This is a genomic window from Caenimonas soli, assembly GCF_013155545.1.
GTDB classification, from domain to species: Bacteria; Pseudomonadota; Gammaproteobacteria; order Burkholderiales; family Burkholderiaceae_C; genus Ramlibacter; species Ramlibacter soli.
The window spans coordinates 55,951-100,642 of sequence record NZ_JABJVV010000020.1; the positions used below are offsets into that span (position 1 = coordinate 55,951).

Consider the following 44,692-nt stretch of genomic DNA (forward strand, 5'->3'; position numbering starts at 1 on the left):
CCGGAGCCGGAGCCGGAGCCGGAGCCGGCGCGGGCGCGGGAGTCGTGCTCCCCGGCCGCTTGCGGGCGGAGAGGATCTCATCGCCGCCCGCGGGGAGAGCTGCTTCACCATCACCACCTCCGCCGCCGCAACCAGTCAGGGCAAATGCAAATGAGGCGGAGCCGGACAGAAGTAATGCGCGTCTTTTCATGTTCAATAACTTTGTAAGAACTAACTCAGGATGAACGGAAGCTCATCTGCGAAGCGCCGCCGCGTGAGCGGGTGGCGGAGACAGCTGAGACGGAGTTAGCTCAGCAACAGGGGCGACTGTAGTAGGAGACGTCCCACAAGCGTGTCAGCTCGTGGCCTACAGATGTAATGAAATCCGGCGGCGCGACGCAGCACTTGGCGTGCGTTTTTGCACGATTAGATGGGGATGAGGTGTGGGAGCTGAAAAGCAAACACAGGCTCAACAGTAAGCACTGATGAGCTTTGCGGGGCTGGAAGGGCTGTGGTGCGTCAGCGACAGGGGCGCAGCGGACCCGATCGCGTGCGGGAACATGTACGTCGCAAGATTTACGTTTCGTCGCGGCTATGTGCAGCGGCCGCGCGCGCCCCCAGGCGCCGCCAGACCCAGCGTGTGGGCAGCATCGGCACCAGGAAGATAGCAATCCACCCGAGGGCCAGGACCACACCTTCCAGCCACCCGGGCAGCAGGCCCGAGTGCGGGCCCGCCACCAGCAATACGGTGCCGAGGCTGAGTGCCGCCACGACGAGCAGCGACACCAGATACGTCAAGCCGGTGAGGAAGCCTCTCACGAGACTCACGCGGTCGGATAGCCCGCCTCGGCCAGGGCGCCGGCGATGAAGGCGCGGTCCCGGCTCGACTCGACCTTCACCTTCTTGGCGGCCAGGTCAACCTCGACCTTGGCTTGCGGGTCTACCAGCTTGACCGCACGGGTCACAGCGTCGACGCAATGGTCGCAGCTCATGGCCTGGACATCGAATTCAATCATGGGATGCTCCTTCGTGGATGATGATGATCGAGCCGGGATTCCCCACGGTATGGAGGGAATTGCACTCCTGTCCTTGACCCTAACATGGTGGGAAGGTTGAGACTTGGCACCATGAACACAACAACGACTTTAAAGCCTTCCGCGCTCCCCGCAACCGACTGGACGTTGCCGGTCGAGGGCATGACCTGCGCATCCTGTGTGAGCCGCGTCGAGAAAGCCCTGGCATCGCTTCCCGGTGTGCAGCAGGCCACGGTCAACCTGGCGACCGAGATGGCCACGGTGAAGGCCGACCCGGCGGTGGGGCTGGACGCCTTGCGCGGCGCCGTCGAGAAGGCCGGCTATTCCGTCGGCGAACCGCCGGCCAGTGAGGGCACGCCTGCCGCCGCCTCCGTTGGCGCGGCCAAGGCCAACGAGTGGTGGCCGGTCGCGCTGTCGGCGGCGCTGTCGCTGCCGCTCATCCTTCCGATGATCGCCATGCTGTTCGGCCTGGACTGGGCCTTGCCCGGCTGGCTGCAGCTGGCGCTGGCCACGCCGGTGCAGTTCTGGCTGGGCGGCCGGTTCTATCGCTCGGGCTGGAAGGCCCTCAAGGCCCGCGCCGGCAACATGGACCTGCTGGTGGCGCTGGGCACCTCGGCCGGATACGGCTTGAGCGTGTACCTGTTGCTGGTTCATGGCGGCCATGGCATGGCCCACCTGTATTTCGAAGCGTCGGCGGTGGTCATCACCCTGGTGCTGCTGGGCAAATGGCTGGAGACGCGCGCGAAACGCCAGACCACGGAGGCCATCCGTGCGTTGAACGCCTTGCGTCCCGAGACGGCCCGGGTACGCCGCGGCGGCCGGGACATCGAGATGCCCATCGGCAAGGTGGCCCGCGGCGACCTGGTGGTGGTGCGCCCCGGCGAACGGGTGCCGGTGGACGGCATCGTGGTGGAGGGGGCGAGCCACATCGACGAGTCCCTGATCACCGGCGAAAGCCTGCCGGTGGCCAAGCACGAAGGCCACAAGGTCACCGGCGGCTCCATGAACGCCGAGGGCCTGCTGCTGGTCGAGACCACGGCGGTGGGCGCCGAATCCACGTTAGCGCGGATCGTCCGGCTGGTCGAATCGGCCCAGGCCAAAAAGGCCCCGATCCAGCGCCTGGTCGACCGGGTGAGCGAGGTGTTCGTGCCCGTCGTCATTGCGATCGCGCTGGTCACTTTGCTGGGCGGGGGCCTGGCTTCGGGCGATTGGGAGGCGGCGATCCTCAATGCCGTGGCCGTGTTGGTCATCGCATGTCCCTGCGCGCTGGGGCTGGCGACGCCCACGGCCATCATGGCCGGCACCGGCGTAGCGGCGCGCCATGGGATCCTGATCAAGGATGCGGAAGCGCTGGAGATCGCCCACCAGGTCAAGGTGGTGGCTTTCGACAAGACCGGCACGCTCACCGAGGGCAAGCCCCAGCTGGTGGCTGTGGAAGCGGCGCGGGGCGACCGGGCGTCGCTGCTGGCGATCAGCGCCGCCATCCAGTCGGGCAGCGAGCACCCGTTGGCGCGCGCTGTGTGTGACGCAGCCGAGCGGGAGAGCGTGCAGCATGCCGGCGCGGCCAAAGTGCGCGCAATCGCGGGCCGGGGCGTCGCGGCGCAAGTCGGCGGGCGCGATCTGCGTCTGGGCAGCACGCGCCTGATGGAAGAGTTGAAGGTCGATCTGGGCGCGCTGGCTGCGTGTGCCGCGCAATTGCAGGGGCAGGGCCGCACGGTGTCGTGGGTGGCCGACGTGACCGAAGCGCCGGTGCTGCTGGGCCTGTTGGCTTTCGGCGATACGGTCAAGCCCACGGCCCGGGCGGCGGTGGCCACGCTGCGCGAGCAGGGTGTGCGCTCGGTGCTGGTGACCGGCGACAACCAGGGCAGCGCCGAGGCCATCGCGGCCTTGGTGGGTATCGACGAGGTCCGCGCCGAAATCTTGCCCGAGGACAAGGCCAGGATCGTCGCGCAGCTCAAAGCCGGCGACGAGATGGTGGCGATGGTCGGCGACGGCATCAACGATGCGCCGGCGCTGGCCGCGGCCGACGTGGGCATCGCCATGTCCAGCGGTACCGACGTCGCCATGCATGCGGCCGGCGTCACCTTGATGCGCGGCGATCCGGCGCTGGTGGCCGATGCCATCGACATCTCGCGGCGCACCTACGCCAAGATTCGCCAGAACCTGTTCTGGGCCTTCGTCTACAACGTGGTCGGCATTCCGCTGGCGGCGTTCGGGCTGCTCAGCCCCGTGATCGCCGGCGCCGCCATGGCATTCAGCAGCGTGAGCGTGGTCACCAACGCCTTGACGCTGCGCAACTGGAAGGGAAGCTCCCGATGAACGGCCAGTACAACGTGGGCGCCGCCGCGCGCCTGTCCAATGTTTCCGCCAAGATGGTGCGGCATTACGAGTCGCTGGGGCTGTTGCCCACGGTGTCGCGCACCGACTCGGGCTACCGGCAGTACAGCGACAAGGAAATCCACACGCTGCGTTTCATCCGGCGCGCGCGTGACCTGGGGTTCAGCATGGCCGAGATCGGCGAGCTGCTCAAGCTGTGGCAGAACCGCCGCCGGCCCAGCGCCAGCGTCAGGCGCATCGCGTCGGAGCATGTCGCGGCGCTGGACGCGAAGATGGCGGAAATGGCGGCCATGCGCAAGACGCTGCAGCACCTGATTCACTGCTGCAGTGGCGACGAGCGCCCCGATTGCCCTATCCTCGATGAACTGGCCCAGGAGCATGGCGGCCAGGGGTCCTCGTAGGCGAGCTCATTGCAGCCGGATGTCGCCCTCGAACTGGACGTTCAGTTTCAGGCCGGCAATTTCCAGTGTCATCTTGGCGGGGAAGGACTCGGTGCCCGCGATGGCGCCATCGGCCACCGCCTTCGCCACCGCCTGCTCGATGTCGTGCTGCGATTTGACGCCGACCATCTTGAGAAATTTCCGGATGCTGAGGTTAAAAACTTCTTCGTTCATGGCGTTCTCCCAGAATGATCGGCAATGTCCTCAGCGGGCCCTGCGGTTGGCAGCTGCCTGGGCAATCTCCGGCGGCAGGCGCTTGAGCAGCCAGCGGATCGCCAGCGGCACCAGCACCAGGTCGTCCATCACGCCGAGCACGGGCACCACGTCGGGGATGATGTCGATGGGCGACAGCACATAAAGCGCGATCAGCGCGGTGCTCAGCTTCAGCCAGCCCGGCGCGGCGGGGTGCCGCAACGCGAACCACAGTTGCCGCGCGTCGCCGCGCAGCACGGTCCACAGCAGGGTGAGGCGTTTCAACATGGCAGGGCTCCTTCGGCCCCCGCGGGCCGCTATGCCGCCCAGATGGCGCCGGCCGCGCGCACTGCAAGGGCCGCCTCACCGGGCGTTACAAAGCTCAGGCGCGTTCGAAGTCGATGAAGCTTTGTGCCGCATCCACCGCCACCAGCTTGACGCGCAGGTTGTCGCCCACGTCCAGCCCTTCGAAGCCGCGCACCACGCGGCCTTCCAGCAGCGGTCGGCCGATGCGAACGAAGGTGCCCTTGGCCGCGGCGCCGGTGACGATGGCGTCGAAAGTTTCGCCGATGCGCTCATGCATCAGATAGGCCCCTGCGGCCTTGAGCACCTGGCGCTCGACCTTGCTGGCGTTGTCCTCCTGGACGGTACAGTGCCGGGCGATTTCGGTCAGCGCCTCGACTGAATAGGGCGGCGCCTCGTCCGCCAGTGCGGCCTTCAGCAGCCGCTGGGTCACCAGATCGGGAAAGCGCCGGTTGGGCGCGGTGGAATGCGCGTAGTCGTTCACCGCCAGCCCGAAATGCGCTAGGCCCGCCGCACCGGCGGGCGCCGCGGCGTACTCGCCCGAGCCCAGCATCTTCACCACCGCCAGCGACAGATCCGCAAAGCCGTCCGGGTCGGCCAGGCGGCGCGCGCGCAGGAAACCGTCGAGTGCCAGCGCATCGGGCGCCGCGGGCAATTGAACACCGTGGCCTGCCGCCAGTGCCACGATGCGGTCCCAGCGCCGCGGCGCCTTCAGGAAGCGGCGCAGTGACGGGAAGCCCTTGTGTTGCAGGAATCGCGCTGTCGCCGCGTTGGCCGCGATCATCAGGTCGGCAATCAGGTCCTTGGCGCGGTTCTTCTCGTCGGGGCGCAAGTCCACCAGCTGGCCACCCTCGAATACCGGACGCGCCGCCACCGTCTTCACGTTCAATGCGCCGCGCGCCTGGCGCAACTGCCGCAGCTGGCCGGCCAGCGCGTCATGCCAGCGAAGCTGGTCCGCCAGCCCCGGCACGCTGTCCACCTGCGGCGGCGCGGGCGCCACACCGTCCAGCCATGCCGAAACGCCGTTGTAGGTGAGCTTGGCGCGGTTCAGCACAGCGGCCCGGTAAACGTCGGAGCGGGTCACCGTGCCGTCGGCCTGCACCACCATATCGACCACCACCGCCAGCCGATCCTCGCCCTCGTGCAGCGAGGTGAGGTCGGTGGACAGCATCTCCGGCAGCATCGGAAAGACGCCGGCCGCGGTGTACACCGAGGTGGTGTTGACGCCCGCATGGCCGTCGATCGCGCCGCCGGGCTGCACCATGGCGTCGACGTCGGCGACCGCCACCAGCAGGCGCGTCGTTCCGTCGGGCAGCGGTTCGGCCACGCTCAGCTGGTCGAGGTCGCGCGTGTCGTCGTTGTCGATGGAGAACCAGGTCAGATGCCGCAGGTCCGTGATGGAGCCGTTGCGTTCGGGACCGGCCCGTCGCGCGGCTTCGGCCTCCCGCAGCGCCTGGGGCGCGAAGGCGGGCAGCAGGCCGCGCGAGCGCATGGCCTCGACGGCGATCTGGTGCAGGTTGATGGGGTCCATGAGGCGCAGCGGAGGCACCCACTGTACCCAATGGAAATCAACTAGACAATAATCCCCGTCGACGAGCATCTCGGCCACCGCACTCACAGCACAATGAAACCAAACATCGACGCGTTGAAGAAAAACTTCAGGGAAGGTCGCCACGCGCAAGCCATCGCGGAGTGCGAAGCCCTGTGCCGGCAAGACCCGGGCAATCTCGAGATCAAGAGACTGTGCGCGACGATGCACGCTCTTACGCAGAGCTACAGCCGAGCGCTTGAACTGCTGCACCAGATCCGCAACCCTGAACAAGAGAATGCCGACGTCCTGTTCAATATTGCCCTGTGCGAAAGAGAGTTGAAGAATTTCACGGGCGCGCAGCAGTACTTCAAGATCTACACGGACAAGTTTCCCAATAGCCCCGATGGCTGGGCGAGCTTGGCCGAGTGCAAGTTTCAATTGAACGAATTCAGTGAAGGCATCAGTCTTGCGGACCGGGCGATCAAGCTCGACGCTTCTTCACTTGCAGCCTGGACAGTCCGCGGAAACTGCCAAAAATCGGCCGGGCAGTTTGAAGATGCGCTGGCAAGCTATAAAAAGGCCAACCAGATCCAACCGGCCGTCGAGTGCCACTTCAATGCCGGTCTGATCTTTGTTGAAACGGGCAAACCGGCCGGAGCGATAGACAGCTTCGGCCAGGCAATCAAGCTGGCGCCCAAACTCGCCAAGCTGAGGGTCGCCCGAGGCGACGCTTTCAATAGCGTCGGCAAGTTGCAAGAGGCGGTTGCGGATTACAAGGCAACGCTCACGCTGACGCCCGCCGATGCTGAAACCTTAAAAAAGGCCACCCTCTGCCTGCTGGAATCAGGCCAAGGGAATGAGGCGCTCCAACTCTGCCGAGACATCCTGAAAGTCCATCCAGACAACCTGACGGCCAAACTTGGCGCGGAATGGGTATTGAGCCAGCTCGTTCCGATCTGGCATGTGCCGATGATGAACGAGCCCGAGCGGAACAAGGCCTTCTACGACGGGCTTGCATCGCTTGTCACGCCGGAAAAGGTCGTCTTTGAAATCGGAACTGGGTCTGGCCTTTTGGCCATGATGGCCGCGAAGCTCGGCGCCAAGAAAGTATTTACCTGCGAGGCCGTCGGCCTGATCGCCGATACCGCAAGAAAGATCGTCGCGCGCAACAACTACCAAGGCCAGATAACGGTCTTGGCAAAACCTTCGCATGCGATTCAGATCGAGCAGGACCTACCTGCCAAGGCGGACATCCTGGTCCACGAAATCTTTTCCAGCGAGTTGCTGGGGGAGCATGTCCTTCCCGCGATCGAGGATGCCAAGGCACGTCTGCTCAAACCGGGTGGGGAAGTCTTGCCTTCCTCGGCAAGCATCATGATCGCGCTCGTGAGTGGCGACGAACTGGGGAAGAATCTCTACGTCAGCGAAAGTTTCGGATTCGATCTTCGCGAGTTCAACGCCATCCATCCGAAGAAGCGGCCACTTTATCGAGAGGATCTGGCACCGGTTCTGATGAGTGACGACATCGAAGCTTTCCGTTTCGACTTTCGTAGGGACGCTACGTTTCCTGCCGAGCGGAAGGAGATCAAGATCACCACGACCCAGGGTGGGCTTTGCTATGGGGTCATCCAGTGGATCCGCATCGAACTGGCCGAGGGCGTCCACTTTGAAAACCACCCTTCGCGCCGCCGATCGGTGTCGAACTGGCAGCACACGATCTATGGTTTCGATGCGCCCATTCATCTCAACGAAGGTTCAGTCGTTTCGATTAATGCGACACACGATCGGTCGCGACCGTGGTTTGACCTGGCATCCTGACGTAATCAAGCCGCGTACTCTCCCGCTTCCTTGATCACCTTCATCGGTCGGCATTAGCGTCGGCGACAGTCAAGGCGGTCATATTCACTATCCGGCGGACTGTGGCGCTGGGAGTGAGGATGTGCACGGGCTTGGCGGCCCCCAGAAGAACCGGGCCGATCGAGATATTGCCTCCCGCTGCTGTCTTGAGCAGGTTATAGGCGATGTTCGCGGCATCGAGGTTCGGGAACACGAGCAGGTTGGCGTTTCCCTCCAGAGCACTGTTCGGCATGATCGCCTGCCGCTGCTTGCCGTCGAGGGCGACGTCGCCGTGCATTTCTCCGTCAACTTCCAGCCAAGGGGCCTGCGTGCGCAGCAGGTCGAGGGTTTGGCGCATCTTGATCGCAGTCGGCAGGTCGCTGCTGCCGAAATTGGAGTGAGACAACAGCGCCGCCTTGGGCTTGATCCCGAAACGCAGCATTTCTTCCGCCGCCATTGTCGTGATCTCGGCCAGTTCTTCGGGTGTCGGGTCGTAGTTCACGTGCGTGTCAACGAGGAACAGCTGCCGCTCCGGCAGAAGCAGGGCGTTCATGCAGGCGTAGATCGGGATATCCTGAGGCGTCGCCGGACAGCCGCCGGGCCGCTTGCCGATCACCTGGTCGATGTAGTGGAGGTGCATGGCCGTGGTGCCCCAAGTGCCGCAAATCATGCCGTCCACGTCACCCTTGTGCAGCAGCATTGCGCCGATGAGGGTGAGCCGACGGCGCATCTCGATCTTGGCCGTCTGGATCGTCGTCCCCTTGCGCTCCGTCATGCGGTGGTAGGTCTGCCAGAAGTCGCGGTAGCGGGGGTCGTACTCGACGCTGACGACGTCGTAGTCGAGTTCCTCCTTCAGCCTGAGGCCGAACTTTTCGATGCGCTGCGCGATGATTGCGGGGCGCCCGATCAGGGTGGGCCGCGCGATCCCCTCGTCCACTACCACCTGCGCCGCACGCAGCACGCGCTCCTCTTCCCCCTCGCAGTAGGCGACGCGTTTGGACGGCGCTCGCCGGGCGGCGTCGAAAATCGGCTTCATCGCGGTGCCCGAGGCATAGACGAAACCTTCCAACCTGGCGCGGTAAGCATCCATGTCCTCGATGGGACGCAACGCCACGCCACTCTCGGCAGCGGCCCGTGCCACCGCCGGCGCGATGCGCGTCATCAGGCGCGGATCGAACGGCTTGGGAATGAGGTAGTCCGGGCCGAAGGCGAGCTTCTCGCCGGCGTAGGCGGCGGCTACGCGTTCGCTCTGTTCGGCTTGCGCCAGTTCGGCGATGGCGTGAACGGCCGCGATCTCCATCTCGTCGGTGATGGTGGTCGCGCCTGAATCCAGCGCCCCACGAAAGATGTAGGGGAAGCACAGGACGTTGTTGACCTGATTCGGGTAGTCCGCCCGGCCTGTGGCCATGATGATGTCGGCGCGAACGGACCTGGCGTCCTCGGGCAGGATTTCCGGGGTCGGATTGGCCAGGGCGAAGATCACCGGCCGCACGGCCATGCGGGCCACCATCGCGGGCTTGAGCACGTTGCCGGCCGACAGTCCCAGGAACACGTCAGCACCCTCAATCACCTCGGACAAGGTCCGTGCTTCGGTTCTTTGCATGTACTGACGCTTGTCGTCGTCCATGAGCTCTTCGCGGCCCGCGTAGACCACGCCCGCCAGGTCCGTGACGAAAACGTTCTCGCGCTTCACCCCGACTTTCAACAGCAGGTTCAGGCAGGCCAGCGCAGCAGCACCGGCGCCCGATGTCACCAGCTTGACCTTGCCGATGTCCTTGCCCGCCACCTTCAGTGCGTTGACCATGGCGGCCGCGACCGTGATCGCGGTGCCATGCTGGTCGTCGTGGAACACCGGGATCTTCATGCGCTTGCGCAGTTCGCGCTCGACATAAAAGCAGTCTGGTGCCTTGATGTCTTCCAGATTGATGGCGCCGAAGGTCGGCTCCAGCGCGGCGATCACTTCGACCAGTTTCTTCGGGTCCTTTTCGTCGATCTCGATGTCGAAGACGTCGACTCCGGCGAACTTCTTGAAAAGGACGGCCTTGCCTTCCATGACCGGCTTCGAGGCCAGGGCGCCGATGTCGCCCAGCCCGAGCACTGCGGTGCCGTTGGTAATGACGGCGACCAGATTCCCGCGCGCGGTGTACTTGTACGCGGCCGCCGGGTCGCGGACGATTTCCTCGCAGGGTGCAGCGACGCCGGGCGAGTAGGCCAGGGAGAGGTCGCGCTGGTTGGACAGCGGCTTGGTCGCGCTGATGGCGAGCTTTCCGGCGGGCGCCTGGGCGTGATAGTCGAGGGCGGCCTGGCGGAAATCGGTTGTCGTGTTGGGTGTCATGATGAAGTGCCCTTGGAAAATGCAACGAGACCCCATTCTCGGGGGCCTCGTTCAACCTGCGGGATCAATCCGCGTACTCGCCGGCGTTCTTGATAACTTTCGTCCAGCGTACTGTCTCGGCTTCCACGAACTTCCTGTGTCCGGCCGGATCCAGCCTTCCGTCCTTGACCACGGACAGCCCCAGCGCCTCTTCGCGCTTGATGAGTTCGGGATCCTTCAGCGCGGTCCGCAAGGCCGCGTTCAACTTGGCGAGCGCCGCCGGTGGCGTGCCCTTGGGGGCGTACAGGCCGTGCCACACCTGGACGTTGAAGTCTTTCAAGCCCGCCTCGGACAGCGTCGGAACATCCTTCAGCACCGGGATCTGCAGCCGCTGCGAGCTGGTGACGCCAAAAACCTTGACCTTCTTGCCCTCGATCTGCGGGACGGCATTGGTCGCTTGCTCGCACATCAAGTCCACCTGGCCGCCGATGAGGTCGTTCATTGCGGGTGCAGTTCCCTTGTACGGAATGGTCGCGAGACTGGTCTTGAGCGCGCTCTGGAAGATCAGGCCACAGAGGTGTGAGGCCGAACCCAGGCCGGCGTTGGCAAGGTTGACCTTTCCGCCCGTCGCCGCCATCCACTTGCGAAGGTCCGCGAAGTTGATGGCGTCCAGGCTGGGCTTGCCGATGAGGACCGACGGCGCCTCGTTGATCAGGCCGAGGAACTCGAAGTCCTCCGGCACCTTGTAGCTGAGCTTGCGGTAGAGCGCCGGCGCGGTCGCCATGCCGATGTGGTGCACCAGCAGGGTGTAACATGGGCCAGAGCCAGCAGGCCGACGATGCGAGTGAACTTTTTCATTGGAATTCCTTGGGTACTGCTGCGGCTCAGGCCGAAAGCGCCTGCATCTCGCGGTAGAGATCGGCCTTGCCCTCGAAGCCGATCCCGGGCAGATCGGGCAGGGTCACATAGCCGTTCCGCACCTTCACGCCGTCGGGGAAACCGCCGAAGGGCTGGAACAGGTCGGGATAGGACTCATTGCCGCCCAGGCCCAGGCCCGCGGCGATGTTGAGCGACATCTGGTGGCCGCCGTGCGGGATACAGCGGCTCGCGGACCAGCCGTGTTCCTTCAGCATGTCCAATGTGCGCAGGTATTCGACCAGGCCGTAGCTCAGCGCGCAGTCGAACTGCAGCCAGTCGCGGTCGGGGCGCATGCCGCCGTAGCGGATCAGGTTGCGCGCGTCCTGCATCGAGAACAGGTCCTCGCCGGTGGCCATCGGGTTCTTGTAGTAGTTGCGCAGCGTGGCCTGCAGCTCGAAGTCGAGCGGGTCGCCCGGCTCCTCGTACCAGAACAGGTCGTACTGCGAGAGCGCCTTGGCATAGGCGATTGCGGTGTCGAGGTCGAAGCGGCCGTTGGCGTCGACGCACAACTTCTGGCCGTCCTGCAGCACGCTCAGGATCGAGTCGATGCGGCGCAGGTCCTCGTCGAGCGAGGCGCCGCCGATCTTCTTCTTGACCACGGTGTAACCACGGTCGATGTAGCTGCGCATCTCGTCCTTGAGCTTGTTGTGGTCCTGGCCCGGGTAGTAGTAGCCGCCGGCGGCGTAGACGAAGATCTCGCGGTTCGGCTTGCCGTTGCCATAGCGGTCGGCCAGCATCTGGAACAGCGGCTTGCCCTCGATCTTCGCCACTGCGTCCCACACCGCCATGTCGATCGTGCCGATCGCCACCGAGCGTTCGCCATGGCCGCCCGGCTTCTCGTTGGTGAACATCGTGTTCCAGATCTTGTGCGGATCGAGGTTCTTGCCGCTCGCATCGACCAGCGATTCGGCGCTGGCTTCCATCAGCCGGGGGATGAAGCGCTCCCGCATGAGCTTGCCCTGGCCGTAGCGGCCGTTCGAGTTGAATCCATAGCCGACGACCGGCTTGCCATCCCGGATCACGTCGGTGATCACGGCCACCAAGCTCAGCGTCATCTTGCTAAAGTCGATGTAGGCGTTGCGGATGGGCGAGCTGATGGGAATGGTCTTTTCGCGGATTTCGACGATCTTCACGGGGGTCTCCTGGGGTCTGTGAGGTGCCCAATGGTCGGCGCAATCCTGATTGGCGGCCAATGCTCTTTTTCTCTGCTTCAATGCTTTGAAAGCACCAAGATGAATTTTGTCTGGCTCGAGGACTTTCGTACCCTGGCGGCAACCGGCAACTTCTCGCGCGCCGCGGAAGAAAGGCACACGACGCAACCCGCGTTCAGCCGCCGGATCCGGGCCCTGGAAGAATGGCTGGACGCCGACCTGTTCGACCGGAGCACGCAGCCGGCCAAACTGACCGAGGTTGGCGAGTGGTTTCGCGGCGTGGCCGACGAACTGCTCGCGCGGGTGGCGCGCGTGCAGGGCGAGGCGCGCATCGTGGCGGAGTCCAGCTCGGTCACGCTGCGTATCGCGGCGACTCACGCGCTCTCGTTCACTTTCCTGCCGCGATGGCTGCGCAGCCTCGAATCGAGAACCACGCTGGGCCCGGTGCAACTGGTTTCCGACGTGCTGCAGCGATGCGAAGCGCTGATGCTCCAAAGCAAGATCCAGTTCGTCCTGAGCCACGCACACCCACAGGCGCGGGGCGCCCTGGATGCCGAGCCTTACCTGTCTGCCCAGGTCGGCCAGGATCAGCTGGTTCCCGTGTCAGCGCCCAACAAGCAGGGCAAGCCCCAGCATCGCGTCGGCGGCAGGACTTCCGGGGAGGTGCCGGTGCTCCAGTACACCGCCGAGTCTGGCTTGGGGCGCATCGCGCGCGCTGTCGTCGGATCGCGGCTCGAATCGGTCCCGGTGCGCGTGGCCTTCACCGCGCACCTGGCGTCGGTGCTGCGGCCGATGGCGCTGGACGGGCGCGGAGTCGCCTGGTTGCCGCAGACGCTCGTGGAAGACGACATGGCAGCGGGCCGGCTGGTGGCCGCTGCCGGCGACGACTGGAACATTCCGCTGGAGATTCGGCTTTATCGCGATCGGCGTCCAGTCGGTAGCGCGGCCGAGGCGTTCTGGAGAACGGTGGTCTCCGAACCCGCGCCTTGAGCCTGCTTCGGCGCCTTGCGCCGCAGCGCCCGCAGGTTGCGCGGCTCCCAGGGCCGCACCGCCAGCACCAGGGTCATGCTGTTCTTCTCGCTCAGCGGTAAAGAGCCGTCCTGTTGATTCATCTCGGCGAACTCATGCGCCACGCTCTTCAGGCGGCCGAGCAGGGCTGCGCGTGACTGCGCCGACAAGCTGCCGAACACCTGCAGCATCAGCTCGCTCTCGCCACCGAAATGCGACTGGAAAAAGTCCATCTGGGCATACTTGCGAAACTGCTGCTGGAACGGCCCGTCGGGCAGCCAGCGGAACGTGCCGCTGATGCGCAGGCGAAACCGGTTGTTGGGCTGCAACTCGATCATCTTCAGGCGGTCCAGCCGCGCCAGCATTTCGATGCATTCCGCGCGGCTCAGCGCGTAGTGCTCGACGATGTGCTCCAGCGTCCAGTAGCTCAGCACTGCGCAGGCCACCAGCATCAGCTTCGGGTCTTCGACCAGCTCCTGCTCCTGCTCCAGCGTCATCTGCGAAATCACGCTGGTGCGCGCGACCGCGGCAGCGGCAAGATCGGTGAACTCCATGCCGAGCAGGGCGCAGGTGGCGTCGATGCGTTGCAGGCTGAGCTCGTTCTGCGCGAACAGCCGCTTCACGGTCGCCTCGCTCAGGTCCAGGTGCTGCGCCACGCGGGAATAGGTGATGCGGCGCGCGCGCAACTCGCGCTTCAGGGCGTCCATCAAGGCGACGGAATGGGGCATGGGGAAAAGTATCACCGGCTGATACCACCCGGCATATAGGTATCAACCATTGAGATTTAGCCGGTTTGCTGGATTTTGGGTCGGACATTACGGCTCCCGCCCCCCAATTCACGCCCAGGAGACAAACCCATGAGCGCCAGCGCAACCGCCATCCGAACGCCGTACGACCCTGTACCGGCTGCCCCGTCCCAGGCCACGATAGCCGCCACCTACCGCAAGGTGACCTGGCGGCTGGTCCCGTTCCTCTTCCTCTGCTACGTCGTCGCCTTCCTCGATCGCATCAACATCGGCTATGCGCAGCTGCAGATGAAGCAGAGCCTGCCCTTCAGCGACGCGGTGTATGGCCTGGGGGCCGGTATCTTCTTCATCGGCTACTTCCTGTTCGAGGTGCCCAGCAACCTGATGCTGGCCAAAGTCGGCGCTCGCCGCACGCTGCTGCGCATCATGTCCTGCTGGGGCGTGGTGGCTGCCGCGATGATGTTCGTCACCACACCGACGATGTTCTACGTGCTGCGCTTCCTGCTCGGCATGTTCGAGGCCGGCTTCTTCCCGGGCGTGCTGCTGTACCTCACGTACTGGTACCCCAACGCCCGCCGCGGCCGCATCATCGCCCTGTTCATGAGCGCCACGGCCATCGCCGGCATCATCGCCGGCCCGCTGTCGGGCGGGATCATGAAGTACATGGACGGCATGAACGGCTGGGCCGGCTGGCAATGGCTGTTCCTGGTGCAAGGCCTGCCGGCCACGCTGCTGGGCATCGCCGCCTTCTTCTACCTGCAGGACAAGCCCGAAGACGCGCGCTGGCTGACCCCGGCGGAGAAAAGCATCGTCCGCGCCGAGCTCGACCAGGACCAGCAAGCCGCCGCCTCGCATGGCTCGTTCTGGCAGCTGCTGCGCGACCCCAAGGTCTACCTGATGTCGTTCATCTACTTCCTGCTGCTAGGCGCCGCGTACGCCATCATCTTCTGGGTGCCCACGGTGATCCGAAGCTGGGGCGTCACCGACATGCTGCAGATCGGCCTTTACGCCGCCATCCCCAACCTGATCGGCGCCGTCGCCATGGTGCTGGTCGCCCGCCATTCGGACAAGATGATGGAGCGTCGCTGGCACTTGATCGCCTGCGTGCTGGTCGCATCCGTGGGCATGCTGCTGACGGTGATGGCCAAGGGCAACCTGGCGCTGTCGCTGGCCTGCCTGTCGCTGGCGGTGGTTGGCGTGGCATCGGCCACCCCGATCTTCTTCACGATCCCCACGGCTTACCTGGCGCCGGCCTCGGCCGCCGCGGGCTTGGCCCTGATCAGCAGCCTGGGCAACCTGGGCGCCGCGGTGAGCCCCTCGCTCACCGGCCTGATCAGTGCGCGCACCGGCAATCCGCTGGACAGCATGTTCCTGGTCATCGCCGTCTACGCCCTGGTTGCCGCGATCGTCTGGCTGGCGGTGCCGGCCAAGATGCTGCGCCAGGCGCGTTGAGGAGGCCACATCCATGGACCACTTGAGCGGCCTCGACGCCACCTTCCTGTACATCGAAACGCCGGAGATGCCCATGCACGTGGGCAGCGTTCACCTCTTCGATCTGCCCAAGGGCTATCAGGGCGACTTCTACGACAACGTGCGGGAGCACATCGCCAGGCGCATGCACCTGGCACCGCTGTTCCAGCGCAAGCTGGCGCTGATGCCCTTCGAGCTGGCCAACCCGGTGTGGGTGGACGACGAGGATGTGGACCTGGACTACCACGTGCGGCGAGTCTCGCTCGCGCGGCCCGGCAGCATGCTGCAGCTGGAACAGATGATCGGGCGGCTGCATTCCAGCCTGATCGACCGCAGCCGGCCGCTGTGGGAGTTCTATGTGATCGAGGGCTTCCACACCGGGCAGGTGGCCTTCTACACCAAGATTCACCATGCGGCGATGGACGGCGCCGCCGGCGTGGCGCTGGGGCAGGCCGTGTTCGACCTGACGCCCGTCCCGCGCGCGGTCAAGCCCCCGCGCCAGCGCGTTCGCGCCAACCGCTACCAGCTGGGCATCGCCGAGCTGGCCGGCGCGGCGCTGTCGAACACCGTGACCCAGTACGTCAAGCTGGCAAAAATCCTGCCCGACATGGGCCGGGCCGCCAAGAGCCTGCTCAAGCGTGAAAGCGACGAAAAGGGCAAGCGCCGCTTCGTCGCGCGCAAGCAGTTCAAGTTCGGGCCGCGCACGCCGATCAACGGCGCCATCACCAACCAACGCTCGTTCGCCGGCGCTTGCATGCCGCTGGCCGAGGTCAAGGAGATCACGCGCGCCACCGACACCACGGTGAACGACGTGGTGCTGGCCATGTGCTCCGCTGCGCTGCGCCGCTACCTGGCGGACGAAGACTGCCGCCCGGACAAGCCCCTGATCGCCGGCGTGCCGGTGAGCCTGCGCGAGGCCGGCAACACCGACTTGAACAACCAGGTCTCGATGATGTTCGTCGGTCTGGCAACGGACATCAAGGATCCGCTCGAGCGCCTGGCCGCGATCCGGACCAACGCGATCGCCGCGAAGGAAGTCAACAGCCAGATCAAGACCGCGATCCCTACCGATTTCCCCTCGTTCGGCGCGCCTTGGCTGATGAGCGGGTTGGCGTCGCTCTACGGGCGTTCGCGCCTGGCCAATGTGATTCCGCCGCTGGCGAACGTGGCCATCTCCAACGTGCCGGGTTCGCCGGTACCGCTTTACCTGGCGGGCGCCAGGGTCGCGAGCTACATCCCCGTGTCCATTCCCGGCCATGGCGTGGGACTGAACATCACCGTGCAAAGCTACGACGGCGTACTCGGCTTCGGCATCACGGCTTGCCGCCGGGCCGTGCCGGACCCCCAGTCGGTGGCCAACTACCTGCGCGGCGCGCTGGCCGAGCTACTGGCAGCCGTGCGCGCATTGCCGGTGAACCAGGAGCCGGCTGGGGCGCGTGCGCCAGCGGCTCGTGCGGCCAAAACCCGTGCCCGGCATGTCAATGCGAAGCGAGCAACGTCGCCAATGCCCGGTTGAACGTCTCGGGCCGTTCATATTGCACCCAGTGCCCCGCGCCCTCGACCAGCACCAGCTCACCAAAATTGGGGAGCCGCTGCAGCAACGCCTGCAGCTCCCCCATTAGTCCGACGTAGAGCTGGTCGCACTCACCCCAGATGCCATCAACCTTGCATTGCAGCAGGGGCAGCGTCTGCGCCAGGATGTCGGTACGCGCGATGCGGCGTCGGCGCATTCTGTCGCGCGCCATGTTGGCGGCGTGCAGCTGGACGGTGAAGTCGTCGATGTTCTCGGGGTCGTGAATCAGCAGCACGCCCAGGTTGTGCCGGTGCACGGCATTGCGCGCCTCGATGTCTTCCAGGTGGCGCCACTCTTTCAGCCCCAAGTCTTTGGCGCGAAATCCGAGGGCGGGGGCGCCGGCAATCACCAGGTGCCGGATCAGGGCCGGCCTTGCCGCTGCGATCAAGCCGCCCAACATCCCGCCGAACGAGAAACCTGCGAGGTCGAAGCCTTCCGTTCCAACCACCTCACGCAGCCCTGCGGCCACCGGCTCCACCATGCCGTCTACGTCGGTAACGCCTCGGGCGGCGACCGAGTCGCCGAAACCGGGCAAGTCAGGCACGATGACGCGCCGACCGGTGGCGGCCAACGGCTCTACATTTCGCAACCAGTGCGTCCAGCTGCCGCTGCCGCCGTGCAGCAGCACCAGGGGCTCGTCTTTCTCTTCGCCCCACACGCGCCAGGCGATGCGGGTCTCACCGTGTACCGTTTCGATACGCCTGGAGCGGGAGAGAACGCGCAGCGCGGCCGCGGGGAGTTCGTGGGAGAGCGGGGGCTGCGACATCGGGTGTTTCAGTTTTTCAAGGACTTCGCTTTAGCTCGGCCTGAGCCATCGCCATCATGTTAGCGCTACGCGCGTTGAAGACACTGGTTACGAACCTACGCGTTTCAAGCTGAAATTTCGCTTGATCGACAAACGCTTTGTCGACAGACTCCGCCCCATGAATCGCGAGCCGAATACCAACCCCACCCGGATGCTTGAACAGGTGCGAGATCTGAGACAGCTGCGCGACATCGCGCAACGCGAACACGGGCCTCAGGGCAGATCAACCAAGCGCATCCAGGAAGCGCTGACTCAAGCGGAGCGGGAACTGGAAAATGGGCGCGCAGGCTTCAAGCCAGTGACGCAGCAGGAAAGTGCAGCTGCTGCCGACTGGAAAAACGACGGTTCTCGCCGGTGACGGGGTCGCGGAAGGCGATGCTTTCCGCGAGCAGCCGTAGCGGGTCGTCGATCTTGTCACCGCCTTGGGGCATCAAGGTCGGATAGATGCGGTCGCCCAGGATGGGCAGCCCCAGGGCCGCCATGTGCACCCGCAACTGATGCCGCTTTCCGGTGAGCGGGCGAAGGCGGTAGCGTGCCTGCGTGCCGCGCATTTCCATCAATTCGATTTCGGTCCGCGCGTTCGGTTTTCTTGAGGCATCGTCGGGCGCCTCGCGCATCTGCATAAATTGATCGCTGGTCACCAGGGTGCTGGTGCGAGTCAGGGGGAACTGCAGCAATGCATTGGCGGGCGCGATGGCCTGGTAGCTCTTGACGACCGCGCGGTCGGCAAAGAGGGCGTGATAACCCGCGCAGGTCGCAGGCTGCTTGGCGAACAGCACGACGCCGGCGGTCTCGCGGTCGAGTCGGTGCAAGGGTGTCAGCGCATCGAGACCCAGCTGGCGGCGCAACCGCACCAGCAAGGTCTCCTGAAGGTAGTTGCCCGACGGCGTGACGGGCAGGAAGTGCGGCTTGTCGGCCACCACCAGCAGTTCGTCTTCGAACAGCACGCAGGCCTGCGCCGCATTGGGAACCTCATCCGGAACCGTGCGGTAGTAATACAGCTTTCCGTACGGCACGTAAGGCTGCTCCGGCGCGACGCAACTGCCCGCGCGGTCAACGACATTGCCGCCCGCCATGCGCGCGCTCCACTCGGCCGCGGAGATCGCGGGGAACCGGTCCACCAGGAAATCCAGCATGCAGGTCCATCGACCGGCCGGCAGCGCCACCTGGCTCGGACCGACACCGTCGCGAGTGGGCAGCATGGGCTAGGCCACCGACTCTTCGGGCTGCGCCCCGACCGCCTGTGCCAGCCGCAGGCCCCGCGCGAGTCGCCAGGCCCCGTCCGATTCCTCCGCGTACACGTCCTCAAGCGTGGTGGCGGTTTCCTGCAAGCGGCTGTCCAGCGCCACGCGATTATCGAACACGAAGCATTCGCCGCGCCAGTCCCGATCCGCATCGGGCATCTGCAGAAAGTAGTTGAGGATGCCGCCTTCGAGCTGGTAGACGGGCAGGCCCAGGTCCAGCATCCAGGCGCTGGTCTTTTCGCATCGGATGCCGCCGGTGCAGTACATCGCAACGCGCTTGCCTTGGGCTTTCCACTCCGCAGCGTGGGCCCGCACATAGGCCGGAAAGTCGCGGAAGTTGGTCACCCCGGGGTCGATGGCGCCTTCGAAATGGCCGAGGCGATATTCGAAGCTATTGCGGTTGTCCAGCAGCACCAGCTCGGGATCCTTGATCAGCTCGCGCCAATCCTGCGGCGAGACATTGGTGCCGGTCCCGCGGCCATCCACCCCCTCGATGCCAAGCGGCACGATCTCTTTCTTGACGTGCACCTTCATCTTGCCGAAAGGAGGTGTGGTGCACGCACTGCGCTTGAATGCCATGCCGCTGAAGGCGCCGGCAAAGGCCGGGTCCTGCAGCAGAGCCTGTTCGATGCGGTCCACAGCTTCTGGCGTGCCGGCTAGCATGCCGTTGACGCCCTCGGTGGCCACCAGGATGCTGCCGCTGAGCCCGTCGCCCCCCTGCGAGACCAGCTCGCGCAAGCGGACGGCCACTTCCTCAGGCTGCGGCAGCTGCGTGAATTTGTAGAACGCGGTGTGGAGCAGGGGAGGCGGCGGGCGGCGAGGCAGGGACATCGGGCTGATTTTCCCACGGGTGGGCGGATGCACTGATGGGGCTCACCCGCGCCGAACCTGCCAGCCGTCCACCAACCGGTTCCACGCCGCCATGCGATCGCCGGCGGCGGTGCCGGCCGCGCCGGAGTTGCTGGCCACCAGTCGATCGATCGCGGCCTCCTGCTCCCGGCTGAATTCCTCCGGAAACATCGGCACGACGGTGACGATGCAGTCCGCAGCCTCTGCGCCGCTTGCCCACGGCAGGCCCGCGTCCTTGATGCGATAGCTCAGGTAGCCCCGGCGCAGCTTCATCTGCTGCAGTCCGCGGGGCGTGGGAACCTCGATCCAGCGATTGGCCATCCAGGCAAAGCCGTCAACGGGCAGCTCGCATTTCAAGGTGCCGTCGGCTTCGGCCGTGAAGAACTCGTGCGGCTGCAACTCCACGCGCAGACGCAGGGCCAGCTTGTGCTTGCGCTGCCTGCCTTGCACGCGGGCGGTGACATCGAGCAGGTCGCCGGCGCGCGCGCCGGGCGCGACTTGCACCCGGCAGCGGTACTTGCTCGCCGGCGCCTTGCCGCTGGCTGCGCAGGCAGTGCAGCCTTGGCGCGTCTTCCCGTGACCCTGGCAGGCGGTGCATTCGACCGCGGAAGAGACCCAGCCGAACCAGAGATGCTGCCGGATGTGGCCGACGCCGCCACATTCGCTGCATTCGCTGGCTTGCGGCTGCAGGCCACTGCCTGCGCAGTCGGCGCAGTCCTCGACCACCTCGCCCCGGACTTCCTTGACGCAGCCGACTACCACCTCTTCGAGCGTGAGGCTCACGGTGTGCTCCGCGGTGGGTTGCGGACCCGGGGTGGGTTTCTCGTCGGCTTCCGCCTCCGGCTCGCCCCGGACCCGGCGAATCTCCTCCAGTGCGCGATTGATGCGCTGGATCTTTCGCAGCGCCTGCGGGCTGTCGTTGCGATCCGGGTGCCAGCGCGCGGACAGGCGACGCCAGGCCGCCTTCACTTCGGCATCGCTGGAGCCCGGCGCCAAGCCGAGTTCGTGATAGGGGTCTTCGACGTGCATGGGACTTCAATGCGCAAGCTCTGTTGCGGTGCATCATGGTAGCGGACCGTCACGGGCTGACGCTGATCGCACACACTCTTTGACAAAGCAGGCGCCTCAACGCGCCAGGATCTTGTGCCTTTGCCACCACAGGTGGCCGAATGACGGGATGGTCTTTCGGGCTGGCAGCCGGACTGAAATGCATCCCGTAGATTCGAGGGGCCCCCGGCACGGGTACGAGATTTTTGCCCAGTCGCTGTGAGGCGTCGGCGGCCAACTCCGGGGTCAGACAAACCACGTGCGCAACCCCGCGCACGGCTTCCGACAACCCGCGGGGGTCGACACCGTAGTAGTGGGAGTTGGCTTTGTTGGTCAGGGCAATGACGGGCAATGCCCGCTGGTCCAGCAGGACGTGGTCACAAAACGCGTCGAGCTGCATGGGATCGCCCACCATTCGGGGCTCCCCGACGACCGCGACGCCTCCATCCTCCAGATCGAGTCGTTCGACCCATGCGCCCAGCAGTTTGGGCGGAGCAATGACTGCGGGGGCGGAATCCAAGTTGGAGCACGCGGTTTGCAGAGTCATCAGGTCCGCTTCGCCCGTGTCCGTGACCGTCGCGCGCGTCGTCCATGTGCGCCGGCTGTTCTTCTCGCTGTAGGCCACCTCGAGCATCCAGGCCGAGCCGTCGGCGTTGGTCGTCAGCAAAAGCCTCTGGCCGGGACAGCGTCGCTCCAGCGCACTGCTTTCGAGCTCTGAGGCGGACGGTATGAGCTGTGGCCACTTGGTGCCGACCCAGCGCCAGGCAAGGTCCTTCGCCCGCCGGCGGTTCGCGTAGGAATTGGCCCTGCTTCGAAGTGCCGTGCGGAAAACAAGTCTTGAACTTTCAGGTTGGAGGCTCATGGTGACTGCACTGCAAGCAGTTATCGAGCCCGGATGGAACTTCGTTCATGGTGCCGTCCGTTGCGCGTCAGACTTGCCGCCGCGATTGTCACTTCGGTTTTTTCTGAGTATTCTGAAGGTATTCGCTTCTTTTTCCTTCGCAATGCCGCTGCTATCTTCAGGAACCTGAACAAACCTCCTGGGGAATCCTCATGAAGAAAGCATTGGCCCTCTTTGCTGTCGTACTTTCGATCGGTATGACGGCCGCGCTCGACGCCGAAGCCAAACGGCTGGGCGGCGGCAAGTCCGGCGGCATGCAGCGCCAGAACATCTCCGCCCCGGCCAAACCGGCCGGCGGTGCGCAGGGCGCCCCCGGGCAGGCGGCGCCTGCGGCGGGATCTCCGGCCGTTGCCGGCGCGCCCGCCGCCGCGGCCGCCGCAGCGCCAAAGCGCAACTGGATGGGCCCCGTTGCGGGCTTGGCGGCCGGTCTGGGTCTGGCTGCATTGGCCTCGCACTTCGGCTTCGGCGAGGCCCTGGCGAACATGATGATGATCGGTCTCGTCGTGATGGCCGTGTTGCTCTTGGTCGGCTTCATGCTACGCAAGCGGGCAGCGGGCCAGGCCGGAACCCTGGCAGGCGCCGGCGGCCCGGCCTATCGCGGCTCCGAGCCCCGTTCGCTGCAGCAAGGCGGCTCCCTGATCGGCTCGCGCCTCGGAGGAGGCCTCGGTTCGCCAAGTGCGGGCGGGCAGCCCACGGGCATCCCGGCCGACTTCGACACGGCCACCTTCGCGCGCAACGCCGAGGCCCAGTTCGTCGGTTTGCAAACCGCCAACGATGCACGTGATTTGAATGCGTTGCGTGGCTACTTGACGCCGGAAATGTTTGACCTGGTGCGGGCAGACATCGACGCCCGCAGCGACGCGCCGCAGAAGACGGAAGTGTTCGGACTGCAGGCGCAGGTGCTGGATGTGGCTCAGGAAGAGACGCACTATGTGGTGAGCGTGCGCTTCACCGGCAGCGTGCGAGACCAGCATGGGGCCGTGCCGGAGGACCTGGACGAGATCTGGCACCTGACCAAGCCGCGTGCCGGCCAGGGTGGCTGGATGATCGCCGGCATCCAGCAGGGCGCGGAATCCGATGGCAGGCCCGCTTAACTACGGCCACCTCTACTACTTCTGGGTCGTCGCCAAGGAGGGGGGCATGGCGCGTGCAGCGGATCGGCTGGGAATGGCGGTACAGACGGTCAGCGCGCAGGTCCGCGCGCTCGAACAGTCCCTCGGACACGCCCTGTTCAAACCTGCCGGGCGAGGAGTGGCGTTGACCGAGGCCGGCATCGCTGCCATGGCACAGGCCGATCAGATCTTCCAGCTCGGCGAACAGCTTCCCACCGCAGTGCGGGAGGCGGCCACCGGGCAAGGGCTGCGGCTGGCCGTGGGCATTTCCGATGGCTTGCCGAAGCTGGTCGTGCACCACTTGCTGCAGCCGGTGCTGCAAGCTCCGGGGCTGCGGCTGTTATGCCATGAAGGTGAGTTCGACGAACTGCTGGGCGACCTGGCGCTGCACCGGCTGGACGCGGTCCTGTCGGACCGGGCGGCGCCGCCCAACCCGAACCTGCGGCTGTACAGCCACCGGCTCGGCGAAGCGACGCTGGCCTGGTTTGCGCCGGTTGCCCTGGCAAAGAAATGCAAGGCAGCCTTTCCGGCATGCCTGGCCGAAATGCCGGTGCTGCTGCCGACCGGCCATGCGGCGGTGCGCCCGCGGCTCGATCATTGGTTCGAACGCCAGGGTCTGCGGCCGCGCGTGGCCGGCGAATTCGAGGACAGCGCCTTGCTCGCGGCGTTCGGCCGCAGCGGCATGGGGGCGTTCCCCGCCTCCCAGTGGTCACGCGAAGAACTGCTGAAGGATCCGGGTATGCGGCTGCTCGGCGACGCCCCCGAACTGGTCGAGCACTTTTACCTGATATCGGCCGAACGCCGGATCCAACATCCACTGGTGCAGCGGCTGCTGCACGCAACTCACTCCTAAATCCTGACCACGATGGAATTCCTACTCGACCCCAATATCTGGATCGCCTTTGCGATGCTTACCGCCTTGGAAATTGTCCTCGGCGTCGACAACATCATCTTCATCTCCATCCTGGTCGGCCGCCTGCCACCCGATCTAAGGGACAAGGCCCGCCGCCTCGGGCTGGGCTTCGCGATGATTTCACGCTTGCTGCTGTTGTTCTCGCTCAGCTGGGTCATGGGCCTGACCGCTGATCTGTTCAGCGTGCTCGGTGAGGGCATCAGCGGGCGCGATCTCGTGTTGCTGTTCGGCGGCTTGTTCCTGCTCTACAAGGCGTCTCACGAGATCTTCGTGGAAGTGGAAGCTCGCGAAGACCACGGACCTGCGCCGAGCGACGCAGCCGCGCTGAGGGCCAGCGGCCTCAAGCTCTTCTGGGGCATCATCGGCCAGATCGCGATCATCGACATCGTGTTCTCGCTCGACTCGGTGATCACCGCGGTGGGCATGGTCGACCAGCTTGGCGTCATGGCTGCGGCCGTCGTCACCTCGGTGGGCGTGATGCTGTTCGCCGCCAAACCGATCGGCGACTTCGTCGATCGCCATCCTTCGGTCAAGGTGCTTGCGCTCGCCTTCCTGGTGATGGTGGGCATGGCGCTCACGGCCGAGGCCTTCGACATGCACGTCCCCAAGGGCTACATCTACGCCGCGATGGCTTTCTCGCTGGGTGTGGAGGCATTGAACCTGCGCGCCCGCGCAAAGCGCCGCGCTCGCGCCGCCGCCTGATCATTTCTTCTGCCGACCGCGGCGCGTTGGCTTGGCCGGCTTGGCCTGTCGTTGGGGGTACTTCTCGCGCGCCTGATCCAGCCACTGCAGCGACTCCACCTGCACCAGAAACCGCCGCAGGTAGTCGTCCGACAGCTCTCCCATCAAGGCCAGCGAACGCAGGATCAGCACGTGCGAATTGAGCGGGCCGGCGTTGGCGGGCTTTCGGGAGGCGGCTTGCTCCACCTGATCCTGGATACGGCTGCTGGACCAGGCTCGCCTGAACCGACGCACGCTCGCCAGTTCGTCTGGCTCGTGCGCCTCGTTCGCCGCCGCAGCCCCGCGGCCGGCCGAGGCGTCGCGGATGGACTGGTTCAGCTGAGCCAGCGGCGAAGCCAGCGGGCGCGCGGCCTCGTTGACAGCGACTTGCTGCTCTTGGGCGAAGCGCCTGGCATAGTCAGCCAGCGCCGCTTGCAGCTTGTCCTGCAGGAGGCGGCGCACTGGTTCCACCTGGCTCGGCAGGCGCCGCGAAAGCGCCTCCAGGTAATGGAAGCGCGCGGGGTCGATGCGCCAGGCGCCCTCGCTGCGCAAGGACTCAAGCCATGTCTGCAGCGGCTGGGGCTCACTCATGGGAGGTGGGGGAGGCGGGCGCAGGACCGGACCTGGGCACGGGCGCCATCTCCACCCGGCGGTTCCGTGCGCGGCCATCTTCGCTGGCGTTGGAGGCCACTGGCTGCTCGGCGCCAAAGGCCGCGGCAAACACCTGGGGCGGTGGCATGCCCTCCTCGATCAGCGCCCGGGTGACCGTCAAGGCCCGCTGGGCCGACAGCTCCAGATTGTCGGCAAAGCGCTGGTTGCCGTCCTGGATGGGCTTGTCGTCGGTGAAGCCGCTGACCATCATCATCTCGTTGCGTTCGCCCAGGTACACCTTCAGCGGGTGCACCAAGCTCTTGAGCAACAGCCGCCCGTCGGGGCGCAACTTGTCCGAGTTAGAGGGAAACAGCACGCTGCCGCTGATGCCGATGCGTCCGTTGCTCAGTGTGACCCGGCCCGAGGCCAGGGGAATGGCCAAGGCCTTTTCCAGCGCCATGCGGCGCTGCTCCTCGACCCGGCGCTTTGCGACCTCGGCGTGCAGGCTCGCCACCAGGTCCATCTGGACCACCAACACACCCACCAGGATCAGCACGAACGCGCCGAGCAGGCCCGACATCAGGTCCCCGAAGACGGCCCAGACCGGGGCGACCTGCTGGGCGGCGTTGTCGTTGTCGTCCAGCTCCATCATCCGCGGGCCCCATGGACCAGGGCGACCGGCTTGCCCTGCAGCTGGCGCAGGTTGTCAACCAGGCCCTGTTGCGAGGCGATGCTCAGGTCGATGACCTCGCGCGCCTGCGCTACATAGTAGGCCAGTTGCTCGTCGCTGCGAGCGGTGGACCGGTTGAGGGACGCTTCGATGCGCTGCAGGCTTTCCATCAGCTTGTCGTTGGTGGCCTGGAACAGCTGCACGCCATGGCTGAAGGCTTCGCCCAGGCTCGACAACTCGAGCGCGCTGGCGGTGACGTGTGTGGCGATATCGGCCGCCTTGCCCGCGTGCGCTTCCAGAACAGACGAGGCAGAGGCCACCAACGCCTCGATCGCCACGCGCTGCTCGCCCGAGGATTGGTTGACGACCTGCAGCAGCGCGCCGAGTTGCTCGAGCAGGACCGTGCGCTCCTGCAGCGCAAGCTTGTCCCGCCCGATGGCGGCCTGCCCCCGTTGGCTCTCTTCCTGCCGCAGCGCGGCCATCTCCGTGCGCCACAGGCTGGCCAGCTGGTCCATGCGCTGGCCGTGCTGATCGACCCACTCGGCCTCCGTCTCCGTGCGCGAACGAACCAGCTCCTCGGACCGGGCCAAGCTGTCGCGAGCCGTCGCCAGCAGCGTGGCGCTGCGCTGCTCGAAGGCATCGGTGAAGGACGCCAGGGTCCGCTGCGATTCCTGCGCGATCTGCGCCATCGCGGACTCGACGACGGGCTTGATGCTTTCGCTGGCCGCCCGCGCGCCGGCAGCCAGGCTGTCCTGGAGCGAGGTGCCGACGCCCTGCGCCAACGCGGTATAGGCCAGCGTCACATCGCGGTGGAACTGGGCCTGGCGTCCCAGCAGCTGCTCATCCAGCTGCTGGCTGCGCCGTTCGATGCGCTCCATCATGGCCTCGAGCTTGTCGACGACCTGGGGCAGCGCGCCGGCCTGCGCCTGTAGCGCACGGAAAGTCTCCTGGCGCTGGTGGACGAGCGAGAACGGCCGCAGGACGGTCGCGATCCGGCTGTCCAGCTGCCGTCCTATCTCCTGCCGCTCGCGCCGGCTGATGGCCGACATCAGGCCCAGCATGGCCGACGCCGCAACCCCGGCCACCGAGGTGCCGAACGACAGGCCCAGGCCCTTGATGGGTTCGGCCAGCGCCGAGCGAATGGCCTGCAAGTCGGTCGAGCCTTCCAATGCGAACACGGCGCCCTTGAAGGTGATGACCATGCCCAGGAAGGTGCCGAGCATCCCCAGCATGACCAGCAGCCCCACCAGGTACGGCGTGAGCGCCGGGCTCGGCAGGCCACCGCGTTCTCCCTCGATGCGCGAACGCACGGCGTTGCGCAGCGTAGGTGGCACTCGCTCGAGCCAATCGCCCAGGCTGGACAGGGGCTGGGGAATGTCCGCCAGCGCTGTCGAAAGGCCGGTGCTTGCCGCGCGGAACTGCCGGAGCTCGGACGCACCGAGCAGATAGACCCCGGCGATCACTGCGGTCATGACCAGGGCGATCCAGCTCGAGCCGACAAATCCCAGGCCCACCCAGGCCACGGTCACCAGGCCGATGGCAAAGGCCACCGCAAAAAAACGCTTGCTCATTGTTGATACTTCAATTCGTTGTTCAGTGCTTCTATCAAGCCCGCAACGGGCTCCAGGCGCAGGTCCAGCTCCGCCAGCAAGGCCAGCCGCCAATCCCTGGCAAAGGCTTCCAGCCATCCGCCGGCCTGGCTCCGGGCCAATTGCTCGAAGCGCCGCTCCATCAGGGATGCCACCTCGGGCAGGAGCAGTTGCTCGCGAGGGGCGAGCAACTGCTCGAGCACGGCGTCGAGGGCAGCGAGCTGCCGCAGCCTGGCCGAAATCCGGCACAGGGTCTGGCGGACATGGTCACGCAGCGGAGTGATCATCTGTTCCATCTGGCGTTGCAGCTCCAGATGGCGCCGGCGGTAGGGGGAATAGCCCGCATCGGCCTGCGGCAGCTTATCGCTCGCGAGCGGTATGAGGTTCCGCGCGATCGCGCGGGCGAGCGCCGTCCGCACGCGCTGGACCTCCTCTTCGATGGCCTGGGCCGGGGTCGAAAAACGCGCATCCGACGGTTTGCCCGGCGCAGCCGTTTTGATCGCCTTGATCGATTGGTGCGCCGCCTGTAATCCGATGGCGTCGAACGCGTTCAACCACAGGCTCAGCCGCTCGGCAAAGTCCATCCCGGGCGCTTCCGCATCCACGGGCGCCCATTCGCCCAGCAAGCGAACAAGCTTTGAACTGTTGAAGTCGCGGCGCAAAAAAACAATCCTCTGCGCCTTGTCGGCGCAATCAAAACTTCGAAAAGGGTAGGGCGGTGGCGACTTTTCGCGGGCTGTCCTGCGGACCTCCTGCGCTGCACGGGCTCGTTGCGGACAACTGCCTGTATTAGAAACGATCTGAAGGGCGAATCCCGATGCGAACGACGCTGCGGCCCGGGGAGGCTGTGGCGTGCGCGCAGCAAGTTCGGTACTTTTTCATGTCTACGGCCGCCGCCACGGCGCCGCGCCTTGGTCAGCCCAGGGCGACATGGCGCCGCCAGGGCAGGCGCGGGTCCGCCTCATAGTCCGCGATCACCCAAGTTCGGGTCGCGTGATCGGCCACGTCGGCAAGGAAGGCGCGGATGACGCGGGCCGAAGGCGAGTCAAGAGCAGCGAACGGCTGATCAAGGCAAGTGACCGTAGCGCCGCTCGCGAGCAATCCCACCAGGGCGACCTTCCGTCTACTGCCGGTCGAGAGCATGGATAGCTTTTTGCCAAGATGGAGATGAAGGTCCAGCGCCTCGATAAGGTCTTGCTGCAGTGGAATGTCCCAATGCGGGCACCGCTGCCGCAACACATCCCAGACTTGCTGCGGAGCCTGGTCATCCTGCCCCGGCAGAGACAGGTCGAGCCAGAGTGCAGGGCAATCCGCTCCGCTAGTCCGTGCAACGAGATCCTCGCAGAGGCGGCGCAGCAAGGCGGTCTTCCCTGTGCCTTCGTCGCCTGTGACAGCGATGAGGCCTGGCGTAAGGGGGAGCAGATCGACGACAGACATGGTGTGCGTACTATGCCGCACGGCCAGTCTCAATTCTGGCAAAGACCGCAAGGGCATTGCTGCGCGGCTTTGTTCTTGCTGCTGCCCGACGTAGACTCTGCCGTGTGAATACCTTCTCCTGCTCCTTTGAAGCGAGTGCGGCCGCAAATCCGCAACTCGAAGCACTTCCCTGAGCCCGGCGATTCACCCCCCACTCCCTTAGCGCATCACTGAATCGTCGGGCACCCTCAGCGCCCCGAGTCGCGGCAACCTGCCGCCCGATGACGTTTGCCTTTGCCAAGGAGTTGTTGATGGGAACCCAATCACCCGCCGAGCGCACGCTCACGCAGATTGACTACATACGATTGACGCGGCTGGCGTCGCAGTTGGAAGCCGGCGCGTCCGGAACCATTCAGGAGCTGCTCGAGAACAGTGATCTCGTGGCGTCCGCCGCCGTGCCTGCGACGGTGGTCACCATGTACACGCAAGTGCTGCTGCAGGATGCTGCCGGCGGAGAACCGCACAAGGTTGCCCTGTGCTATCCCGATGACGCCGATCCGTCGCAAGGCTTCATCTCCGTGCTCTCTCCGCTAGGTGCGGGCCTTCTCGGCCTGCGGGTGGGCGACGTGGCGCGATGGCGCACTCCGCGTGGAGAGGACCGGATGGCCCACATCGTACAAATTCTGTTCCAACCCGAAGCCAGCGGGGACTACACCACATGAGCGTGCACCACCACGGTCGGGCGGCCGCCGGCCTGCCATTGCGTCACTGCCTTGGCGACGGCAGCAGGCGGAAGGCCGCGGCTCCCGCGATGAGCATGGCGCAGCTTGTCGCCATCACCGCCGCGAACGGGTCGACCTGCGCTTGCTGCGCCAGCGTGGCGGCCACGCCGGTCAGCCATTGCATGAAAGCGATGCCCAGGAACATGGCCATCGTGAAGACGGCGAGCGCCCGGCCGGTCAGCGCCTCGGGGTACGCAGATCGCACGTCCGCGTATTGCAGGACGATGTAGCCGCTCAGGAACGCGCTCGCCACCACCAGCGCCACCGCCAGCCAGGTATTGCGCGTCCAGCCGAGCACCCCGAACAGGGCCGCCATCGCCAGCGTGAACCCGACGATGCGCATGCGACGGCGGGCCGGCCCCGGATCCCAGCGGCCGAAGAGTGCCGGGCCGAAGAGGCTCAGCACGGACACGGCGAGGGCGACGTTGCCGCTGGCAAGCAGCGAAAAGCCGTAGCGGTCGATGAGCAGCGGCCCGAGCCAGAGCCCGCGCAACGTGATGAACGACGCGTACGTCACTGCGCCGAGCGCCACGATGCCCCAGGTATGCGGCATCGAGAACAACGAGAAGGACTCGCGCGCAGCCCGTGCAGCGGAGGTCCCTCGTGGCTGCGTCTCGCCGGGGCGGTCCCGCACGAACAATGCGACCGCGATCCACGCGAGTGCGGCGCCGCCCGCGAGCAAGGCGAAGCCCGTGCGCCAGGAGCTGCGCTCGAGCATCCAGGCAAGCGGCGTCGACGTGGCGAGCAGCCCCAAGCCGCCGATACCCATCACGAGGCCGGAAACCGACGCGAACCGGGTGGCCGGGAAGCGCCGCGCGATGAACACGGTGCAAGCCAGGAAGGCGGGCGCGCAGCCGATGCCGATCAGCGCCTGCCCGAGCACCACCAGCCAGAACGCGCCGGCCATCGCCGACAGCACGGCGCCTGCGATCGCGAGCGGGAACGCGGCGAGAACCGTCCGGCGCACCCCATGAAGATCCATCCCGATGCCCATCAGCAGTTGCAGGGCGCCGAACGCGAAATGGAACGTGCCGGCGAAGATGCCGAGCTGCTGCGGCGTCAACGCGAAGTCCGCCTCCAATTGCTTGGCCATCATGGCCGTCACGGTGCGGAAGGCCTGGCTCAGGGCGAACGCGCTGGCCAGCGCGATGAGCATGGCCCAGTTGCTGCGGGAATCGGGCTGCTGCTCTTGCATGGGCGCCTATGGTGCCACATGGCCTGATTATTCTCACCGCCGAGCGCGTCGCCTTGAAAACCATTGAGGCAGCGCCTAGTCTTGGAGGGATGCCTGCATCTTCACCTGGGAGTTCAGCCATGGATAAGGTCCTCACGTCATTGGGCACAGCGCTTCTGCTCGTCGGCGGGATGTCGGTGGCGCAGGACAAAGCCCCCTCCGGCCACGCCGGCATGGCCAAGGGGCCGTCCGCATCCGACGCCGCCACAATCAAGAAGGCCACGAGCGCCGCGCCAGCCGACATCGGCCGCGATGCCGCGGTCGTCGGCACGGTCGACGGCAAGATGAAGGAGCTGCGGCAGGGCACCAACGGGTGGATGTGCATGCTCAACCCCATTGGCGATTCCATGTGCCTGGACAAGGAATGGCAGACATGGGGCGATGCGTATATGAACAAGAAGGACCCGCCCAAGCCGAAGTCGGTGGGCGTCGCCTACATGCTCAAGGGTGACAAAGGCGCGAGCAACACGGATCCCTTCGCCACCAAGGCCACCGCCGACAACAACTGGGTCGTGAGCGGGCCGCACATCATGCTCCTGCCCACGGACGCCAGCCAGCTCGATGCCTACCCGACCGATTGGACCAAGGGCGGCCCGTGGGTGATGTGGAAGGGAACGCCGTACGCCCACATCATGGTCCCGACCACGCCGACACCGAAGTCATCGGGAAAGAAGCCCGCGGAGCGGAAGCCATGAAAGTCACCGCAGCATCCTTGCTCGTCATTCTGGCGGCCATCAGCCTGCCCGCTGCAGCGCAGTCCAAAGGCGAAGCCGACCCTGTCCAGTCGCGTGCCGTGCCGAGCGCCCGGGCGGCGAGCAGTGAAAAAGCAAGTGCCCGTCAGGCGCGCAGGGAAGAGGGCAAGGCTGCCGCGAAGGCAGACCAGCCCGGCGACGACAGACCGTCGACCCTCGGCGAGGCGCGCAAGGTTACGAAGTCGGAGCGGCAGGCCGCCGCGGCGAAACGCAGGGCAGCCGCGACGGCTGCGGCCCGCGCCGGGCAGACGACCTCGGGCGAGAAATGACCTCGCGACGCCGGCCGTAGCGCGAGCCTCATCCACTCAAAGTTCGACCGGTCGCCGGTACATCTCCAATCGGGTCGCCCAGTAGGCCTCTCGAACCGAGTTCAGGCGAACCGTGCCGCCGGTGCTGGGCGCGTGGACAAAACGCGACTGGCCGATGTGGATGCCCGCGTGGGAGGCGCCTCCACGGATTCCGAAGATCACCAGATCGCCGGCGCGGGCATGCGAGGCAGGCACCGCCTGGCCCCATGCGCTGATCAACCGCACGGTTCTGGGGGGCGTGATGCTCGCGGCACGCTGATAGACGTAGCCGATCAGTCCACTGCAATCGAACCCACTCTCTGGCGTGTTGCCGCCATAGCGGTAGGCCGTACCCACGAGGGCCATGGCTTGCAAGGCCGCCTCCAGGGCTTGTTCGTCGCTCATGGGCGAAGCCCGCGGTGGATCGATTGCCATGGGGCCTGGCGCCGTGTCGCGGACAGCCGTCGCGCAGCCGACCAGCCCGGCTAATGGCAGCCAGCTAATTGACTTGAAAATGATTCGGCGATTGATATCCAAGATCGAGTCAGCGTGAGAGTGTTGTCGCCATTCTCGCCTCGATAGCCTTGCGCGACCACTTCGGCGCGACCATGTGAATGAAGTCGAAGGCGAACGGTTTCAACAGGTGGTCCCTGCGCAGACTGATCATGGCGCTCGACGCCGGGAACAGGTGGTCGACCGGCAGCGCGCGCAGATCTTTGTCCACCGCGGGGTCAAAGGCCATCTTCTGGAGCACTGCGACGCCCATGCCGGCGGCCACATAGGCCTTGATGATGCTGGCGTCCATGGCACGCATGACCACCCAGGGCGTCACCCCGCAGCGCTGGAATTCGCGCTGGACGACCGACCCTGACGTGTAGCTGCTGTCATAGGTGATGAGTGGCCAGCGCGCGAGCTTCTCCATGGTGAGCTTGCCGGCCTTCAGCAGCGGATGGCGCGGCGGCACGATCAAGCATCGTTCGATGTCGTAGGCGTCTACCGAGACTACGCCCTTGGGCACTGGGTCCGGCAAGGTGCACAGCGCGATATCGATGGTGCCCCCCATCACCCCAGCCAGGATCTGCGCCGGCGAGCCAACGGTGAATTCGAGCTTCACCTTCGGGTACACGGCGAGGAAACGCCTGGTGACCCCGATCAGCGAGTAGCGCGCATGCACGTGCGTCGTGCCCACGCGCAGCGTGCCTTCGCTGTCGCTGGGCACCTCCTCCCGCAAGCGCTTGAGGGCCCGCGCGTCCTGCAACACGCGCTCGCACAGGACCAAGGCCTCCCTGCCGGCATCGGTCAGGCCGGTCAGCCGGTTTCCGGAGCGCACGAAGACTTCGACGCCGATCTCCTTCTCCAGCCCGCGGATCATCTTGCTCACGCCGGGCTGAGTCGTGTGCAGGGCTTCGGCCGCGCGCGAAACGCTGAAGCCGTTCTCGACCACCTGGCGCACGCACCTCAACTGCTGGAACGTCAAAGGCAATGGCTTCCTCACTATTCCTTTTTGGCAATGATAGCGAAGAAAAAAATCATTTCACACAATGATCGTCGGCGCGAACAATGGCGAGATCAACCTCCTTGCAGCGCATGAAAAATTCCCCAGACACCGGCCAGACGCGTGACGTCAATGCCGGCTTTCGCTGCGGCGGCCAGTCCGTCGCCTTCCTCGATGAGATCAACAAGGCCTCCGTTGTCGTGCTCGCCGAAACCGGCATCGTTACGCCCGACGCAGCGCGTCGCATCGCGGCGGGCATCCTCACCCTGATCGAGGAGGACCGCAGCCAGGTTTCGCGCTGGTCCGCCGACTATCTGGATTACGAGCCCCGCCTGCTCGCAGTCGTGGGCGCCGACGCATCCCGCCTGCACTGCGGCCGCAGCCGCCAGGACATCTCGGCAGCCATCGCACGCATGAACCTGCGCGCGGGCCTGCTGGACGAATGCAATGCGCTGACGCAGGCGCGGGGGGCCATCCTCGCCCTGGCTCAGCAGCACGTGGCCACCATCGTGCCGGCCTATACGCACGGGGTGCAGGCGCAACCGACGACGCTGGCCCACTACCTGCTCGCGCTGGACGCCGCCCTGGGCCGCAGCTGCGCCCGGATGCGAGCCGCTTACGGGCATGTGAACCAGGGGCCGCTCGGTGCGGCCGCACTGACGACCTCGAGCTTCGCGCTCGATCGGCACCGGCTAGCCGCGTTGCTCGGTTTTGAGGGAGTGGTCGAGAATGCCTACGATGCCAACCACCTGGCTCCGGTGGACACAGCCCTGGAGGTGGCCGCGGCGCTCGGAATCGCCGCCATCCAGATCGGCCAGTTCGCCCAGGACCTGCACGCGCAGTACGCCGTATCCGAGCCGTGGATGACGTTGCAAGGCGGCGAGCTGGTCGGGGTCAGCAGCATCATGCCGCAGAAGCGCAACCCGGCGGCCCTGGAGCAGCTGCGCGTGCAGAGCAGCGTGCTGCTCGGCGAGATGCAGGCAGTGGCGCTCTTGGCGCACAACGTCCGCACCGGGATGTTCGACTATCGCGCCTACGATCCCGTGCCCAGTAGCCACGCGCTGGCAGTATTCGTGCTGCTGCGAAAGGTGGCGGAAGGACTGGTCGTCGACAGGGAGCGCGCACTGGCGGAGGTCCATGCGGACTACTCCACCGCGACGGAGCTCGCCGACGCTTTGCTGCAGCGGGCCGACGTTCCGTTCCGGGTCGGCTACCGCTTCGCGTCCGCGCTCACCGATTTCGGCCGTGCGCAGAGGCTCAGCCTGCGCGACATTCCGTATCGCGAGGCCGCCCGCATCTACGAGTCCATGAATGCGCAGGCCCTGCCGCTGAACGCGCCAGCACTCGCGGAAGTCCTGAGCCCCGAGTTCATGGTCTTCGGCCGCAAGGGACTCGGGGGGCCCCAGCTGCCCGAGATCGACCGGATGCTCTCCGGCCAGCAGCGGGCCGCCGCGGCGGATGTGGCATGGGCGCAGGCGCGCCGATCCGATCTGGCGCAGGCCGAAAGTCGACTGCACACCGCGGTCACGGCCCTGGCGGCAGTGGCCTGAATTTCTTCCATCACAACTTCATCGCACCACGAGACGACATCATGAAAAAGCTCCTCACCCTACTGGCGGCATTCGCCGTTTCACTGGCAGCCGCCGCCGGGGCGTACCCCGACAGGCCGGTTCGCATCGTCGTTCCCTATTCGCCGGGCGGCGGCGGAGATGTAGTGGGGCGGCCGCTCGCGCTCGAACTGGGCAAGCAGCTGGGAGGCTCGTTCTTCATCGACAACCGCGGCGGAGCCGGCGGCAACATCGGCATGGAGAACGTCGCGAATTCGCCGGCCGACGGCTATTCGCTGGTGCTCGCCCTTACGTCGCAGCTGGCCATCAACCAGGCCCTGTATCCGTCCCTGCGTTACGACGCCCTCAAGGACTTCATGCCGGTGACCCTGGTCGGGTCGGCGCCGTATTTTCTCGCGGTCAACAGCTCGCTGCCGGTGAAGAATCTGGCGGAGTTCATCAAGCTCGCCAAGGAGAAGCCCGGTCAGCTGACTTATGCCTCCACCGGCAACGGCAGCGGGCTGCACCTGTCGATGGAGTTGCTGAAGTCAATGACGGGGATCGACGTCGTGCACGTCCCCTACAAGGGCGGTGGCGCCGCGTTGACCGACCTGCAGGCGGGCAACGTGCAGGCCATGTTCGTGAGTTACGGCACGGGCAACGCGCAGATCAAGGCCGGCAAGATTCGGGTCCTGGCCGTGTCGTCAAGCCATCGTTCGCCGGTACTGCCGGAGGTGCCGACTATCGCCGAGGCGGGGGTGCCGGGTTACGACTCCGGCGTTTGGTACGCGTTGCTCGCCCCCCGCGACACGCCGCCGGACGTCATCAAGCGGCTGCATGACGCTTCGGTAGCGGGCCTGCGATCGAAGGAACTGCGCGAGCGCTTCAACGCGGACGGAGTCAAGGTGATCGGGTCCACGCCGGAGGAACTGGCGAAGTACATCATCACCGAACGTGCCAAATGGGCCAGTGTCGTAAAACGATCCGGAGCAACCGTCCAGTAGCGTCCAGCCGGGATCGGAAGTCCTTGCCGCGTTGGCCCGCTTGTCTCCGGGCTGCTACAAGCCGATGTTCGCTGATTTGATCAGCTTGCCGTACTTGACTGCTTCGCTTCGAACAAACGCATTGCTCTCGGCGATCGTGCCCCCGACGGGGGTCACGCCCAGGTCGAGCCGAGATGTGTGGCCGAGCCGGGGCCTGCAGAGCCGAAATTGATAACCCCCGGGCTCGTCTTGGCCAGCTTGATGAAATCGCGCACGTCGTTGACCGGAAGCGAAGGATGGACGATGAGCACACTTGGAAAAGACCCGATGATGCTGAGCGTGTCGAGTTGCTTGTCAGGGTCGTAGCTGAGCTTGGGATAGATGCTGTACGAAGCCTGGACTGGCGGTATGCCTACCAGAAGGGTATAGCCGTCCGCCGGAGACTTGGCGACGTAGTCGGCGCCGATATGGCCGCTAGCCCCTGTGCGGTTCTCAACGATCACGGGCTGCTTGTACAAGTTCGACAACTGCTGCCCGATCAGGCGCCCCAGTAAGTCCGCGGACCCGCCGGCAGCAACCGGAACGATCAGGCGAATAGGCCGGTTCGGAAAGCCCTCCGCGTGAGCCGCACCGGCGCACAGAAATACAGCGGGAAGAAAGAAGTGAGCCCATTTCATTTGAAATCCTTGAAGGAACTGACAGGCAATGTCGCGAGGCACTGGTTTGATAGCCAAGTTGATTCTGGGTTGCCGTCATGGGCCGGTCCAATGCAATGTTCAGGCCGGGGTATTCTTCAAAGGCATGGACCAAACCGCACCGTATTGAGGCCACTGCGCCCAAAGAGGGCGGCTAGCGAAGGCGCGGCCCTGCAAAGACACCTCGCGCGGGCAATTCCGAACAGGACTGCTTGAGCTGCGCGACAACGCTTGCGCGCGTGACTGAATGTTTCTGGGCGGTTGGCCTAAACTCGCGTTTTGTCGCTAAGGAAACCGCATGAAGAAGACCGAACTCATCGAAGCCATGGCCGTCGCAACAGGCGAGTCGCAAGCATCATCCGCTCGGGCGCTTGAAGCCCTCATCAACATCATCGCAAAAGAAGTGGCGGCCGGAGGCGAAGTAGCCATCACCGGCTTTGGCAGCTTCAAGACGAGCGCCCGGGGCGAGCGCACCGGCCGCAACCCCCGCACCGGTGAACCGCTGACCATTGCTGCGTCCAAATCCGTCAAGTTCGTGCCCGGCGCCACGCTCAAGACGGCTGTCAGCACGGGCGCGCCTCAGTAACTGCGCGAAGAATTACCTTGCCAGCGCGAGCAGAACCGCATCTACCTCGATATCGAAGCCGACGAGATTGGATCGCGTCAGGGTTCTGGCTGGCGGGGGATCGCCCACATACTCGCTATAGATCAAGTCAAATTCCTTGGCGTCCCCCGGATTCTTCAGGAACACGTTGACTTTGACGGCGTCCTTCAACGACAAGCCCGCCGCCCTTGCCGAGGCATCCAGATTGTCGAGGGCCATCCTGGCCTGGAAGGCAAAGGGCTTGTCGCCATGCCGGACATTGTTGCGGTCGCGCGGCGTCTGGCCGGCAAGAAAGACGAGGCCCTGCGCCTGCACGGCGATGCTGTAGGTTCCGGCCGGCGGCGGGGCGAGCTCGCTGGAGAATGCGCGGCGGGTCATCTGCTTCCCTTCGCTCTTGCGCGGTAGCGGTCGATCAACTGCACGGTGCGCTCCATCGCCTGGACCGCTGCCGGATGGTTCTGGGAGAAGTTCAAGCGAATGCTGTCGGTCGAGTCGGGGCTGAATTCCGTCCCCGGCGTCACCGTCACCGCGGCTGGGAATGACGGTTTCGAAGAGGGCCGGGCCCGCGACGACACCATCGTCAACCAGGGTCAGCATCACACCACGCCGCCGGCGCGGAACTCGGCAATTTCATCGGACGAATAACCAGCCTCGGCCAGCACCTCGTCGGTGTGCTCGCCGCGCAGCGGTGCGGGTGACCGCATCTGCGCCGGCGTGCGGCTCAGCTCGAAAGGCTGGCCGACCACCTCGATCGGGCCCATCGTCTGGTGGACCAGCGGCTGCGCAACGCGCAGGTGCTTCACCTGGGGATCGGCGAAGACCTCGTCCATGCGGTTGATGGGACCGGCCGCCACGCTACCCCGCTCGAAAAGCTCCAGCCAGTACGCCGAGGTGTGCTGCCGCGTGCGCTCCGACAGGTCCCGGTTGAGCGCCTTGCGGTTCTCCGAGCGCGATTCCTCCGTCGAATACGCCGGCGTGTTCCACAGGTCATCCGCACCCATGGCGTCGCACAGGCGCTTGAACATGGCCTGCTCGCCGGCGGCGATTTTGATGTGGCCGTCGACCGTCGGATAGACCCCCGTGGGGATGGAAGTTGGGGGATCGTTGCCGGGCTGGCCGGGGATTTCCTTGAGGAACAGCCAGCGCGCCGCCTGGAAATCCAGCATGGAAATCATGGACTGCAGCAGCGAAACCTGCACCCACTGGCCCTTCCCCGAGGCCTCGCGCTCGAGCAGGGCTGTCATGACCGCCAGCGCGCAGAACAGGCCCGCGGCCACGTCGGCCACCGCGATGCCGGCACGCATCGGGCCGTGATCGGGATGTCCGTTGATCGACATCAGTCCCCCTCGGCCAACCCACGTCACGCGCCGCCGATGCATTCTTGCGAATCTTGCGGCCAGCTCTTCAGGCGGACTCCCAACGTAGAGGTTGATCTGGTGCAAACTGCTGCGTAGGGCACGGCGCCAAGGAAGGCTATGAAGTACCACATCATTGAGCGTGGCGAACGTCTCGAGGCGATCGGGGCCCACAGCGGATATCGGATCCGGATTTGCACTTTGTCGGCTGCGAATCTCGCCATGTGGCGAGAGGGTTGCAAGAATTTGCGGCCCCTTCGGGATGAGCCGCGGGGTCAGTTGACCTTCAGCGCTACATTCCCTGCGGCTCGTCCGGACTCAACCAGCTCATGCGCTGCGGCGATTTCTTCCAGCGGCAGCCTGGTCGCTACGTTGTGCTGTAGCACGCCATGTTGGAGCATCCGTGTGAGCGTCGAGATGGCTCGTGTCCGCTCATGAGGTGCAAGGTGATAAACGATAAAGAACTTGAGTTGTATGTTTCGCGCGATCAGGGGGAAGAAGGGCAGTTGCACCGTGCTGGCGCCGCTGCCATAGACCACGCACTCTCCGCCGGACCGTAGCATCTGCACGTCAGCTTCGGCGTTCGCGGCCAGATCCAGTTCAATGATGCGGTCCACGCCAGTCCCGTTCGTCAGCTCGAGCACGCGTTCGGCGAGCGGCTCGGTCTTGTAGAACACAAGATCGTCTGCGCCCGCGCCGCGCGCCAGGGCTGCCTTTTCGGGCGTGCTGACGCTCGCCAGCACGCGCGCGGCCCCCAAGCGACTCGCCATCTGTACTGCGTAATGACCCACCGCTCCGCCGCCACCTGCGACCAGAACCGTCTTGCCGGCCACGCCTCCGTCCATCAGCACGGCGTGCAAAGCCGTGAGCGCAGGGATGCCCAGACAGGCCCCGGCTTCGCCTTCAACGCCGTCGGGCAGCGCTACGGCTTGCTCTTGCGGCAGGCAGACGAATTCGCAGGCCGTGCCATGCGGCCGGCCCCATGCGGCATTCCAGACCCACACACGCTGGCCGACCCGATCGTTTGGGACGCCGTCGCCCACCGCGTCGATCACGCCCGATCCATCGCTGTGCGGAATGACCCGCGCAAAGGGGATCTGCTTGCTGCGCAGCCCCATCCGCGACTTCACATCAGACGGATTCACCCCAGACCATTCAATGCGCACGCGTACCTCACCCGCCGCCGGATGCGGGTCCGTCAGTACACCCAGCTGCAGGACGTCGCGCGCGGACCCGAGCTTCTCGTAGAAAGCTGCTTTCATTGGGACAAGTCTACGCGCACCGGAAGTTGCTGGACTCAGACGGCTGACGTGTCCGCTTCGGCCAGAAGCATCAGTGATCGGGCGGGAGCGGCCGAGCGGCACGCTAAAGCGACCTCTACCGGATGTCACTGCCCAAGGCGTGCTTCATGAAGGCCTTTGTGGCTGGCGAGAGCTCGGCCATCGAGCGGTAGAGAAAGCCGATCGGGCGGCGCACGGTCGGCTCCACCAAGCCCAGTGCGGTCACGCCTGCTAAGTCACAGGCGCGAGCCGCTCGCAGAGGTAACACGGCTGCGCCGAGTCCGGCGCGCGCCATGCCGACGGCGGTGGTGATGAGGCTCACCTCCGCGACCGGTCGTTTCGAAATGCCGATGGCGGCGAAGGTCTGGTCGATCAGCAGGCGCAGGTAACTGTGCGAGGCCATGCCCACCAGCGGCAGCTCGCTCAGCTGCTTCCAGGTGATGTTCTTCTGGGCGGAGGCGACCTGCGACGGCGGCAGTATCGCGACCAGCTCATCGTCGTAGAGGTGACGGAACTGCAGCTCCGCAGCGTCGGGCATGGGGCTCGCCACGCCGCAGTCGATGTCGCCCGAGCGCACCATCCTGACGATTTCGCGGTTCTCCGTCATGGCATCGCGCATGTCGATGCGCACGGTCGGGTGCTGGCGATTGAAGCTGGCGATCAGCGGCGGCAGGAACAGGCTGCCGGCTGATGGGACGCAGGCCAGCGTTACCGTGCCGCCGCGCGGTGCGGTTCCGCTCAGTACGTTCGCCAGCGTCTCGTTCAACTCGGTGAGCAGGCGATCCACGGTGGGCAGCAACTCGCGCCCCGCTGTCGTCATCGTCACGCCGCGCGCCGTGCGATCGAACAGCGCGACGCCCAGCTGCTGCTCCAGGTTCTTGATCACGGTCGTGAGCGCCGGCTGGGAAACGTGCACGATGCGCGCCGCCGCCGAAAAGCTGCCGGTGCGCGCGATGGCGACGAAGGCCTCGAGTTGTTTCAGGGTTGCGCCCATAAAGTCATTCTATGACTCGTTCCAGAATTGGTATTGGACCTAACTGGCTGCAATTCTTACTATTACCCGAGTTCCCCCGCGACCCATTCAGGAGATTTATATGCAAACCACGAACGGAGCAGCTGCCGCGAGCAGTCCCAAGCCCGGCGCCGCCGCCGGCAGCTGGGTCCGGCAGAGTCTTTCCGGCTACCGCGTGGCCAACGCGATGGCCGACGTCCTGAAGGCGGCCGGCGTGCGCGAGATCTTCGGCCAGAGCTGCCCCACCGCCCTGTTCCTCGCGGCCGAAGGCATCGGCATCCGCCAGATCGGCTACCGCACCGAGAACGCCGGCGCCGCCATGGCCGACGGCGCCGCCCGCGTGAGCCGTCAGATTTCCGTGATCACCGCGCAGAACGGTCCGGCCGCGGCGCTGCTGGTGGCCGGGTTCGCCGAAGCGACCAAGGCGTCAGTGCCAATCCTGGCCATCGTGCAGGAAGTCCCGCGCACCTCCGCCGATAAGAACGCATTCCAGGAGCTCGATCATCAGGCGCTGTTCGGCGCCTGCGCGAAGTGGGTGCGCCGCATCGACGTCGCCGCCCGCGCGGCCGAATACACGGAGCGGGCCATTCGCATCGCCACCTCGGGTCGGCCAGGCCCGGTGGTTCTGCTGGTTTCCCCCGACGTGCTGAGCCAACCCTGCGAACCGGCGCAGCCGGTCGCGCAGGACAGCGACGAGCCGCTGGGGCGTTTCCCGCTGGACCGGATGGTCCCTGTGAAGGCGCGCCTGCAGAAGCTGGCCGATGCGCTGGTGACAGCCAAGCGTCCCCTGGTCGTGGCGGGCGGGGGCGTGCACCTCTCGGGCGCGAGCGACGCACTGGCGCGACTGCAGGCACTGGCCGGCCTGCCGATGGCGACCACGAACATGGGCAAGGGCTCCATCGACGAGTCCAACCCGCTGTCGCTGGGCGTGATCGGTAACAGCATGGGCACCCGCAGCCCGGCGAAATTCTTGCAGTCATACGTGGAAAGCGCCGATCTGGTGCTGTTCGTCGGCAGCCGCACCAACGAGAACGGAACGGCCTCGTGGTCGCTGTTTCCACCGAACGCGACCTACGCGCAGATTGACATCGACAGCCAGGAGGTGGGCCGCAACTATCCGTGCATGCGTTTCACCGGCGATGCGGCCGCGACGGTCGACGCCTTGTGCGACCTGCTGCAGGGACGTTGCGAGTCGCTGGCGCGCCAGCGGGTGACCGATTTCGCGCCGCTGTTCGAGCGCAGCCGCAAGGCACATGCGACGGAGCTCGCTCCCTACGCCCAAAGCGACGCCTCGCCCATGCGCCCCGAGCGCATCATGGCGGAGATGGCGCGCTGCGAAGGCGACATCATCTGGGTGGCCGATGCCAGCTATTCCTCGATCTGGCTGGTGCAATACCTGCGCAGCACCCGGCCCGGTACGCGCTTCATCACGCCGCGCGGCATCGCCGGCCTGGGCTGGGGCGTGCCGATGGCGCTCGGTGCCAAGATCGCCCGCCCGCAATCGCGGGTGGTTTGCCTCTCCGGTGACGGCGGTTTCGCGCATTGCTGGGCCGAGCTGGAGACGGCTCGGCGCCACGGCGTGCCTGTGACCATTGTCGTGCTGAACAACGGCGTGCTGGGCTTCCAGATCAACGCGGAGGAAAGCCGTTTCGGCACCCATACCGACGTGTGCCACTTCGGCGGCATCGACCACGTGGCAATCGCGCGCGCCTGCGGTTGCGACGGCCGTGCGGTCGCCACGGCGGGCGAACTGCGGCAGGCGCTGGCCGCAGCCTCCCACAGCAAACTGCCGTTCGTGATCGACGTGAAAACGGATCCCGGCGCTTTCCCGCCGATTACCGCGTTCGAGTCACAACTGCAGCCACTGCAGGCATGAACCACATGCAGCACTCCGGACAGGACTTTGCCGGGCGCAACGCGCTCGTAACCGGCGCCGGTAGCGGCATCGGCCGTGCCATCGCCCTGGGGCTGGCCGCACGCGGTGCCGACGTTTGTGTGCTCGACGTGAGCGCGGCTGCCGCGCAGGAAACCGCGGCCGCGGTGGAGAGCCTCGGCCGCCGCGCGGCGGTCCTCGTGCACGACATGGGCCAGGACTCGGTGGTCGAGGCCATCGAGGCCATCGCCGGCGCGTTCGGGCCTTTCGAGCTGCTGGTGAACAACGCCGGAATATCGCCTAAGAATTCGGACGGGCGCAAGCGCATGATCTGGGAGACCCCGCCACGGGAATGGCGGCTGGTGGTCGACGTCAACCTGAACGGCTACTTCCTGGCCCTGCGCGCGGTGCTGCCCGGCATGATGCAAGGCCGCCGCGGCGCTGTCGTGAACGTTGGCTCGCTCGCCGGCTTGCGCTATTCGACGATTGCCGGAGCGGCGTATGCCACAGCCAAGAATGCGGTCGCCGGTCTGACGCGGCAGGCCGCGGGCGAAGTCGCCGAATTCGGGGTGCGCGTGAACTGCATCGCACCCGGCAGAATCGAAACCGGCATGGCGGCCGTTGCCGGTGGATCCTTCAACGAGGCCATCCGCGAAAGCACACCGCTGCGCCGCCTGGGACAGCCGCAGGACATCGCCGAAGCGGCCTTGTTCCTGCTGTCCGACGCCGCGGGTTTCATCACTGGCGAAACCCTGGTCGTCTCCGGCGGCCGGGGTCTATGACATCTCATCCACCAAGAGGAGCACAACCATGACATCACTGCGTCGACGCCTGGCCCTGGCCGGAGCGGCCCTCACCCTCGTGTCGCTGGCGCTGCCGGCGGCAGCGTCTTCCTGGCCGGATCGGCCCGTGAAGCTGATCGTCCCCTACCCGCCGGGCGGCATCACTGACATCGTCGGCCGCGCCGTGGCCGAACGCCTGTCCGAGACCCTGGGACAGGCAGTGGTGGTCGACAACCGCGCCGGCGCCGGCGGCACCATCGGTGCCAGCGAGGCGGCGCGCTCCTCTGCGGACGGGTACACGCTGTTCATCGGCACCAGTGCCACGAACGGCACCAACCCGAGCACGTTCAAGGAGCTGCGCTACAAGCCGGAGACTGACTTCGCGCCGGTGGCGCTGCTGGCGACCGCGCCGCTCATGATCATCGTGAACCCGTCGGTGCCTGCGAAGACTCTGCCGGAGTTCATCAGCTACCTGAAGGCCAACCCCGGCAAGGTCAACTACGCCAGCACCGGCAACGGCGGCTCGGTGCACCTGACCACCGAGCTGTTCGCCATGCAGACCGGCACGGCTATGAAGCACATCGTCTACAAGGGCAGCGCGCCCGCGCTGAATGACCTGATGGGCGGGCACGTCCAGGTCATGTTCGACAACGTCCCGTCGGCGGCGCCGCTAGCGGCGGCGGGCAAGGTGCGCGGGCTGGCGGTAACGAGCAGCAAGCGCACCGCGCTGGCGCCGGAGGCTCCGACGGTGGCCGAAGTGGCCGTGCCCGGCTTCGAGTCGCTCTCCTGGATCGCGCTGTACGCGCCTGCGAACACCCCACCGGCCGTCGTGCGCCAGCTGAACGACGCGGTCAATGCTGCACTGAAGAACCCGAAGCTGCTGGCCACCTTCCAGAAGGCCGGCCTCGATCCGGTCGGCGGCACGCCCGAAGCCCTGGCTCGCTACCAGGCCGCGGAGATCGCGAAGTGGGCGAACGTCGTCAAAGCCATCAAGTACGTGCCGGAATAAGACCGCAGAGATCAAAGCAACCATCTTGAATGAATAAGTCAGACGACCGTGGCGATCTCGTTGCTCCAAGGCGACTTGGAGCGGGCGATGGCATTCAGGATGACAAGCAGCTTGTGCATGCAGGCCACCAATGCCACCTTTTTGGGCTTGCCTGCTGCCAGCAGGCGAGCGTAGAAGGCCTTGAGAACGGGATTGAACCGTGTGCCCACCAGGGCGGCCACGAACAGCACACGGCGCACGTCTGCGCGCCCGCCGAAGATGTGGCGCTGGCCGCGCAAGGTGCCCGAGTCGCGGTTCATCGGCGCCAGCCCGA

Annotated in this window: 47 protein-coding genes and 1 pseudogene (1 of these 48 cut by a window edge); 19 read left to right on the plus strand and 29 right to left on the minus strand. The window is 65.7% G+C overall.

Annotation, left to right across the window (positions count from 1 at the left end):
• The 3 genes from HNE04_RS24140 to HNE04_RS24150 all read right to left on the minus strand — a co-directional run.
• Window positions 1-190 carry the 5' end (the start) of a glycosyl hydrolase family 8 gene (locus tag HNE04_RS24140; RefSeq protein WP_172225243.1) on the minus strand. Its footprint begins 1,652 nt before the window's first position, so 190 of the gene's 1,842 nt are visible here — the first part of the coding sequence; its start codon is at window positions 188-190; the stop codon falls past the left edge of the window.
• A 365-nt stretch (window positions 191-555) separates the two neighbouring features.
• On the minus strand, window positions 556-807 hold the full coding sequence (locus tag HNE04_RS24145) for a hypothetical protein (protein WP_172225245.1): 252 nt from the start codon (window positions 805-807) through the stop codon (window positions 556-558).
• Entirely contained in the window at window positions 804-995 is a 192-nt protein-coding gene (locus HNE04_RS24150) for a heavy-metal-associated domain-containing protein (RefSeq protein WP_172225247.1), read from the minus strand. Before HNE04_RS24150 ends, HNE04_RS24145 begins: the two co-directional genes overlap by 4 nt.
• A 111-nt stretch (window positions 996-1,106) precedes the next feature.
• On the opposite strand from HNE04_RS24150, the gene HNE04_RS24155 reads away from it, so the two are divergent.
• Window positions 1,107-3,332: a heavy metal translocating P-type ATPase gene (locus tag HNE04_RS24155; protein WP_172225249.1), complete on the plus strand. Its 2,226-nt coding sequence runs from the start codon at window positions 1,107-1,109 to the stop codon at window positions 3,330-3,332.
• Window positions 3,329-3,751, plus strand: a complete 423-nt coding sequence (cueR, locus tag HNE04_RS24160) for a Cu(I)-responsive transcriptional regulator (protein WP_172225252.1) — start codon at window positions 3,329-3,331, stop codon at window positions 3,749-3,751. Before HNE04_RS24155 ends, cueR begins: the two co-directional genes overlap by 4 nt.
• A 6-nt stretch (window positions 3,752-3,757) precedes the next feature.
• Here the strand turns inward: cueR and HNE04_RS24165 are convergent, their stop codons facing one another.
• The 3 genes from HNE04_RS24165 to HNE04_RS24175 all read right to left on the minus strand — a co-directional run bounded on the left by HNE04_RS24165 (window position 3,758) and on the right by HNE04_RS24175 (window position 5,816).
• Window positions 3,758-3,964: a DUF6494 family protein gene (locus tag HNE04_RS24165; protein WP_172225255.1), complete on the minus strand. Its 207-nt coding sequence runs from the start codon at window positions 3,962-3,964 to the stop codon at window positions 3,758-3,760.
• A gap of 30 nt (window positions 3,965-3,994) precedes the next feature.
• Entirely contained in the window at window positions 3,995-4,270 is a 276-nt protein-coding gene (locus tag HNE04_RS24170; protein ID WP_172225258.1) for a YkvA family protein, read from the minus strand.
• 94 nt (window positions 4,271-4,364) lie between these two features.
• Window positions 4,365-5,816, minus strand: coding sequence for an RNB domain-containing ribonuclease (locus tag HNE04_RS24175; protein WP_172225261.1), 1,452 nt, complete (start codon window positions 5,814-5,816; stop codon window positions 4,365-4,367).
• Window positions 5,817-5,909: 93 nt separating this feature from the next.
• Here HNE04_RS24175 and HNE04_RS24180 point away from each other — a divergent pair, with 93 nt between their 5' ends.
• The gene (locus HNE04_RS24180; RefSeq protein ID WP_172225264.1) at window positions 5,910-7,634 is read left to right on the plus strand and encodes a tetratricopeptide repeat protein; all 1,725 of its coding nucleotides are present in this window, start codon (window positions 5,910-5,912) and stop codon (window positions 7,632-7,634) included.
• 40 nt (window positions 7,635-7,674) lie between these two features.
• On the opposite strand, the gene HNE04_RS24185 is transcribed toward HNE04_RS24180, so the two are convergent.
• The 3 genes and pseudogenes from HNE04_RS24185 to HNE04_RS24195 form a co-directional block, all read right to left on the minus strand.
• Complete coding sequence (locus HNE04_RS24185) at window positions 7,675-9,987, minus strand: NADP-dependent malic enzyme (RefSeq protein ID WP_172225267.1); 2,313 nt, start codon at window positions 9,985-9,987, stop codon at window positions 7,675-7,677.
• 64 nt (window positions 9,988-10,051) lie between these two features.
• Window positions 10,052-10,777, minus strand: a pseudogene (locus HNE04_RS24190) (tripartite tricarboxylate transporter substrate-binding protein); the annotation flags it as partial.
• Window positions 10,778-10,850: 73 nt separating this feature from the next.
• Window positions 10,851-12,017, minus strand: coding sequence for a mandelate racemase/muconate lactonizing enzyme family protein (locus tag HNE04_RS24195; protein WP_172225270.1), 1,167 nt, complete (start codon window positions 12,015-12,017; stop codon window positions 10,851-10,853).
• A gap of 99 nt (window positions 12,018-12,116) precedes the next feature.
• Here HNE04_RS24195 and HNE04_RS24200 point away from each other — a divergent pair, with 99 nt between their 5' ends.
• Window positions 12,117-13,025 carry a LysR family transcriptional regulator gene (locus tag HNE04_RS24200; protein WP_172225273.1) on the plus strand — a complete coding sequence of 303 codons (909 nt, stop codon included), beginning with the start codon at window positions 12,117-12,119 and terminating at the stop codon, window positions 13,023-13,025.
• On the opposite strand, the gene HNE04_RS24205 is transcribed toward HNE04_RS24200, so the two are convergent.
• Window positions 12,950-13,771 (minus strand): helix-turn-helix domain-containing protein, encoded by an 822-nt coding sequence (locus HNE04_RS24205; protein WP_172225276.1) that lies wholly within the window; start codon window positions 13,769-13,771, stop codon window positions 12,950-12,952. The two genes, HNE04_RS24200 and HNE04_RS24205, sit on opposite strands and share 76 nt — an antisense overlap.
• Window positions 13,772-13,900: 129 nt before the next feature.
• On the opposite strand from HNE04_RS24205, the gene HNE04_RS24210 reads away from it, so the two are divergent.
• Window positions 13,901-15,241 carry an MFS transporter gene (locus HNE04_RS24210; RefSeq protein WP_172225279.1) on the plus strand — a complete coding sequence of 447 codons (1,341 nt, stop codon included), beginning with the start codon at window positions 13,901-13,903 and terminating at the stop codon, window positions 15,239-15,241.
• A 13-nt stretch (window positions 15,242-15,254) separates the two neighbouring features.
• Window positions 15,255-16,775, plus strand: coding sequence for a WS/DGAT/MGAT family O-acyltransferase (locus HNE04_RS24215; RefSeq protein WP_172225282.1), 1,521 nt, complete (start codon window positions 15,255-15,257; stop codon window positions 16,773-16,775).
• Here HNE04_RS24215 and HNE04_RS24220 read toward each other — a convergent pair.
• Window positions 16,738-17,598 carry an alpha/beta fold hydrolase gene (locus HNE04_RS24220; protein WP_207717709.1) on the minus strand — a complete coding sequence of 287 codons (861 nt, stop codon included), beginning with the start codon at window positions 17,596-17,598 and terminating at the stop codon, window positions 16,738-16,740. The genes HNE04_RS24215 and HNE04_RS24220 overlap by 38 nt on opposite strands.
• Window positions 17,599-17,755: 157 nt before the next feature.
• Here HNE04_RS24220 and HNE04_RS24225 point away from each other — a divergent pair, with 157 nt between their 5' ends.
• Window positions 17,756-17,995 carry a hypothetical protein gene (locus HNE04_RS24225; protein ID WP_172225285.1) on the plus strand — a complete coding sequence of 80 codons (240 nt, stop codon included), beginning with the start codon at window positions 17,756-17,758 and terminating at the stop codon, window positions 17,993-17,995.
• Here the strand turns inward: HNE04_RS24225 and HNE04_RS24230 are convergent.
• Genes HNE04_RS24230 through HNE04_RS24245 form a run of 4 tightly spaced genes read right to left on the minus strand, consistent with a single transcriptional unit; the run spans window position 17,928 to window position 21,639 of the window.
• A complete protein-coding gene (locus HNE04_RS24230) occupies window positions 17,928-18,839 on the minus strand; it encodes a pseudouridine synthase (RefSeq protein WP_172225288.1) in 912 nt (303 codons plus the stop codon). The two genes, HNE04_RS24225 and HNE04_RS24230, sit on opposite strands and share 68 nt — an antisense overlap.
• A gap of 3 nt (window positions 18,840-18,842) precedes the next feature.
• Window positions 18,843-19,712, minus strand: a complete 870-nt coding sequence (trhO, locus tag HNE04_RS24235; RefSeq protein ID WP_172225291.1) for an oxygen-dependent tRNA uridine(34) hydroxylase TrhO — start codon at window positions 19,710-19,712, stop codon at window positions 18,843-18,845.
• A 42-nt stretch (window positions 19,713-19,754) separates the two neighbouring features.
• On the minus strand, window positions 19,755-20,759 hold the full coding sequence (locus HNE04_RS24240) for a DnaJ domain-containing protein (RefSeq protein WP_172225294.1): 1,005 nt from the start codon (window positions 20,757-20,759) through the stop codon (window positions 19,755-19,757).
• A gap of 49 nt (window positions 20,760-20,808) precedes the next feature.
• Window positions 20,809-21,639, minus strand: coding sequence for a hypothetical protein (locus HNE04_RS24245; protein ID WP_172225297.1), 831 nt, complete (start codon window positions 21,637-21,639; stop codon window positions 20,809-20,811).
• A 191-nt stretch (window positions 21,640-21,830) separates the two neighbouring features.
• Between HNE04_RS24245 and HNE04_RS24250 the strand changes: the two genes are divergently transcribed.
• From HNE04_RS24250 to HNE04_RS24260, 3 genes are read left to right on the plus strand one after another with little or no spacing between them, the layout of a single operon-like run.
• Entirely contained in the window at window positions 21,831-22,772 is a 942-nt protein-coding gene (locus tag HNE04_RS24250; protein WP_172225300.1) for a Tim44 domain-containing protein, read from the plus strand.
• A complete protein-coding gene (locus HNE04_RS24255) occupies window positions 22,756-23,643 on the plus strand; it encodes a LysR family transcriptional regulator (protein WP_172225303.1) in 888 nt (295 codons plus the stop codon). The genes HNE04_RS24250 and HNE04_RS24255 overlap by 17 nt, the downstream gene beginning before the upstream one ends.
• 12 nt (window positions 23,644-23,655) lie before the next feature.
• Window positions 23,656-24,405 (plus strand): TerC family protein, encoded by a 750-nt coding sequence (locus HNE04_RS24260; RefSeq protein WP_172225306.1) that lies wholly within the window; start codon window positions 23,656-23,658, stop codon window positions 24,403-24,405.
• Here HNE04_RS24260 and HNE04_RS24265 read toward each other — a convergent pair whose 3' ends face one another.
• The 5 genes from HNE04_RS24265 to HNE04_RS24285 form a co-directional block, all read right to left on the minus strand.
• Complete coding sequence (locus HNE04_RS24265) at window positions 24,406-25,014, minus strand: DUF2894 domain-containing protein (protein WP_172225309.1); 609 nt, start codon at window positions 25,012-25,014, stop codon at window positions 24,406-24,408.
• Window positions 25,007-25,666 (minus strand): OmpA family protein, encoded by a 660-nt coding sequence (locus tag HNE04_RS24270; protein WP_172225312.1) that lies wholly within the window; start codon window positions 25,664-25,666, stop codon window positions 25,007-25,009. The genes HNE04_RS24265 and HNE04_RS24270 overlap by 8 nt, the downstream gene beginning before the upstream one ends.
• Window positions 25,663-27,255 (minus strand): hypothetical protein, encoded by a 1,593-nt coding sequence (locus tag HNE04_RS24275; protein WP_172225314.1) that lies wholly within the window; start codon window positions 27,253-27,255, stop codon window positions 25,663-25,665. Before HNE04_RS24275 ends, HNE04_RS24270 begins: the two co-directional genes overlap by 4 nt.
• Entirely contained in the window at window positions 27,252-27,935 is a 684-nt protein-coding gene (locus tag HNE04_RS24280; protein WP_172225316.1) for a DUF3348 family protein, read from the minus strand. Before HNE04_RS24280 ends, HNE04_RS24275 begins: the two co-directional genes overlap by 4 nt.
• Window positions 27,936-28,188: 253 nt before the next feature.
• The gene (locus tag HNE04_RS24285; RefSeq protein WP_172225318.1) at window positions 28,189-28,710 is read right to left on the minus strand and encodes an ATP-binding cassette domain-containing protein; all 522 of its coding nucleotides are present in this window, start codon (window positions 28,708-28,710) and stop codon (window positions 28,189-28,191) included.
• Window positions 28,711-29,000: 290 nt separating this feature from the next.
• Between HNE04_RS24285 and HNE04_RS24290 the strand changes: the two genes are divergently transcribed.
• Window positions 29,001-29,411 (plus strand): GreA/GreB family elongation factor, encoded by a 411-nt coding sequence (locus HNE04_RS24290; protein ID WP_172225320.1) that lies wholly within the window; start codon window positions 29,001-29,003, stop codon window positions 29,409-29,411.
• A 43-nt stretch (window positions 29,412-29,454) separates the two neighbouring features.
• Here the strand turns inward: HNE04_RS24290 and HNE04_RS24295 are convergent, their stop codons facing one another.
• Window positions 29,455-30,666, minus strand: a complete 1,212-nt coding sequence (locus HNE04_RS24295) for an MFS transporter (protein ID WP_235965369.1) — start codon at window positions 30,664-30,666, stop codon at window positions 29,455-29,457.
• Window positions 30,667-30,785: 119 nt separating this feature from the next.
• Here HNE04_RS24295 and HNE04_RS24300 point away from each other — a divergent pair, with 119 nt between their 5' ends.
• Together HNE04_RS24300 and HNE04_RS24305 are read left to right on the plus strand one after the other, a co-directional pair.
• Window positions 30,786-31,400 carry a hypothetical protein gene (locus HNE04_RS24300; RefSeq protein ID WP_207717710.1) on the plus strand — a complete coding sequence of 205 codons (615 nt, stop codon included), beginning with the start codon at window positions 30,786-30,788 and terminating at the stop codon, window positions 31,398-31,400.
• Window positions 31,397-31,726: a hypothetical protein gene (locus tag HNE04_RS24305; RefSeq protein ID WP_172225322.1), complete on the plus strand. Its 330-nt coding sequence runs from the start codon at window positions 31,397-31,399 to the stop codon at window positions 31,724-31,726. The genes HNE04_RS24300 and HNE04_RS24305 overlap by 4 nt, the downstream gene beginning before the upstream one ends.
• Before the next feature lie 36 nt (window positions 31,727-31,762).
• Here the strand turns inward: HNE04_RS24305 and HNE04_RS24310 are convergent, their stop codons facing one another.
• Both HNE04_RS24310 and HNE04_RS24315 read right to left on the minus strand, forming a co-directional pair.
• Window positions 31,763-32,149, minus strand: a complete 387-nt coding sequence (locus HNE04_RS24310) for a C40 family peptidase (protein WP_235965371.1) — start codon at window positions 32,147-32,149, stop codon at window positions 31,763-31,765.
• A 139-nt stretch (window positions 32,150-32,288) separates the two neighbouring features.
• Window positions 32,289-33,221 carry a LysR substrate-binding domain-containing protein gene (locus tag HNE04_RS24315; RefSeq protein ID WP_172225326.1) on the minus strand — a complete coding sequence of 311 codons (933 nt, stop codon included), beginning with the start codon at window positions 33,219-33,221 and terminating at the stop codon, window positions 32,289-32,291.
• Window positions 33,222-33,331: 110 nt separating this feature from the next.
• On the opposite strand from HNE04_RS24315, the gene HNE04_RS24320 reads away from it, so the two are divergent.
• Together HNE04_RS24320 and HNE04_RS24325 are read left to right on the plus strand one after the other, a co-directional pair.
• Window positions 33,332-34,789 carry a lyase family protein gene (locus HNE04_RS24320; protein ID WP_172225328.1) on the plus strand — a complete coding sequence of 486 codons (1,458 nt, stop codon included), beginning with the start codon at window positions 33,332-33,334 and terminating at the stop codon, window positions 34,787-34,789.
• A gap of 41 nt (window positions 34,790-34,830) precedes the next feature.
• A complete protein-coding gene (locus tag HNE04_RS24325) occupies window positions 34,831-35,790 on the plus strand; it encodes a Bug family tripartite tricarboxylate transporter substrate binding protein (protein ID WP_172225330.1) in 960 nt (319 codons plus the stop codon).
• Between the two features lie 152 nt (window positions 35,791-35,942).
• Here the strand turns inward: HNE04_RS24325 and HNE04_RS24330 are convergent, their stop codons facing one another.
• Window positions 35,943-36,503: a Bug family tripartite tricarboxylate transporter substrate binding protein gene (locus tag HNE04_RS24330; protein WP_172225332.1), complete on the minus strand. Its 561-nt coding sequence runs from the start codon at window positions 36,501-36,503 to the stop codon at window positions 35,943-35,945.
• A 259-nt stretch (window positions 36,504-36,762) separates the two neighbouring features.
• Here HNE04_RS24330 and HNE04_RS24335 point away from each other — a divergent pair, with 259 nt between their 5' ends.
• Window positions 36,763-37,050, plus strand: coding sequence for an HU family DNA-binding protein (locus tag HNE04_RS24335; RefSeq protein WP_172225335.1), 288 nt, complete (start codon window positions 36,763-36,765; stop codon window positions 37,048-37,050).
• Window positions 37,051-37,062: 12 nt separating this feature from the next.
• Here HNE04_RS24335 and HNE04_RS28220 read toward each other — a convergent pair whose 3' ends face one another.
• The 4 genes from HNE04_RS28220 to HNE04_RS24355 all read right to left on the minus strand — a co-directional run bounded on the left by HNE04_RS28220 (window position 37,063) and on the right by HNE04_RS24355 (window position 40,697).
• Window positions 37,063-37,665: a RidA family protein gene (locus HNE04_RS28220; protein WP_235965373.1), complete on the minus strand. Its 603-nt coding sequence runs from the start codon at window positions 37,663-37,665 to the stop codon at window positions 37,063-37,065.
• The gene (locus tag HNE04_RS24345; protein ID WP_172225338.1) at window positions 37,665-38,447 is read right to left on the minus strand and encodes a CaiB/BaiF CoA transferase family protein; all 783 of its coding nucleotides are present in this window, start codon (window positions 38,445-38,447) and stop codon (window positions 37,665-37,667) included. Before HNE04_RS24345 ends, HNE04_RS28220 begins: the two co-directional genes overlap by 1 nt.
• Before the next feature lie 251 nt (window positions 38,448-38,698).
• Window positions 38,699-39,685, minus strand: a complete 987-nt coding sequence (locus HNE04_RS24350; RefSeq protein WP_172225342.1) for an NADPH:quinone reductase — start codon at window positions 39,683-39,685, stop codon at window positions 38,699-38,701.
• Between the two features lie 115 nt (window positions 39,686-39,800).
• Entirely contained in the window at window positions 39,801-40,697 is an 897-nt protein-coding gene (locus HNE04_RS24355; protein ID WP_172225345.1) for a LysR family transcriptional regulator, read from the minus strand.
• Between the two features lie 100 nt (window positions 40,698-40,797).
• On the opposite strand from HNE04_RS24355, the gene HNE04_RS24360 reads away from it, so the two are divergent.
• From HNE04_RS24360 to HNE04_RS24370, 3 genes are read left to right on the plus strand one after another with little or no spacing between them, the layout of a single operon-like run.
• Window positions 40,798-42,591, plus strand: coding sequence for an acetolactate synthase catalytic subunit (locus HNE04_RS24360; protein WP_172225348.1), 1,794 nt, complete (start codon window positions 40,798-40,800; stop codon window positions 42,589-42,591).
• Window positions 42,588-43,370, plus strand: a complete 783-nt coding sequence (locus HNE04_RS24365; RefSeq protein WP_172225351.1) for an SDR family NAD(P)-dependent oxidoreductase — start codon at window positions 42,588-42,590, stop codon at window positions 43,368-43,370. The genes HNE04_RS24360 and HNE04_RS24365 overlap by 4 nt, the downstream gene beginning before the upstream one ends.
• Window positions 43,371-43,398: 28 nt before the next feature.
• The gene (locus HNE04_RS24370) at window positions 43,399-44,379 is read left to right on the plus strand and encodes a Bug family tripartite tricarboxylate transporter substrate binding protein (RefSeq protein ID WP_172225354.1); all 981 of its coding nucleotides are present in this window, start codon (window positions 43,399-43,401) and stop codon (window positions 44,377-44,379) included.
• A gap of 38 nt (window positions 44,380-44,417) precedes the next feature.
• On the opposite strand, the gene HNE04_RS24375 is transcribed toward HNE04_RS24370, so the two are convergent.
• On the minus strand, window positions 44,418-44,692 hold a 275-nt coding region (locus HNE04_RS24375; protein ID WP_172223113.1), incomplete at its 5' end, for a transposase.

Excerpts from the sequence above, each read along its gene's own strand:
- HNE04_RS24150 (WP_172225247.1), bottom strand. The coding sequence starts at position 995 with ATGATTGAATTCGATGTCCAGGCCATGAGCTGCGACCATTGCGTCGAC.
- HNE04_RS24155 (WP_172225249.1), top strand. The coding sequence starts at position 1,107 with ATGAACACAACAACGACTTTAAAGCCTTCCGCGCTCCCCGCAACCGAC.
- cueR (WP_172225252.1), top strand. The coding sequence starts at position 3,329 with ATGAACGGCCAGTACAACGTGGGCGCCGCCGCGCGCCTGTCCAATGTT.
- HNE04_RS24165 (WP_172225255.1), bottom strand. The coding sequence starts at position 3,964 with ATGAACGAAGAAGTTTTTAACCTCAGCATCCGGAAATTTCTCAAGATG.
- HNE04_RS24170 (WP_172225258.1), bottom strand. The coding sequence starts at position 4,270 with ATGTTGAAACGCCTCACCCTGCTGTGGACCGTGCTGCGCGGCGACGCG.
- HNE04_RS24175 (WP_172225261.1), bottom strand. The coding sequence starts at position 5,816 with ATGGACCCCATCAACCTGCACCAGATCGCCGTCGAGGCCATGCGCTCG.
- HNE04_RS24180 (WP_172225264.1), top strand. The coding sequence starts at position 5,910 with ATGAAACCAAACATCGACGCGTTGAAGAAAAACTTCAGGGAAGGTCGC.
- HNE04_RS24185 (WP_172225267.1), bottom strand. The coding sequence starts at position 9,987 with ATGACACCCAACACGACAACCGATTTCCGCCAGGCCGCCCTCGACTAT.
- HNE04_RS24200 (WP_172225273.1), top strand. The coding sequence starts at position 12,117 with ATGAATTTTGTCTGGCTCGAGGACTTTCGTACCCTGGCGGCAACCGGC.
- HNE04_RS24205 (WP_172225276.1), bottom strand. The coding sequence starts at position 13,771 with ATGCCCCATTCCGTCGCCTTGATGGACGCCCTGAAGCGCGAGTTGCGC.
- HNE04_RS24210 (WP_172225279.1), top strand. The coding sequence starts at position 13,901 with ATGAGCGCCAGCGCAACCGCCATCCGAACGCCGTACGACCCTGTACCG.
- HNE04_RS24215 (WP_172225282.1), top strand. The coding sequence starts at position 15,255 with ATGGACCACTTGAGCGGCCTCGACGCCACCTTCCTGTACATCGAAACG.
- HNE04_RS24220 (WP_207717709.1), bottom strand. The coding sequence starts at position 17,598 with ATGTCGCAGCCCCCGCTCTCCCACGAACTCCCCGCGGCCGCGCTGCGC.
- HNE04_RS24225 (WP_172225285.1), top strand. The coding sequence starts at position 17,756 with ATGAATCGCGAGCCGAATACCAACCCCACCCGGATGCTTGAACAGGTG.
- HNE04_RS24230 (WP_172225288.1), bottom strand. The coding sequence starts at position 18,839 with ATGCTGCCCACTCGCGACGGTGTCGGTCCGAGCCAGGTGGCGCTGCCG.
- trhO (WP_172225291.1), bottom strand. The coding sequence starts at position 19,712 with ATGTCCCTGCCTCGCCGCCCGCCGCCTCCCCTGCTCCACACCGCGTTC.
- HNE04_RS24240 (WP_172225294.1), bottom strand. The coding sequence starts at position 20,759 with ATGCACGTCGAAGACCCCTATCACGAACTCGGCTTGGCGCCGGGCTCC.
- HNE04_RS24245 (WP_172225297.1), bottom strand. The coding sequence starts at position 21,639 with ATGAGCCTCCAACCTGAAAGTTCAAGACTTGTTTTCCGCACGGCACTT.
- HNE04_RS24250 (WP_172225300.1), top strand. The coding sequence starts at position 21,831 with ATGAAGAAAGCATTGGCCCTCTTTGCTGTCGTACTTTCGATCGGTATG.
- HNE04_RS24255 (WP_172225303.1), top strand. The coding sequence starts at position 22,756 with ATGGCAGGCCCGCTTAACTACGGCCACCTCTACTACTTCTGGGTCGTC.
- HNE04_RS24260 (WP_172225306.1), top strand. The coding sequence starts at position 23,656 with ATGGAATTCCTACTCGACCCCAATATCTGGATCGCCTTTGCGATGCTT.
- HNE04_RS24265 (WP_172225309.1), bottom strand. The coding sequence starts at position 25,014 with ATGAGTGAGCCCCAGCCGCTGCAGACATGGCTTGAGTCCTTGCGCAGC.
- HNE04_RS24270 (WP_172225312.1), bottom strand. The coding sequence starts at position 25,666 with ATGATGGAGCTGGACGACAACGACAACGCCGCCCAGCAGGTCGCCCCG.
- HNE04_RS24275 (WP_172225314.1), bottom strand. The coding sequence starts at position 27,255 with ATGAGCAAGCGTTTTTTTGCGGTGGCCTTTGCCATCGGCCTGGTGACC.
- HNE04_RS24285 (WP_172225318.1), bottom strand. The coding sequence starts at position 28,710 with ATGTCTGTCGTCGATCTGCTCCCCCTTACGCCAGGCCTCATCGCTGTC.
- HNE04_RS24290 (WP_172225320.1), top strand. The coding sequence starts at position 29,001 with ATGGGAACCCAATCACCCGCCGAGCGCACGCTCACGCAGATTGACTAC.
- HNE04_RS24295 (WP_235965369.1), bottom strand. The coding sequence starts at position 30,666 with ATGCAAGAGCAGCAGCCCGATTCCCGCAGCAACTGGGCCATGCTCATC.
- HNE04_RS24300 (WP_207717710.1), top strand. The coding sequence starts at position 30,786 with ATGGATAAGGTCCTCACGTCATTGGGCACAGCGCTTCTGCTCGTCGGC.
- HNE04_RS24305 (WP_172225322.1), top strand. The coding sequence starts at position 31,397 with ATGAAAGTCACCGCAGCATCCTTGCTCGTCATTCTGGCGGCCATCAGC.
- HNE04_RS24310 (WP_235965371.1), bottom strand. The coding sequence starts at position 32,149 with ATGAGCGACGAACAAGCCCTGGAGGCGGCCTTGCAAGCCATGGCCCTC.
- HNE04_RS24320 (WP_172225328.1), top strand. The coding sequence starts at position 33,332 with ATGAAAAATTCCCCAGACACCGGCCAGACGCGTGACGTCAATGCCGGC.
- HNE04_RS24325 (WP_172225330.1), top strand. The coding sequence starts at position 34,831 with ATGAAAAAGCTCCTCACCCTACTGGCGGCATTCGCCGTTTCACTGGCA.
- HNE04_RS24335 (WP_172225335.1), top strand. The coding sequence starts at position 36,763 with ATGAAGAAGACCGAACTCATCGAAGCCATGGCCGTCGCAACAGGCGAG.
- HNE04_RS28220 (WP_235965373.1), bottom strand. The coding sequence starts at position 37,665 with ATGCTGACCCTGGTTGACGATGGTGTCGTCGCGGGCCCGGCCCTCTTC.
- HNE04_RS24345 (WP_172225338.1), bottom strand. The coding sequence starts at position 38,447 with ATGCATCGGCGGCGCGTGACGTGGGTTGGCCGAGGGGGACTGATGTCG.
- HNE04_RS24350 (WP_172225342.1), bottom strand. The coding sequence starts at position 39,685 with ATGAAAGCAGCTTTCTACGAGAAGCTCGGGTCCGCGCGCGACGTCCTG.
- HNE04_RS24355 (WP_172225345.1), bottom strand. The coding sequence starts at position 40,697 with ATGGGCGCAACCCTGAAACAACTCGAGGCCTTCGTCGCCATCGCGCGC.
- HNE04_RS24360 (WP_172225348.1), top strand. The coding sequence starts at position 40,798 with ATGCAAACCACGAACGGAGCAGCTGCCGCGAGCAGTCCCAAGCCCGGC.
- HNE04_RS24365 (WP_172225351.1), top strand. The coding sequence starts at position 42,588 with ATGAACCACATGCAGCACTCCGGACAGGACTTTGCCGGGCGCAACGCG.
- HNE04_RS24370 (WP_172225354.1), top strand. The coding sequence starts at position 43,399 with ATGACATCACTGCGTCGACGCCTGGCCCTGGCCGGAGCGGCCCTCACC.